Source organism: Kluyvera sp. EC_51 (assembly GCF_019584505.1).
Classification (GTDB): domain Bacteria; phylum Pseudomonadota; class Gammaproteobacteria; order Enterobacterales; family Enterobacteriaceae; genus Kluyvera; species Kluyvera sichuanensis.
On sequence record NZ_VDAG01000087.1, the window covers coordinates 1 to 55,471 of the forward strand.

Genomic DNA, 55,471 nt, shown 5'->3' on the forward strand with positions numbered 1-55,471 from the left:
ATAGGCGGCGGTGTCGGTGGCGGTATTGGCGGCGGTCACGGTGGTGGCATGGGCGGCGGCATCGGCGGCGGTCACGGTGGTGGCATAGGCGGCGGTAACGGCGGTGGCCACGGTGGTGGCATGGGCGGCGACAACGGCGGCGGTCACGGTGGTGGCATGGGCGGCGGTAACGGCGGCGGTCACGGTGGTGGCATGGGCGGCGGTAACGGCGGCGGTCACGGTGGTGGCATGGGCGGCGGTAACGGCGGCGGCCACGGTGGTGGCATGGGCGGCGGTAACGGCGGCGGCCACGGTGGTGGCATGGGCGGCGGTAACGGCGGCGGTCACGGTGGTGGCATGGGCGGCGGTGAAGGTGGCGGACACGGTGGTGGCCACGGTCACGGGCATGGAGGCGGTCACGGCGGTGGCAACGGAGGCGGTAATGGCGGTGGCAATGGAGGCGGTAATGGCGGTGGCAACGGAGGCGGTAACGGCGGTGGCAACGGAGGCGGCAACGGCGGTGGCAACGGCGGTGGCAATGGCGGCGGCAATGGAGGCGGTCAGACAAGCGGAAGTCCTGGCGCAACGACAGGTTCATCGGATAGCTTTGTGAGCCTGAGTTCGACAGTAACGCCTTGTAACCAACCGGGTCCATACGGTTGTAATTACCGTTAACGAAATATTTATGGGGCCGCAACGTTATCCGTTGCGGCCTTTTTTATGTTTCTTTTCCACTCTAAGAGTGTTGGATAGCTGATAGTATTATTTCTAAACATACAAAATATCTATATAAAAGATGCTTGAAATCAACGAGTAAGGACACTAATGTTAGTGTAATGTTTACAAAATGTGTATTCGGCGCGGATTTCAGATCAGGAAGTATTGATTCACGGACGATCTTGAATGAGGGGCGTTGTCATGCAAACATTCGGTCACTATTTCAGCCTATCTCTTCCGCTGCTGACTCTGTTGTGCAGCGTTCAATCACATGCTGCGTCTGACGGCATCATCCATTTCACTGGACAAATTGTCGAGTCACCTTGTGATTATCAGGCCAATGCTCGGCAGGTCAGCGTAAGCTGTTTTGAAGAGGGAACGCCGCGCGTAGAGACAATAAATGTCAAAGATTTATTTCAAGGACGTAAAGTGACCAATGCGAAAACAACCGCCAGCTTACGTTGGGTGAACCCTGAAAAAAATCTGGCAATATTGACAGTAGAGTATCAATAGCCTGAAACGAAGTTGCGGTCAGCGTTGTCTATGGTAGACAATATTTTCGTCTTAGTCAGAGGATAGTTAGCATGACCGTACGAATTCAGGTGCAGCAAGGAGATATTACCCACCTCGAGGTGGATGTTATCGTCAATGCCGCCAATCCCTCATTAATGGGCGGTGGTGGCGTAGATGGGGCAATCCATCGTGCGGCGGGTCCAACGTTGCAGGAAGCCTGTGCGGTTGTCCGTCAGCAGCAGGGAACCTGTCCACCAGGGCATGCGGTGATCACCCACGCGGGAAATCTGAAGGCAAAAGCAGTGATTCATACCGTAGGGCCGGTCTGGCAGGGTGGGGGAGAACACGAAGCCTCATTGTTACAAGAGGCTTACCGCAATAGCCTTCAGCTGGCGCTGGATAACGGTTATCGCACTATCGCTTTCCCGGCTATCTCAACGGGAGCCTACGGATATCCAGCAGACGCGGCGGCTGACATTGCCGTCAGTACGGTGGCGGCATTTCTGACCCGTCGCAGCCTGCCGGAAATTGTCTATTTTGTCTGTTTTGATGCAGCAACAACACATTTGTATCAGCACTTACTCAGCCAGACCCGGATCCCAGGCCTGGCTAATGACGCCAACACTTAATGACTGGCCACCTGTGCTTTCGTTGCCTTTTGCTGCGACTTCCCGGAAAAGAGGAAACGCAGCAAGGGGATACGCAGGTGGATCTCGTAGAGAATTAACGCGCAACCCACCACGAATATCAGGCCGGTCAGGAAGCCCAACGTATTTGAGCTAATGGTCGGCATGATCCAGGCACCAAAGAACAGCGTCAGTGGGTGGTGCACCAGGTAGATAAATAAAGAAGCATTGACGAAATAGGTCACGCGGGCGGACTGGAAGTTCAGCATACGATGCCCGAACGAGAACACCACGTTGACCATCCATACCCCCAGCACCATCGTAATCACGTATTCCGTTTCATACATCCATGCATCACCTGAGCCAAAGTGCTGGTTCAGGCGGTAGGCAATAAACCCGAATAGCGCCGCGACGATGCACCATGGGGATGGGGTAGTAAACAGCGTTTTCAGCTTCGGATGAATAAAGGCCAGTGCGCCAAGAATAAAGAAAGGCACATAAAACAGCGTCTGCATGACCACAAAGTTGAATAGCCCGTCGCTGAGTACCGGCGGGTAAAGCAGGAAGATAGTCCGGCGAATGGCGGCATAAACGATCCCCAATGCTAAAAACATCAGAGTCAGCTTCGCCATCGACATATGATCAAACAGGTCTTCACGCCGGCGAATCTGGCGTCGGCGCATCAGGCGGAACGCCAGAATGCCGAGGGATGTCAGCACCACCAGAACTAATAGGAACCACAGATGCGACACCAGTTCCCACGCCAACGTATTATATTTGTCGTAGAAAGAGAGCGTATGCCAGCTTTCCGTCTTACCCTTAACGTACTGCAGCATTAGAAATTGCGGTAACGTCAGAAGAGGGATGGCGGTAAGCATCGGAATACCGACGCGCTCCACGCGCACTTTCCACCATTTTTTGATCGGATAACGCAAATACAGCATATAGGAAAAGTAGCCGGAGATAACAAAGAACACCTGCATGCGGAAAGCATGAACAAAATCATTGAATAACGTCAACCACCAGGAGGGGGTAGCGCTGTTCATATGCCAGGTGTGGCTGGAGTAGAGTAGGGAGATGTGAAAGGGTATCCCCAGGAGCATCAGCCAGGCTCGAATGGAGTCGAGGAAATATTCACGCTGTGCGGGTTTGTTATTCATAGGGTTAGGTACGATTCTCAGACTAATCGCCTTACCGGATAAGACGATAAAGTTTACATTCGTTGGCAACCCTACACTAACTCTGGTTACCTGTCTCCAGGATAAGCACTCAAAGTGCAAGCAGCGGTTAACAGTTGTTTACTCCATAAGCCACTGCGCTGAAGAATACGGGGATTATGTTGTCGGATTGCTTGAATTTCCAGTAAAATGGATCGGATCGATTTAAGCACACAAAGGGGGAAGTGCTTAGTTATATGAAACATAAACCACAGATGATGAAACTGCGCTGGTTAGGCGCAGCCGTAATGTTGTCCCTGTGTACTTCATCTGCATGGGCATTCACTATTGATGACGTTGCAAAGCAGGCAAAATCGCTGGCTGATAAGAGCTATGAAGCACCAAAAAGCAACCTGCCTTCCGTCTTCCGCGATATGAAATATGCGGACTACCAGCAAATCCAGTTTAACCACGATAAGGCGTACTGGAATAAGATAAAGACCCCATTCAAACTCGAGTTCTACCATCAGGGTATGTACTTCGACACGCCGGTGACCATTAACGAAGTTACGGCGACTTCCGTGCGTAAAATTAAGTACAGCCCGGATTACTTCACGTTCGGTGACGTTCAGCATGACAAAGACACCGTGAAGGATCTGGGTTTCGCTGGTTTTAAAGTGCTGTACCCAATTAACAGCAAAGATAAAAACGACGAAATCGTCAGCATGCTGGGTGCCAGCTACTTCCGTGTTCTGGGGCAGGGTCAGGTTTATGGTCTGTCCGCCCGTGGTCTGGCTATCGATACCGCATTGCCGTCCGGTGAAGAGTTCCCTCGCTTCCGTGAATACTGGATTGAGCGTCCAAAAGCCACTGACAAACGTTTGACTATCTATGCGCTGCTGGATTCTCCACGTGCGACCGGAGCCTATCGCTTCATTATTATGCCTGGCCGCGACACCGTCGTTGACGTGCAGACCAAAATTTACCTGCGCGATAAGGTCGGCAAGCTCGGCGTGGCGCCGTTGACCAGTATGTTCCTCTTCGGGCCTAACCAGCCTTCTGCGGCGACCAACTATCGTCCGGAGCTGCATGACTCCAACGGTCTGTCTATCCACGCCGGTAATGAAGAGTGGATCTGGCGTCCGCTTAACAATCCTAAGCACCTTGCCGTCAGCAGCTTCGCGACCGAAAACCCGCAGGGCTTTGGTCTGCTGCAGCGTGGCCGACAGTTCTCTCACTTTGAGGATCTGGACGACCGCTACGATCTGCGCCCAAGCGCGTGGATCACGCCGAAAGGTGACTGGGGTAAAGGGACCGTTGAGCTGGTTGAAATCCCGACCAACGACGAAACCAACGATAACATCGTCGCTTACTGGACGCCGGACAAGCTGCCGGAAGCTGGTAAAGAGATGAACTACAAGTACACCATCACCTTTACCCGTGACGAAGAGAAACTGCACCCGACCGATAACGCGTACGTGATGCAGACTCGCCGCTCTACCGGTGATGTGAAGCAGTCCAACCTGATTCGTCAGCCGGACGGCACGCTGGCCTTCGTGGTTGATTTTACCGGCGCAGATATGCGCAAGATGCCGCAGGATACGCCAGTTACGGCGCAAACCAGCATTGGCGACAACGGTGAAATCGTCGAAAACAGCGTACGTTACAACCCGGTAACGAAAGGCTGGCGTCTGATGCTGCGCGTGAAGGTGAAAGATCCGAAGAAAACCACTGAAATGCGCGCTGCGCTGGTCAACGCTGACCAGACGCTGAGTGAAACCTGGAGCTATCAGCTGCCTGCAAATGAATAACACAACGAAGTATATCGACGCATTGTCGCTTACGGATGCAGAAAAAGCGGCGCTCCCGAACAGTTCCCTTCGTGCCGTGCACGAAGCGCTGGACGATGAGCACCAGGCATTTGCCCGTGATGATGACACGCCGCTGGCCTCGGTCAAGGCGCGTCTTGAAGAGAGCTGGCCAGATTCTCTGGGCGGCGATCAGCTCATCAAAGACGATGAAGGGCGCACCCAGCTGCAGGCCATGCCGAAGGCGACGCGCTCCTCAATGTTCCCGGATCCGTGGCGTACCAACCCGGTAGGTCGCTTCTGGGATCGTCTGCGTGGCCGTGACGTCACGCCGCGCTATCTGTCTCGTCTGACGAAAGAAGAGCAGGAGCGCGAACAGAAATGGCGTATGGTGGGCTCGCTTCGCCGCTATACCCTGCTGATTCTGACGATTGCGCAGACCGTCGTGGCGACCTGGTACATGAAGACCATTCTGCCGTATCAGGGCTGGGCGCTGATCAACCCGGCGGATATGGTCGGGCAGAACCTGTGGGTCTCCTTTATGCAGCTGCTGCCGTACCTGCTGCAAACCGGGATCCTGATTCTGTTTGCCGTGCTCTTCTGTTGGGTCTCCGCCGGTTTCTGGACGGCCTTAATGGGATTCCTGCAACTGCTGATTGGCCGCGACAAATACAGCATTTCGGCCTCGACGGTCGGCGATGAGCCGCTGAACCCGGAGCACCGGACGGCGCTGATTATGCCTATCTGTAACGAAGACGTGTCTCGCGTATTCGCCGGTCTGCGTGCCACCTGGGAATCGGTGAAAGCCACCGGCCAACAGAAGCACTTTGACGTCTACATCTTGAGCGACAGCTACAACCCGGATATCTGCGTAGCAGAGCAAAAAGCCTGGATGGAACTGATTGCCGAGGTGCAGGGCGAAGGGCAGATCTTCTACCGTCGTCGTCGTCGTCGTATGAAGCGTAAAAGCGGTAACATCGATGACTTCTGCCGTCGTTGGGGTAATCAGTACAGCTACATGGTCGTACTGGATGCCGACTCCGTGATGTCCGGCGACTGCCTGACCAACCTGGTGCGACTGATGGAAGCGAACCCGAATGCGGGTATCATCCAGTCTTCCCCACGCGCTTCCGGGATGGACACGCTGTACGCACGCTGCCAGCAGTTTGCCACACGCGTTTACGGGCCGCTGTTTACCGCGGGGCTGCACTTCTGGCAGTTGGGTGAATCCCACTACTGGGGTCACAACGCCATTATCCGCGTGAAGCCGTTTATTGAGCACTGTGCGCTGGCACCGCTGCCGGGCGAAGGTAACTTTGCCGGTTCGATCCTGTCGCACGACTTCGTGGAAGCGGCGCTGATGCGTCGTGCAGGGTGGGGCGTCTGGATTGCCTACGACCTGCCGGGCTCTTATGAAGAGCTGCCGCCGAACCTGCTGGATGAACTTAAGCGTGACCGTCGCTGGTGTCAGGGTAACCTAATGAACTTCCGCCTGTTCCTGGTGAAAGGGATGCACCCTGTTCACCGTGCGGTGTTCCTGACCGGCGTCATGTCCTACCTCTCCGCGCCGCTGTGGTTTATGTTCCTGGCTCTGTCGACCGCACTGCAGGTGGTACACGCATTGACCGAGCCGCAGTACTTCCTGCAGCCGCGTCAGCTGTTCCCGGTCTGGCCACAGTGGCGACCTGAGCTCGCGATTGCGTTGTTCGCCTCGACGATGGTGCTGTTGTTCCTGCCGAAGCTGCTGAGCATCATTCTGGTGTGGTGCAAAGGGTCGAAAGAGTACGGCGGTTTTGTTCGCGTAACGCTCTCCCTGCTGCTGGAAGTACTGTTCTCCGTACTGCTGGCACCGGTTCGCATGCTGTTCCACACCGTTTTCGTGGTCAGTGCGTTCCTGGGCTGGGAAGTGGTATGGAACTCGCCGCAGCGTGACGATGACTCCACGCCGTGGAGCGAAGCCTTTATGCGCCATGGTTCTCAGCTGCTGTTGGGTCTGGTGTGGGCGGTCGGTATGGCATGGCTGGATCTGCGCTTCCTGTTCTGGCTGGCGCCGATCGTCTTCTCGCTGATCCTGTCACCGTTCGTTTCGGTGGTCTCCAGCCGCTCAACTAACGGCCTGCGCACCAAGCGCTGGAAGCTGTTCCTGATCCCGGAAGAGTACAACACGCCGAAGGTGCTGGCCGATACCGAAACGTATCTGGAGCAGAACCGCGCTCGCGTGCTGGACGATGGCTTTATGCATGCGGTATTTAACCCATCGTTGAATGCTCTGGCAACGGCAATGGCTACCGCGCGTCACCGTGCGAGCCACGTGCTGGAGATTGCCCGCGATCGTCACGTCGAGCAGGCGCTGAACGAAACCCCGGACAAGCTGAACCGCGATCGCCGTCTGGTGCTGTTGAGCGACCCGGTCACGCTGTCTCGTCTGCATTACCGTGTGTGGGCCGCACCGGAGAAATATTCTTCGTGGGTGGCTGAATACGATAAGCTGCAGCTGAATCCGCTGGCGCTGAAAGCCAAATAGTGGAGTGCTTCCCCGGCGGCGCTTCGCTTGGCCGGGCTACGGAACCTGTAGCCCGGACGAGGTGCGAAGCACCGACTCCGGGGAAATTCCAGCACCAATATTTGCCGTAAGGAAATACCGGCCATCAAGCCGGTATTTTTTTGTCTGTTTAATGAGGTAAACGACGTGATAAGAATGATACTGGTCGCCGCCATGGCGATAATGCTTACCGGATGCGGCAGCATTATCAGCCGGACGATCCCGGGCCAGGGCCACGGGAATCAGTACTATTCGGGTGTGAAGTGGGATCTACGCGACTCTGCCTGGCGCTACGTCACCATTCTCGACCTGCCGTTCTCGCTGGTCTTCGACACGCTGCTGCTGCCGATTGACGCAAGCCATGGTCCTTACGAATAATTAACGCTCGTCCCACTCATCGGCGGCAGTCTGGCCCTCTTCGGTATCCTGCGAGGGCTCAAGCTGATACTCGCCTTCATCCCATTCGTGCAGCGTATTTTCTTCCAGCCATTCCTGACGTAACTCAATCTCGTCAAAATCACCGTCAAACACGCTTTGTGCGGCCTCACCGCTGAGCATCGGCACGCACTCGCCTTCTTCATCTTCTTCGGCGAAGAACTCGGCCTGCCACATGATGTCACCATCCTGTAGTATGTACTTTTGCATATTGAACTGCTCTACGTCCGCTTCATCTTCCTCAAGTCCGGGGTTATCGGCGAGGAACGTTTCACGTGCCGCATCAATAGCTTCTTCGAGCGTGGCGTATAAAGTCATCTCAACTCCCTGCAATGTGGTGAGGTATTCAGGGAAATAATAGCTTAACTTTTGAGTTGCACACGTCCGGCGATTTGATTTAACGCAAACCGCCGGATGATGTGTTTAAGAACGGGAAGGGACGGGGCTGCGACGCAGGCTAAAACCGGTATAAATGGCGTTGAACAGCACGACGGCGGCGGTTACGCAGAAGACCGCGCGGAAGCCGTAGTTTGCCGACACGGAGGCGCCAATCAGCGGCCCGGTGACGTTACCAATATCGCGGAACGACTGGTTATAGCTGAAAATTCGCCCGGCAATCTGGTTGCTGGAGTTATAGACCAGCAGCGTTTGCACCGCAGGTAGCAGCGCGCCGTCAGCCGCACCCAGCAGGAAGCGCAGGATACCGAGCTGCAGCGGGTTCTGCACAAACGACATCGGGATCAGCAGCAGCACGGAGACCACCAGCGCCACGATAAGAATTTTTTCCGGGCCAATACGGTCGCCGAGCTTACCTAAACGCGGCGCGCAAATTAGCGCCGCCACGCCGGGCACCGAGGCTATCATGCCGCTGACAAAGGCAATATTGCTGATATTCCCTGCAAGGTCACGTACGTAAAGTGTCAGAATCGGGGCGATAGAGCCGGTGGCGACCTGGATAATCAGCGTGGTGACGAACAGGCTCAGCACCAGTTCGCGGTTTTTCAGCGAGCCAAACACCTCTTTGACGTGCAGCATCTCTTTTTTCGATACCGGCGTGAACTGCTCGCGGATGAAGAACAGCGTCATCACGAAGCAGACAAACAGCACCGCGGCGGTCATAAAGAACACCGGACGCAGGCCGTAGTTATCGGCAAGAAAACCGCCGGCCAGCGGCCCCAGCAGCGCGCCGCTCACGGCACCAGTCGACAGCGTGCCCAGCGCCCAGCCGCTCTTGTGACGCGGAATTTGGGTGGCAATCAGCGCGTTGGCGTTAGGAATAAATCCCCCCAGCAGCCCCAGCAGTGCGCGCAGAATCAGAAACTGCCAGATATTCTGCGCCAGCCCCATTAACAGCATGACGATAGCCATACCCAGCGCCGAGCGCAGCAGCATGATCTTACGCCCTTTGCGGTCGGCCAGGCCGCCCCATAGCGGTGAGGCGATGGCAGAAAACAGGAAAGTGATACTGAAGACCAGGCCGGACCACATATTCAGCGAGCTGTGGCCGGTAACGCCGAGCGCTTCAACGTAAAGCGGCAGGAAAGGCATGACCAGGCTGAATGCTGCGCCGGTTAAAAAACAGCCGAGCCAAACGACAGCGAGGTTACGCTTCCAGTTAATGGGGGCATCTGAGGGTTGCATAGGGTTCCGCAGGCGAAATGTCGCCAAAAGAGAGTGTATTTATAAGCCTGCTAATTATGCTCCTGTGTTCATATCACTGCAATGTGGTCCGCTTTTAAAGCTAAAACAAAAACGCGCAGCCGGAGCTGCGCGTATAACGTTAGTACAGGGAAGGTGCTCCTTCCGGGCGCGTTTTAAAGCGCCGATGCAGCCACATGTATTGCTCTGGGGCCATCATGATGCATTTTTCGACGATGGTGTTCATCCATGCGGCGGTGACTTCGGCATTCTCCAGCGGCGGATCGCATTCCGGTTCGAGAATAATCAGTTCGTAGCCTTTGCCGTTCGGTTTACGGCGCGGCACAAAGGGAACCACGCACGCTTTTGACATTTTTGCCAGCATCCAGGTGCCGGAAGTCGTGGCGGCATCCTTCACGGCGAACAGCGGCGCGAAGACGCTGGCGCGCGGGCCGTAGTCGTGGTCCGGCGCATACCAGATAATTTCGCCGTTTTTCAGCGCGCGGACCATGCCTTTCAGGTCTTTACGGTCAATCATATCTTTGTTTGACCGCATGCGGCCCCAGGTTTGCAGCCAATCGATGACCGGATTATCGTTGGGCCGATAGACGCCAATCCCAGGGTTATGAATACCGAACATGCGGGCGCCCATTTCCAGCGTCAGGAAGTGAATACCGATCAGTAAAACGCCGCGGCCGGAATCCTGCACGGCGCGGATATGCTCAAGGCCGCTGGCATCCATCCAGCGGTTGATGCGCTTAGTCGGCCAGAACCAGGCGATCCCGGTCTCCATCACGCCCATCCCTACCGACTCAAAATTCTTAACCACAATCTGATGACGTTCAGCTTCGCTCTTTTCCGGGAAGCAGAGCTCAAGATTGCGGTATGCAATTTGCGCTCGGCGCTTCATCAACAGCAGGGCCAGACGGCCGATAGCGTTCCCGAGGCGATAAATAACCGGATACGGCAGTTGAACAACTAACCAGAGCACGCCAACACCCAGCCAGGACGGCCAGTAGCGGGGGTGCAGCAACGCTGTGGTGAATTTAGGTAACTGGGTCATGTCTTTCCTGTTATTACGAGCAACTGGCTCTATTGTCGCACTATTTTTCCGTCAGCCAAAACGACCGCGTCACGACTGTTGTCTATTCATACAACTATTTTGCAGAGCATTAGTAATGGTGAAAAGAATGTAGCGCAAAATGTGGGGATGTAAATTAACGATGATTGCTATATCATGCGCCCCGATTATTCCCATCCATTCTATTTTGCAGGATAAGAACACCATGCCAGTGTTACATAACCGCATTTCGAATGAGACGCTGAAAGCGAAGATGCTGGCAGAAACTGAGCCACGCACCACCATCTCATTCTATAAGTACTTCACTATTGTTGACCCAAAAGCGACGCGTGATGCGCTGTACGTCGCGCTCTCGGCGCTCAATGTCTTTGGTCGCGTTTACCTGGCCCGCGAGGGGATCAACGCGCAGATTAGCGTACCAGAGAGCCAGGTTGAAGCACTGCGTGACTGCCTGAACCGCTTTGACCCGGCGCTGAAAGATCTGCGTCTGAACATTGCGCTTGATGATGACGGGAAATCGTTCTGGGTGCTGCGCATGAAGGTTCGTGAGCGTATCGTGGCCGATGGGATCGACGATCCGACGTTTGATGCCAGCAACGTGGGTGAGTACCTGAAAGCGGCGGAAGTGAACGCCATGCTCGATGACCCCGACGCGCTGTTTATCGATATGCGTAACCACTACGAGTACGAAGTAGGGCATTTTGAACAGGCGATGGAGATCCCGGCCGACACTTTCCGCGAGCAGTTGCCGAAAGCGGTTGAGATGATGCAGGAGCATAAAGACAAGAAAATTGTCATGTACTGCACTGGCGGCATTCGCTGTGAAAAAGCCAGTGCCTGGATGAAGCACAACGGCTTTAATCAGGTCTGGCATATCGAAGGCGGCATCATTGAGTACGCTCGTCGCGCTCGTGAACAGGGTTTACCGGTACGCTTTGTGGGTAAGAACTTCGTCTTTGACGAACGCATGGGCGAACGAATTTCCGACGATATCATTGCCCACTGCCATCAGTGTGGTACACCGTGCGACAGCCACACCAACTGTCTGAACGATGGCTGCCACCTGCTGTTTATTCAGTGCCCGACCTGTGCAGAAAAATACGAAGGCTGCTGTAGCGAAAGCTGCCAGGAAGAGCACAAACTTCCTGAAGAAGAGCAACGTCTGCGTCGCGCCGGGCGCGAAAACGGCAATAAAATCTTTAATAAATCGCGCGGTCGCCTGAATACCCGTTTAGGCATCCCGGATCCGCAGACCCAGAACGATTAATTGAAGTAGAGCCAGGCGATGTCGAGCAGCGCTAACAGCAGCCAGAGCATCAGATACAGCATCAGATGTTCGCGGACGTTGTTGAGCAGAAAGTAGAACAGGCGACGCATAGTATTCTCGATATAACGGCCCCGATGATTCGGGGCCGTTTTTTTAGGCTTTCGTTAGCCGTTAAAGCGGGACAGCGCAAACGGCGATAAATCGTACTCCGGCGTTTTCTGCTGCGCGAACTGCGCGGCAATTTCCCCCAGAACGGTGGCGAACTTAAAGCCGTGGCCGCTCAGGCCACCGATAAACAGCACATCGGGCTGGCCGGGCAGGGTGTCGATAATAAAATCTTCATCCGGCGTGTTGTCATAGGTACAGGCCGCGCCGTACAGGCAGCCGCCAATGCCCGGCAGGATCTGCCGCAGGAAGCTGAACGCTTCGGAACCGTCGGTGGCGACGCTGCCAAACGCTTTACGCTCTTCCGGGATGTTGATGACCTGGCCGCCGTTGTGTTTACCGATTTTCAGCTCGTTCTCCACCGCCGGGAAACCGTAGAACTGGTCGCCGTTCGGCAGCTCGCCGGTAAACGCCGGGAAGTTGTTTTTGCGGCTGTAGCGGCCGTCTGCCTGGAACCAGGCAAATACTTTGCGCACTGGCTGGATAGGCAGGTCAGGGTAAAGCTGTTTGACCCAGGTTCCCGCCGTCAGCAACAGCTTTTTGCCGCGCCAGCTTCCCTCGGAGGTCTCAATGGTTACGCCGTTCGTATCGCTATGAATAGCGGTAACCGGGCAGTTGAAAAGCTGCGCGCAGCCGGCTTCTTTTGCCATGGCAATCAGCGTTTTCACCGCCAGTTCGCTTTTCAGTACCCCTGAGCCAGGCTCAAAGATGGCACGGTAGTCTGCGGGGACGCGAATTTCGGGCCAGCGGGACATGACCGCCGCGGCATCAAGATGTTCAACTGCCAGAGAGAACTGTTCAGCACTCTGGGCGACGGTGTTCAGAAAGGTGGAGTCAGCGGGGCCAAGGTTAACGACGCCGCTTTGTTCAAACAGTGCTTCGCCGCTGGTTGCGGCTAGCTCGTCCCATAGCGCCTGGGCGCGAAGAACCAGCGGGACGTATTTCTCACCTTCACCATAGGCATGGCGCATCAGACGGGTATCGCCGTGATGACTTCCTTGCGGGTGCGGTGGCATATGGGCATCGGTCATCAATACATTTAAACCCGCTTTACGGGCGTAATAACCTGCCGCAGCGCCGACGGAGCCGCTACCAATAATAATAAGATCGTATTCCATAGTGATTCCCGACACGATGATAAAGCGCGAAGCCAGAGACTGGTAGAGTAATTAACCGATAGTGGTTATACAAGGGTGAAAATAATTAAGGCACCCGTAGGTGCCTGTTGGTCGTTAATACGACGAAAGTATCAGCGTTAATGCCTGCGATACTCATTGACCTGATAATCGCCAGACTCAATCTTGGCAATCCCGGCTTCCAGTATGGAAATAAACTGACGTGCGACATCGGTGGTTAGCCATAGGGTCTGGCCAACTTCAGCTTCTTTATTGCTCGATTGATTGGGGTCTTGGTAGTGCAGGCGCAGCATCATGGCATCGTAGCTATCAACGGTGCTGATGTCCCATCCAACGAGGGGATGGGTCTGGATGACTTCATTATTCTTTTCCATCATAACCCCTTCTTCATGTGTTAAAAGGCAACAACTCTCGAGGTTCAATGCAATTTTTTGTGAAGCTTTATCAGTATACAACAATTCAATAAATACTCGAGAATTGAAATCAAAAGCAACATAAATTCCTGAATAGACCGGTCGTTCGCGCAATAAACAACCATATTGTTCATTGTTTTTGCGGTTAATCTAAAAGATGGGGATAAATGAGAAAATAACAAGCAGAAAAGAACGAAAAAAAGCCGGGGCGACCCGGCAAAAACACAATGAGGGAGCAAATCTTAATCGGTGATGAACCAGTCGTCCGCGCTCTCCCAGGTTTCCTGGAGGATCTCGCTGATGCGGTCTTTATCTTCTTTAATGCCGCCGATGACGGAGAGGTTGTTGTTGGCCGCGTAGCGCACGCTGACGGTGCCTCCGCTGTCCGGGAATTGGTCGTTAATACGGCGGGAAAGTTCGCCTGCCAGCGCGTCTAGCGCACCTGCAGGCAGTGCAGTGGTTTTTGCAACGGTAACTTCAATACGCATAATTGCCCCCTGTGTAATATACTGTATATTTATACAGTCACCTTGCGGCTTTTACAACAGGGGGAGCGAAATTATTTTTTCACCGTCCAGCGCAGCGTTTCACCGGCCAGGAACGGCACCAGCGTATCGTCGCTGAGCGCGATGGTTTCGGCAACCTGACTTTCTTCGCGCACCAGTTCGACAAAATCCTCGTTTACCGGTAGGCCGTAGAAGCGCGGGCCGTTCAAAGAGCAGAAGGCTTCAAAGTGCTGCAGCGCGTTCATCTCTTCAAACACGGTAGCGTAGCTTCCCAGCGCCGTTGGGGCGTTGAAACAGCCGGCACAGCCGCAGCTAGCCTCTTTGCGATGGCGGGCGTGCGGCGCAGAATCGGTGCCGAGGAAGGCGCGAGTAAAGCCGCTGGCAACCAGTTCACGCAGCGCCTGCTGGTGGATATTGCGCTTAAGAATTGGCAGACAGTAAAGGTGAGGGCGTACGCCGCCTACCAGCATATGGTTACGGTTGAACATCAGGTGCTGAGGGGTAATGGTGGCGGCAATCAGTTCGTTGCCGTCGCGCACGTACTCGGCCGCATCTTTGGTAGTGATGTGCTCGAAGACGACCTTCAGGCCCGGCAGGCGCTGGCGCAGTGGTTCCATTACGGTGTCGATAAAGCGTGCTTCGCGGTCAAAAATATCAATTTCCGCGTGGGTGACTTCACCGTGCACCAGCAGCGGCATTCCCAGTTTTTCCATGCGTTCAAGCACCGGCATAATCGCATCGGTGCTGGTGACGCCGTGGCTGGAGTTGGTAGTGGCATTCGCCGGGTACAGTTTCGCTGCGGTGAATACGCCTTCGTTAAAACCGCGCTCCAGCTCGTTCGGGTCGAGGGTGTCGGTTAAGTAGCAGGTCATCAGCGGCGTGAAGTTATGCCCGGCTGGCACAGCGTCAAGAATGCGCTGGCGGTAGGCGATAGCCGCATCTACGGTGGTAATTGGCGGAACCAGGTTCGGCATGATAATTGCGCGGCCATACAGCTCACTGGTATACGGGACAACCGTTTTTAGCATCTCGCCATCGCGAAGATGGATATGCCAGTCGTCTGGGCGGCGAATTTTCAGAACTTGCGGTAATGCGGTCATTTGAGGCTCCGGCTGGTGGGAAATCAGTCATTTTTTGCCGGGCACTAAGGATAAGCGGAAACGTTTTCCTTTGCATCCTTTTCTGTGAAATTTGTTTGCGAAAGAAGAAAACCCTCTCCTTGAGGGGAGAGGGTTTAAAAGGGGGCGTGCCGGGAAATTAGTCCGTGAACGGGATAATGATTTCGCCCGGTTTCACCTCAATACCCTTGGCAAATTTCTTCGCCAATGCTTCACCCTGGCTGGCATCTTCTTTCAGCACGTAGGCCGGTTGCTTATTAAAGTACGTGCGCAGCGACTGGTTGAGGTAAGGGATCAGCGTCTGTACCACCGTCTGCATCTTCTCCGGCGTGACTTTCGCATCCTGGATCTCCATCTCCTGAAGGTAGATGGCGCCTTGTTCTTTGTTGAACACCGGCAGCGCTTTCAGCGTCAGGGCGATATTCGCTTTCTGGCTGCCAAAGAGGGAGTTCATATCCAGTTTGGCATCGCCGCTCAGCGTCACTTTGTTCGGCTCTTCACGACCAATTGCGCTGGAGAGGTTGCTCAGGACGATATGGGCATCGGCTACGCCGGGTACGCCAATATCTTTCGAGAAATTATTCCGCTTCTGTAACGCCTGGTTAATCTCCTGCTCGCTAACGGAATATTGCGTGAGTTGATTACAGCCAACCACCAGGCCGCTAACGATCAGTGCGGCAATAACAAACAATTTTTTCATGAGGTTCCTCAAGGTAAAGCGTTCGGTGCATCCTGACATAAAGCAGCATACCCTGTTAGTAGAACTCTGACAGCGGAAAATGCTGAAAGTGCCGTGGCGAAGGCGCTGTGGGCCACGCCATGGGCGGCTTTTACGACGGAACGTTTACCTGTAGCTCCATTCAACGGCCTGTATACGGTGCAATATCAGGCCCGTTTTTGTTTGGCGTCAGTGTCCTCAGCATTGCCCTGCGTGGTTTTCTCACTGAGAAAATCGGCATCATTTTCAGCATGATTGTCATCGTTCATCGCTTTTTTGAACCCTTTCAGCGCCGCACCAAAATCAGAGCCCAAAGAGGCAAGTTTTTTGGTACCGAATAACAGCACAACCAGAACGACAATGACTAACGGTTTGGTGACGCTAATTTCGCCCATCATGACACCTTAATAGAAAAAATAGAGAGAATAACCGTCGGCGTAATGAACCGGTCGCCTGAGTATTTGGGATGCGAATTTTCGCAAACCCAAGATTAATTTATTTGTCTCTTAATGGCATTGATTTCGCACCGTTCGTCTTTATGCATGAGGGCGCGTAATGTCACGACTCGTGATAAAGAGAGAGGCGCGGTAACATCTTCATTTTGCCGGACTATCTCACTTTTTCATGTATTGCCAGCGATAGGGCTTTTTTATCACAATGCATCATGACAGATTGTTGTTTTCATTGACCGCCGTGGGCAGGTAGAGTGAGACGACCAGGGTATACGTTGGGTACAGGAGTAGTGAGATGTTTGGCTATCGCAGTAATGTGCCGAAAGTTCGGTTGACCACCGACCGGTTGGTGGTGCGTCTGATTCACGACCGGGACGCCTGGCGTCTGGCCGACTATTACGCCGAGAATCGGCAATTTTTAAAGCCCTGGGAACCGATTCGTGACGACAGTCATTGCTATCCTTCCGGCTGGCAGGCGCGTTTGTCGATGATTAATGAGTTTCATAAGCAGGGAACGGCGTTCTATTTCGCGCTGCTTGACCCGGAAGAGAAAGAGATTATCGGCGTGGCGAACTTTTCCAACGTGGTGCGTGGCTCGTTTCATGCCTGCTACCTCGGCTACTCCATCGGCCAGAAATGGCAGGGGCAGGGGATGATGTATGAAGCGCTGACCAGCGCGATTCGCTATATGCAACGCACTCAACATATTCACCGCATTATGGCCAACTACATGCCGCATAATAAGCGCAGCGGCGACCTGCTGGCGCGACTGGGCTTTGAAAAAGAAGGCTACGCGAAAGACTATCTACTGATTGACGGCGAATGGCGCGATCACGTGCTGACGGCGTTGACCACCCCACAATGGACTGCAGGTCGATAAGGAGACCCGAATGAAATATCAACTGAGCCCGCTGGAAGCCCGCGTCATTGGCTGTTTGCTGGAAAAGCAGGTCACGACGCCGGAGCAATATCCGCTCTCGATAAACGGCGTGGTCACGGCCTGTAATCAAAAAACTAACCGCGAGCCGGTGATGACGCTCAGCGAAGCGGAAGTGCAGGATCAGCTGGATACGCTGGTGAAACGTCACTATCTGCGTACGGTGAGCGGTTTTGGTAATCGCGTCACTAAGTACGAACAGCGCTTCTGCAACTCCGAATTTGGCGATCTGAAGCTGTCGACGGCAGAGGTGGCGCTGGTGACCACGCTCTTGCTGCGCGGTGCCCAGACGCCGGGCGAACTGCGCGGTCGTGCGCAGCGTATGCATGAATTTACTGATATGGCGGAAGTAGAGAATACGCTGGAACGTCTGGCGAATCGCGAAGATGGCCCGTTTGTGGTGCGTCTGCCGCGAGAACCGGGTAAGCGGGAAAGCCGCTATATGCATCTGTTCAGCGGTGAGGTTGATCTTCAGGCGGCAGCCGCCCAGAGTGATGCGCCAGCGGCGGACGATAGCCTGCTGGCCCGCGTCGAGATGCTCGAAGGGGAAGTTGCCGAACTTAAACAGCGTCTGGATTCACTGCTGGCGCACCTCGGGGAGTAAGTCTTATGGCGAAGATTCGCATTGGTGTGGTGGGGCTTGGCGGTATTGCGCAGAAAGCCTGGCTGCCGGTATTAAGCGCCGCCACGGACTGGACGCTGCAGGCTGCGTGGTCACCGGGTAAAGAGAAAGCGCTGAAGGTGTGCGAAACCTATCGCCTGCCTTATGCCGACTCATTGACTGCATTAGCCGCCCAGTGCGATGCGGTCTTCGTGCACAGTTCTACTGCATCGCACTACGCGGTGGTGAGTGAGTTGCTGAACGCTGGCGTCCACGTCTGCGTGGATAAACCGCTGGCCGATAAGCTTGACGATGCGGAGCGGCTGGTGGCGCTGGCAGCACGGAAAAACCTGACGTTAATGGTCGGCTTCAACCGCCGCTTTGCGCCGCTTTACCGCGAGCTCAAAAAGCGTGCCGGAGAGATGTCGTCGTTACGGATGGATAAACACCGTGCCGACAGCGTTGGCCCGCATGACCTGCGCTTTACGCTGCTCGATGATTATCTGCACGTGGTCGATACCGCGCTGTGGCTGGCGGACGGTAAGGCGACGCTGCGCGATGGAGTACTGCAAACCACTGACGAAGGGCATATGTTTTATGCCGAGCACCATTTCAGCCAGCCGGGGCTGCAAATCACCACCAGCATGCACCGCCGGGCGGGCAGCCAACGCGAGTGGGTGCAGGCGGTGGCCGACGGCGGGCTGTTTGAGGTGTCGGATATGCGCGAGTGGCGTGAAGAGCGCGGGTCCGGCATTGTAACCCGGCCGATTCCGGGCTGGCAGACCACGCTTGAGCAGCGCGGGTTTACCGGCTGTGCGCATCATTTTATTCAGTGCGTTCAGAATCAGACGGTTCCTGAAACGGCAGGGGAACAGGCGATAGCGGCGCAGCGAATGGTGGAAGGATTGTGGCGTGAGGCGATCCGCGAGTAGGTTTATTCCGGGTTAGCGCTATAGGCCACTAACCAGCTGTAACATCTGGCAGTAGCAATTCATCCCGAACCCGGTAGACTAACGCCACTTTTTTAGCGCTCATCCATCGGGCGCTTTGATCCGGGTTGTGGAATCACAAGTTAATGAATCTATTAAAATCGCTGGCTGCCGTCAGCTCGATGACTATGTTTTCGCGCGTACTGGGATTTGCGCGTGACGCGATCGTAGCGAGGGTGTTTGGCGCCGGAATGGCGACCGATGCCTTTTTTGTGGCCTTTAAGCTGCCAAACCTGCTGCGCCGTATCTTTGCCGAAGGCGCGTTCTCGCAGGCGTTCGTACCGATTCTGGCCGAATACAAAAGCAAGCAGGGCGAAGACGCGACTCGGGTATTTGTCTCTTATGTCTCGGGCCTGCTGACGCTCGCGCTCGCGCTGGTGACCGTGGTGGGGATGCTGGCGGCACCGTGGGTGATCACTATCACCGCACCGGGCTTTGCTGACACGGCGGATAAATTTGCGCTGACTACCCAACTGCTGCGCATTACCTTCCCTTATATTCTGCTGATTTCGCTGGCCTCGCTGGTCGGGGCCATTCTCAACACCTGGAACCGCTTCTCGGTGCCGGCGTTTGCGCCGACGTTCCTCAACGTCAGTATGATTGGCTTTGCATTGTTCGCCGCGCCGCACTTCCACCCGCCGGTTCTGGCGCTGGCGTGGGCGGTGACCGTTGGCGGGGTGCTACAGCTGGCCTATCAGCTGCCGCACCTGAAAAAAATCGGCATGCTGGTGCTGCCGCGCATCAACTTTAAAGATGCCGGTGCGGTGCGGGTGGTGAAACAGATGGGGCCGGCTATCCTGGGCGTCTCTGTAAGCCAGATTTCGCTTATCATCAATACCATTTTCGCCTCCTTCCTTGCCTCAGGCTCCGTCTCGTGGATGTACTATGCCGACCGTCTGATGGAGTTTCCGTCCGGCGTGCTGGGCGTGGCGCTGGGGACTATCCTGCTGCCGTCGTTGTCGAAAAGCTTTGCCAGCGGCAACCATGATGAGTACTGCCGTCTGATGGACTGGGGTCTGCGCCTGTGCTTCCTGCTGGCGCTGCCGAGCGCCGTAGCGTTGGGCATTCTGGCGAAGCCGCTGACCGTGGCGCTGTTCCAGTACGGTAAATTCACCGCCTTTGATGCCGCCATGACTCAGCGTGCGCTGGTGGCCTACTCCGTGGGCTTGATGGGACTAATCATCGTTAAAGTTCTGGCACCAGGTTTTTATTCCCGTCAGGACATCAAAACGCCGGTTAAAATTGCTATCGTTACGCTGATTATGACTCAGGTAATGAACCTGGCATTTATCGGCCCGTTGAAGCATGCGGGGCTATCGCTGTCGATTGGTCTGGCGGCCTGTCTGAACGCGGCGCTGCTCTACTGGCAGCTACGCAAACAAAAAATCTTTACCCCACAGCCGGGCTGGGCAGGATTCTTAGTCCGTCTGGTCATTTCGGTGCTGGTGATGTCGGCAGCTCTGGTTGGCTTGATGCACGTCATGCCTGAATGGTCACAGGGCACGATGCCTTACCGTCTGTTGCGCCTGGTTGGCGTCGTGGTTGCCGGAATCGTCGCCTATTTCGCTACCCTGGCGATTCTGGGCTTTAAAATTAAAGAGTTTGCACGCCGTACGGCGTAATAGAAAGGCACTGCGCGGGGCACATTCTGTGGCCCCGCCGCAATTCAGACGGAATATTTCTTCGCGCTGCGCGCCACCGGGGCACCCGCTGCCTGACCATCCTTGCCGTAAAGTCCGGTTTCCTGGAAAGGCTTAAGTACATCAATCGCCTGCTGGTTACGAAGGATCTGTCCTTCCAGCAGCCAGCCGTTATGCTGATTAAGACGATGCAGTTGCTGCGTGGTCTCGGTAATCACCTGCCAGCGGTCGCTATACGCTTCGCGCGTTTCACGCTGGGCGTCCTGTTCGACGCGACGCTGCTTCTCCAGATAGTCTAACGTTGCCAGCAGAGAGCTTTTCTCTTCGGTGATGCTGGCAAGCTGCAGGCCGTTAACGCTGCCTGCGGAGAGCTGCAGTTGTTCAGCATCCATCACCGCTTTCAGCGAGTTCAGGATGCTGGTCATTTGGTCCAGTATGGCTGACAAACCGCTCATCTCTTATTTACTCTGCAGATAATCTTGTGTGTCCTGGATCAGCGCGTCGGCGATTTTGCCGGTGTCCATTTTTAACTCGCCGTTGCGAATAGCCGTTTTCAACTCTTCAACGCGCGCCATATTAATATCGCCGGCAGAGGAGCGGGTTAACGCCGTCTGGGCGTTACTTAACGTGACGCTGGCGCTGGTCGCCGTCGCCGTTTTTTCCGCACGCACTTTCGGGGCGCTGGTCTCAGGGGTTTCGCGTTGCTGGACGCTGGTCACCGCTTTCAGAGAAGATGTACGATCGATGCTCATGGTTCTTTCCTCATTGAGGCTCTTGTATGGCGCAGGCGCCGACTCTCTTAAATGTTAATTATCTATCGGCAAGCGACACATATTCTTTATAACGTTTATAGATTAATCAGAATATTCCCATCAGTATCGACCTGACCGCTCACAACCTGACCTGACGGCATGCGCACCCGTGCGTTCTGCGTGACGGCGGCGTTGTTCAATGCCTGACCTTCACCATTGATACTAAAACCTTCACCCTGGGCAATTACCATCACCTTCTGTCCGGCCTTGACGCGCCAAGACTGGCGCACCATCGACAGCTGCAGCGGCTGGCCGATGGCGACGTCGCGCAGGCTCACGGCATCCTGCGCCTGTGAAAGGTTGAGCATGGTCCGCGGCGGCAGCTGATCGAGTCTCCCGCGCTTTAACGTGACGTTCTGCGCCGCAATGGGTGTACCGCGCACGATAGGCGCGGCGGCAACCACATAGTCGCCAATGGCCTGCACGTTGACCTGTAAATACTGTTTAGCGTTCCCGCACTGTGCCACCACCGTCAGATTTCCCCACAGTCGCGAATTGCCCGGCGTACTGAGCGCAGGTGCGTCGCAGGCGAGCTGAAGGTTTTGCGTGTTGCGCAGCTTCACGCTGACCTCATTGCTAAAACCGGTCAGACGCTGGGTGAAAAAATCGGTGAGCTGTGCCTGGAGATCGGCTGCCAGAGCCAATGGGCTAAAGACCAGTGCCGCAGCGGTGAGAGGGGCAATGAGCTGACGCATGGAACGCTCCAGTGAGTAAAGAATGCATGCATTTTACCCATCTTGTCGCGACATCAACGCAATAAATAGCGACGCATATTGCGTTTATTCCGGCGATGACGCGCGCGTAAGGAGATTTAAGCTGTCGGCTGAAACTTTGTCATTAGCGGAGGAGACATGCTCGACAAACTCGACGCCGCCTTACGTTTTCAGCAAGAAGCGCTCAACCTGCGCGCCGAACGTCAGGAAATTCTGGCGGCCAATATCGCGAATGCGGATACCCCCGGGTTTCAGGCGCGCGATATTGATTTTGCCAGTGAACTCAAAAAAGTGATGGCGCGCGGGCGGCCGGAAAGCAGCGGCGTATCGCTGACGCTGACCTCCGAACGTCATATTCCCGCCCAGACGCTCTCTACGCCAGAGACCGATCTGCTGTACCGCATTCCCGACCAGCCTGCGATGGATGGCAACACCGTCGATATGGACCGGGAGCGCACGCAGTTCGCCGATAACAGCCTACAGTACCAGACCGGCCTTACGGTTCTGGGCGGACAAATCAAGGGCATGATGAGTGTCCTGCAGGGGAACTAATCCATGGCATTACTCAATATCTTCGACGTCGCCGGGTCGGCGCTGACCGCGCAGTCCAAACGTCTCAACGTCGCGGCCAGTAACCTCGCCAACGCCGACAGCGTCGCCGGGCCGGATGGTCAGCCTTATCGCGCCAAGCAGGTGGTGTTTCAGGTGGATGCGCCGATGGGCGCGGCGACCGGCGGCGTAAAAGTGGCCGACGTGGTGGAAAGTCAGGAGCCTGACAAGCTGGTCTATCAGCCGGGTAACCCGCTGGCGGATGCCAAAGGGTACGTTCGCATGCCTAACGTGGACGTGGTTGGCGAGATGGTAAACACCATGTCGGCATCGCGCAGCTATCAGGCCAACGTCGAAGTACTGAACACCGTCAAAAGCATGATGCTGAAAACGTTGACGCTTGGACAATAAGGGAGATAACCGATGTCTGTCGTATCCAATATTAATGATACCTCCAGCAGCAGCTCCGCCTCTTCGGCGCTGAGCAGCACCGGGACCAACAGTTCATCTGACCTGCAGAGCAGCTTTCTGACGCTGCTGGTGGCTCAGCTGAAAAACCAGGACCCGACCAACCCGCTGCAAAACAACGAATTAACCTCACAGCTGGCGCAGATCAGCACCCTGAGTGGTATTGAGAAACTCAATACCACGCTCGGTTCCATCTCCGGACAGATTGACAGCAGCCAGTCGTTGCAGGCCAGTTCGCTGGTCGGCCACGGCGTGATGATCCCCGGCAGCACCATTCTGGCGGGGAAAAGTGCGGGCAGCGAAAACGAGAGCGTGGACACCACGCCATTCGGCATTGAGCTGACGCAGGCGGCCGATAAGGTCACCGCGACCATCACCGATGGTAACGGCAAAGTGATCCGGACATTGAATATGGGCGCACAGACCGCGGGCGTTCATACCTTTACCTGGGACGGCAAGCTGGACGATGGCACGGCGGCACCGGACGGTGCTTACAACATCAGCTTTGCAGCCAGTCAGGGCACCACGCAGTTGGTGGTTCAACCGCTGCAGTTTGCGCTGGTACAGGGCGTTACCTTGGGCAAAGACGGCAACAAACTGGATTTGGGAACCTACGGCACCACCACGATGGACCAGGTTCGCCAGATTATCTAAGCCTTTAACAATTTCAGGAGAGACGTTATGGCCTTTTCACAAGCGGTCAGCGGTTTAAACGCGGCTGCCACCAACCTCGATGTTATCGGCAACAACATCGCCAACTCCGCCACCTACGGGTTTAAATCCGGGTCGGCCTCGTTTGCCGATATGTTCGCGGGTTCCAAAGTCGGGCTGGGCGTTAAAGTGGCGGGGATCACCCAGGACTTTACCGACGGCACCACCACCAGTACCGGCCGCGCGCTTGACGTGGCGATCAGCCAGAACGGCTTCTTCCGTCTGGTCGATACCAACGGCGCGGTGTACTACAGCCGTAACGGTCAGTTCTCACTCGACGAGAACCGCAACCTGGTGAACTCGCAGGGGCTGAACCTGACGGGCTACCCGGCAAGCGGCACGCCGCCGACCATCCAGCAGGGGGCAAACCCGGTGGCGCTGTCGATTCCGAACACGCTGATGTCGGCAAAAGCGTCGACCACCGGCACCATGCAGATGAACCTGAACTCGACGGATGCGGCGATTCCTTCAACCGTAACGTTCGACCCAAGCAATCCGGACACCTATAACAAAAAGGGTACTGTCACCGTTTATGACAGCCTGGGTAACTCGCACGATCTGAACGTGTACTACGTGAAGACCAGCGATCCGGGTAAGTGGGATGTCTGGACGCAGGATACCAGCGTTAGTACCGCCGAACCGGTGAAGGCGGCGCAGATGGCGTTCAGCGATAACGGTACATTGGATGGCGTGACGAGCTACACCCTGAATAAAGGTAATACGCCTCCAACCTGGGATCTAAATAACGCCGAGAACGGAACTCCAGAAATCCAGATTCAGATAGAGTCTCTGAATGGTTCTGCCGCAGGAATCTTCAACCTCAGCTTCCTCAACTCCATGCAGCAAAACACTGGCTCCAGCGACGTTGTTGCCACCACGCAGAACGGCTATGCGCCGGGCAGCCTGGTGAGCTATCAGGTCAACGATGATGGCTCGGTGGTGGGTAACTACTCCAACCGTCAAAGCCAACTGCTGGGCCAGATTGTGCTCGCTAACTTCTCCAACACCGGTGGGCTGCAATCTGAAGGCGATAACGTCTGGTCCGCGACCCAGTCTTCTGGCGTCGCGCTGCTGGGTACGGCGGGTACCGGTAACTTTGGCTCGCTGACCAACGGCGCGCTGGAAGCTTCCAACGTCGACCTGAGTAAAGAGCTGGTGAATATGATCGTGGCGCAGCGTAACTATCAATCGAACGCCCAGACCATCAAAACCCAGGATCAGATCCTCAACACGCTGGTTAACCTGCGTTAATCGTCTAATAGGGTGACCTCATGGATCACGCGATATATACGGCAATGGGTGCGGCCAGCCAGACCATGCAGCAGCAGGCGGTCACGGCGAGCAACCTTGCCAATACATCAACGCCGGGCTTTCGTGCCCAGCTCACCGCCATGCGTGCGGTGCCGGTCGTGGGGCCGTCCGTTGAGACGCGTACTCTGGTGGCTGCCACCACGCCGGGCGCGGATATGACGCCAGGCCAGCTGGACTACACCGCGCGTCCGCTGGACGTGGCGATTCAGCAGGACGGCTGGCTGGCAGTGCAGTCGGCGGACGGGAGCGAAGGCTATACCCGTAACGGTAATATCCAGGTCAGCTCCACCGGGCAGCTCACGATTCAGGGCAACCCGGTGATCGGTGAGACCGGGCCGCTGAGCGTGCCGGAAGGTTCGCAGGTGACTATCGCTTCGGACGGCACCATTTCCGCACTGACGCCGGGGGACCCGCCAAACACGGTTTCCCCGGTCGGTAAGCTGAAGGTCGTCAAAGCCACGGCAACGGAAGTGGCGCGCGGCGATGATGGACTGTTCCACCTCACGCCGTCGGCGGTGGCGACGCGTGGGCCAACCTTACAGGCTGACCCAACGCTGCGCCTGCAGTCCGGCGTGCTGGAAGGCAGCAACGTAAAACCCGTGGCGGCAATGGCGGACATGATAGCCAGCTCGCGCCGCTTTGAAATGCAGATGAAGGTTATCAGCAGCGTGGATGAAAACACGCAGAAAGCTAACCAGTTGCTGTCAATGAGCTAAGGAAAACTATGATCAGTTCATTATGGATCGCGAAAACCGGTCTCGACGCGCAGCAAACCAATATGGACGTTATCGCCAACAACCTGGCGAACGTCAGTACCAATGGTTTTAAGCGCCAGCGCGCGGTATTTGAAGACTTGCTCTATCAAACCGTTCGCCAGCCGGGTGCACAGTCATCCGAACAAACGACGCTGCCGTCAGGCCTGCAGATCGGTACCGGGGTTCGTCCCGTGGCGACCGAACGTCTGCACAGCCAGGGCAATTTGTCGCAAACCAACAACAGTAAAGACGTGGCGATCAAAGGCGACGGGTTCTTCCAGATCCTGCTGCCGGACGGCTCCTCGGCCTATACCCGTGACGGCTCGTTCCAGGTTGACCAGAACGGTCAGCTGGTGACCGCCAGCGGCTATCAGGTACAACCGGCGATCACCATTCCGGCGAACGCCATCAGCATCACCATCGGTCGTGACGGTATCGTCAGCGTGACCCAGCAGGGGCAGACGAACCCGGTGCAGGTGGGGCAGCTGAACCTGTCGACCTTTATGAACGACACCGGGCTCGAGAGTATTGGTGAAAACCTGTACATCGAAACCCAGGCCTCCGGGGCGCCAAACGACACCACGCCGGGTCTGAACGGTGCGGGTCTGCTGTATCAGGGCTATGTCGAAACCTCTAACGTCAACGTGGCGGAAGAGTTGGTCAACATGATTCAGGTGCAGCGCGCGTACGAAATCAACAGTAAAGCGGTATCGACGACCGACCAGATGCTGCAAAAACTGACGCAGCTGTAAGGCGTAGCCGGGTATTTCCCCGGAGTCGCTTCGCTCGTCCGGACTACACACTGTCGTAGTCAGGATGAGCGAAACGACTCCGGGATCTCCCGGGATAACATTGAGATTCAGAAGAAGAAAGCAATGCAAAAATCAGCAGCGTTTCGTTATCCGCTTTTAACCGTTGTCGCACTCAGCGTGGCAGGGTGCGCCCTCGTGCCGTCCAAGCCGCTGGTGGAAGGGGCGACGACCGCTCAGCCCATTCCCGGCCCGGTTCCGGTGGTGAATGGTTCTATTTTCCAGACCGCGCAGCCGATTAACTACGGCTATCAACCGCTGTTTGAAGACCGCCGTCCGCGCAATATCGGCGATACGCTGACTATCGTGCTGCAGGAAAACGTCAGCGCGAGCAAAAGCTCGTCGGCGAACGCCAGCCGCGATGGCAAAACGAATTTCGGCTTCGACACCGTACCGCGCTACCTGCAGGGCCTGTTTGGCAATGCGCGCGCCGATGTGGACGCCTCCGGTGGCAACACCTTTAACGGCAAGGGCGGCGCGAACGCCAGCAACACCTTTAGCGGCACGCTGACGGTGACCGTCGATCAGGTGCTGGTCAACGGCAACCTGCACGTGGTGGGCGAAAAACAGATCGCCATCAACCAAGGCACCGAATTTATCCGCTTCTCCGGGGTGGTTAACCCGCGCACCATCAGCGGCAGCAACACCGTACCGTCCACCCAGGTGGCGGATGCGCGTATCGAATATGTCGGCAACGGCTATATCAACGAAGCGCAGAATATGGGCTGGCTGCAGCGTTTCTTCCTTAACTTATCGCCGATGTAACGAGGTGAACCATGTTTAAAACTCTGCTAACCCTGACGCTGGTGCTGATGACCAGCCTCGCGCATGCCGAACGCATCCGCGACCTTACCAGCGTGCAGGGGGTGAGGGAAAACTCGCTGATTGGCTATGGCCTGGTGGTGGGGCTTGATGGCACGGGTGACCAGACGACGCAAACGCCGTTTACCACCCAAAGCTTGAACAACATGCTCTCTCAGTTGGGTATCACCGTGCCAGCGGGCACCAATATGCAGCTGAAAAACGTGGCGGCGGTGATGGTCACCGCGCAGCTTCCGGCATTTGGTCGTCAGGGGCAGAACATCGACGTGGTGGTCTCCTCAATGGGTAACGCCAAAAGCCTACGCGGCGGTACGCTGTTGATGACCCCGCTGAAAGGTGTGGACAGCCAGGTATATGCGCTAGCGCAGGGTAACATTCTGGTGGGCGGTGCCGGTGCGGCCGCCGGTGGCAGCAGTGTACAGGTGAACCAGCTGAACGGCGGGCGTATTACCGGCGGGGCGACCATCGAGCGTGAACTGCCAACGCAGTTTGGCGCAGGTAATACCATCAACCTGCAGTTAAACGATGATGACTTCACCATGGCTCAGCAGATTGCCGATACCATTAACCGTCGCAGCAGCCTCGGCAATGCTACCGCGCTTGATGCGCGTACCGTGCAGGTGCGTGCGCCGGTGGGCGGCAGCGGTCAGGTGCGTCTGTTGGCGGATATCCAGAACCTGGAAGTGGGTACCACGCCGCAGGATGCGAAGATCATTATCAACTCCCGTACCGGATCCGTGGTGATGAACCGCGAAGTGACGCTGGATAGCTGTGCGGTGGCGCAAGGTAACCTGTCCGTTACCGTTAACCGCTCCGCGCAGGTGAACCAGCCGGATACGCCGTTTGCTGGCGGCCGAACCGTGGTCACGCCGCAAACGCAAATTGACCTTCGCCAGAGCGGTGGTTCGCTGCAGAGCATTCGCGCCAGCGCCAACCTCAACAACGTGGTGCGTGCGCTGAACGCGCTGGGGGCAACGCCAATCGACCTGATGTCGATTATCCAGGCGATGCAGAGCGCAGGCTGTCTGCGCGCCAAGGTGGAGATTGTCTAATGCTGACCGACAGCAAATTACTGGCGAGCGCCGCCTGGGACGCGCAGTCGTTGAATGAACTGAAAACCAAGGCCGGGCAGGACCCGCAGGCCAACCTGCGGCCGGTGGCGCGTCAGGTGGAAGGGATGTTCGTACAGATGATGCTGAAAAGCATGCGTGAAACGCTGCCGAAAGACGGTCTTTTCAGCAGCGACCAGACGCGGCTCTACACCAGTATGTATGACCAGCAAATCGCCCAGCAGATGACCGCAGGAAAAGGTCTGGGGCTGGCGGAAGAGATGGTCAAACAGCTGTCGACGCAGCAGCAGGAGCCGGCCGACAACGTCGGTCAGGTACCGATGAAGTTCGATATGCAGACGGTCACCAGCTACCAGAACGCCGCGCTGACGCAGATGGTGCGTAAGGCGCTGCCGAAGGCGCCGGACAGCAGCGATACGCCGCTCTCCGGCGACAGCAAAGACTTCCTCGCCCAGCTCTCGCTTCCTGCGCGGCTGGCGAGTGAACAGAGCGGCATTCCTCACCACCTGATTCTGGCGCAGGCCGCGCTGGAGTCCGGCTGGGGGCAGCGGCAGATCCGCCGGGAAAACGGCGAGCCGAGCTTTAACCTGTTCGGGGTGAAGGCGTCCGGTGACTGGAAGGGCAAGGTGACGGAAATCACCACCACTGAATTTGAAAATGGCGAAGCGAAGAAGGTGAAGGCCAAATTCCGTGTCTACAGCTCGTATCTGGAAGCGCTGTCGGACTATGTGAGCCTGCTAACCCGCAACCCGCGCTATGCGGCGGTGACCTCCGCATCAACGGCGGAGCAGGGCGCACAGGCGTTACAGAACGCTGGCTATGCAACCGACCCGCAGTATGCGCGCAAATTAACCAGCATGATTCAGCAGCTAAAAGCGATGAGCGACAAGGTCAGCAATACCTACCGTAACGATATCGAAAATCTGTTCTGATGAGCCTCAAGTTTGCCGTCCGCCATCCGATAAGTAATACCATGGTCTTAAGAAGGAGCGTTCATGTCCAGTTTAATTAACAGCGCGATGAGCGGGCTGAGCGCCGCACAGTCGGCGCTGAATACCACCAGTAACAACATCTCCAGCTATAACGTAGCGGGATACACCCGTCAGACGACGGTGCTGGCTTCTGCCAACAGCACGCTGGGCGCGGGCGGTTGGGTGGGCAATGGCGTCAATGTCTCCAGCATTCAGCGTGAGTACAACGCGTTTATCACCAATCAGCTGCGTTCTGCGCAAAATCAGAGCAGCGGTCTGGCGACGCGCTACGAGCAGGTATCGAAGATCGATACGATGTTTGCCAGTTCGACTAACAATATTTCGACGACCCTGCAGGATTTTTTCAGTAGCCTGCAGACGCTGGTCAGCAACGCCGAAGATCCAGCGGCACGTCAGACCGTACTTGGTAAAGCCGATGGCGTCGTGAACCAGTTCAAGGTTGCCGATCAGTATCTGCGCGACCAGGACAAGCAGGTTAATCTTGGCATCACCTCAACCGTTGAGCAGATCAACAACTACACCTCGCAGATTGCCAGCCTGAACGACAAAATTGCGCGTCTGACCGGCGTGGGGGCGGGAGCATCACCAAACGACCTGCTGGATCAGCGCGATCAGTTGGTGAGCGATCTGAACAAGCTGGTTGGCGTAGAGGTGAGCGTCCAGGATGGCAGCACCTACAACATCACTATGGCTAATGGCTACACGCTGGTGGCAGGCACGAAGTCGAACCAACTTGCTGCAGTACCGAGCAGCGCCGATCCAACGCGCACCACCGTGGCCTATGTGGATAATGTGGCGGGTAGCATCGAAATCCCGGAAAAGCTGCTGACCACCGGCTCACTGGGTGGCATGCTGACCTTCCGTTCTCAGGATCTGGACCAGACGCGTAATAGCCTCAACCAGATGGCGCTGGCCTTTGCAGATGCTTTTAACAAGGTGCATGAAGGTGGCGTCGACGCAGATGGCAAAAAAGGTGAAGCGTTCTTCAGCTTTGGCATACCAGCGGTGCTGCCAAACGCTAAAAATACCGGCGGTGCAGAGCTGGTGGCACAGGTAAGCAAGGCCTCGGCGGTACAGGCGACGGATTATCGCATCGTCAATACCAGTGGCGGCTGGCAGGTAACGCGACTGTCTGATAACACCACGGTGACGTTGGATACGACCAGCACGCCGACCTCACTTCAATTTGATGGCTTAACGGTAAATGTCGAAACGGCTGACCCAACTAATGGCGCAGCAGTGGGCGATAGCTTCATCTTAAAACCGGTTTCCGACACCATCGTCAATATGAAAGTGGAGATCAGCAGTGAGTCGCAAATTGCGATGGGTATTGCGGATGCTTCTGGTAATAGCGGCGGCGAAAGTGATAACCGCAATGGGCAAAAACTGCTGGATCTACAGACCAGTAAAATCGTTGGTGGCTCAAAGAGCTTCAACGATGCGTACGCGGCGCTGGTGAGTAGCATCGGCACCAAAACCGCCACGTTGAAGAGCAGCAGCACCACGCAAGCAAGCGTCGTTACCGAACTCACGCAGCAGCAGCAGTCTATCTCCGGGGTAAACCTCGATGAAGAGTATGGCAACCTGCAGCTGTACCAACAGTATTATCTGGCCAATGCGCAGGTGCTGCAAACCGCAAGCACCATCTTCGACGCATTAATTAATATTCGCTAAGAAGAGGGAACATCATGCGCGTCAGTACTTTAATGATGTATCAGCAGAATATGCGGGGCATTACCGACTCCCAGTCTGCATGGTTGGGATACGGTGAACAGATGTCGACCGGAAAGCGGGTTAACCGCGCATCGGACGACCCGGTTGCGGCTTCTCAGGCCGTCGTGCTGTCACAGGCTCAGGCGCAAAACAGCCAGTATGCGACCGCGCGTACCTTTGCTACCCAGCGCGTCTCGATTGAAGAGAAAACGCTGTCTCAGGTCACCACGGCTATCCAGTCGGCGCAGGAGAAGATCGTATATGCCGGAAACGGCACGCTGAGCGACGATGACCGTGCATCACTGGCAACGGATCTCGAAGGTATTCGCGATCAAATCCTCAACCTCGCCAACAGCACTGACGGTAATGGTCGCTATATTTTTGCTGGCTATAAGACGGATGCAGCACCATTTGATGCGGATGGTACCTACAACGGTGGGTCTGAGAACGTGCAACAACAGGTCGATTCCGCGCGTACGATGGTTATTGGCCACACCGGTAATCTGGTTTTTGATAAAGACCCTGCGAGTGCGAGCACTGATGCCGATAGCAACATTTTTGTGGCGCTCAACAAGGTGATTGACGCGCTGAAAACGCCGGTAGGTGATGATGAATCCTTGAAAGCGGTGTCATCTGAAGCAATTGACAGAGCGAACCGTAGCATGAAAGGGGCGCTGAACAACGTGTTGACCGTTCGCGCCGAACTGGGTACCCAGCTTAACGAACTTGATAAGCTCGATTCGCTGGGCGATGACCGTGCGCTGGCGCAAACCCAGCAGATGAGCAACCTGGTTGACGTAGACTGGAACGAAACGATTTCGAATTACACCATGCAGCAAACCGCACTACAGGCAGCGTACAAAGCGTTTACGGATATGCAGGGAATGTCGCTGTTCCAACTGAATAAATAAAACATGTAGGTTTTGACATATCTGGAAACTGGATATGTTTTTGTCGCCCGCGTCACTACCCCGTCGCGGGCTTTTTTTCATCGCTTACTGCGCATTGAGTGCGGCGTTACGCAGACGCCAGGTTTCGCTGATGCGAATGGCGAGCGCCACCAGACCAGCAATCGTCGCCAGTACGACCACGCCTTCCCAACCGGCCATCGCATAAACCTGCGTACCCAGCACTGAACCCACGGACATCCCGATAAACACCCCGGTGAACAGCAGCGCGTTCAGGCGACCACGAGCCTGCGGTTCAAGGCTATAGACCAGGTTCTGATGCGCCACCAGGCTTGACTGCAGGCCTAGATCAAAGCCCACGGCGGAGACAGCAATCAGCGCCAGTTGCGCCATCGGCGGCAGCACCGGGAGCAGCAGCATCAGGGCAAATGAGATGCTGACCAGCAGTGCACCCAACTGAGTGACCTTTTCGGCACCGACTTTATCCGCCAGACCACCTGCCAGCGGTGCCGCTAATGCCCCGGCGGCACCGGCGATACCGAACCCACCGGCAACGGCGCTGCCCATGTGGTAGTGCTCGGCCAGCATCACGGCAAGGGTAGACCAGAAGGCGCTAAAGGCGATAGAGAGAAAGCCCTGCGCCATGGCGGCACGACGCAGCGTCGGGTAGCGACGCCACAGGTGCGCCATTGAAGCCATCAGTGCCGGATAGCGCAGCTCTGAGTGGGCGGTAAAATTCGGCAGCACGCGCCACAGCAGGGCTCCAATCAGCGCAATGCTGACGGCAGCGGCCTGGTACATCACGCGCCAGCCGAACAGTTCCCCCACCACGCCGCTCACGGTACGCGACAGCAGAATACCCAGCAGCAGACCGGTCATGACCGTACCCACCATTTTTCCCTGCTTGCCAGCCGGAGCAAGGATCGCCGCCGCCGGGACAATATCCTGCGCCATGGTGGCCGCCATCCCGATAAGCAAACTCACCGCCAGCAGCGAGTGAAACTGCTGGGTCAGGCTGTAAACCAGCAGCAGTACCGCCAGCGACAGGCTTTTCAGCAAAATGAGCGTCCGGCGGTCGTAGCGGTCACCGAGCGGCAGCAGAAACAGAATCCCCAACGCGTAGCCGGCCTGGGTCAGGGTAGGTATCAGCCCCATGCCTTCTACGCTCAGGTTTAAGGTCGAGCCCATCAGCGGCAGCAGAGGCTGGGCGTAATAAATGGCGGCGACGCTGAACCCAGCGCCCAGCGCGAGGATAAAAATAAGCAGGCCATTTGCCTGTGTTGATGCGGTGTGATTGTTCATGATGTTGTTGTCCTCAACGGTGTATGAGGTGCATTTTCCGCGTCTTTGGGGTAGAGCGGTAGCCGGCAAGGTGGTAAAACAGTTATACGTTTGACGTATAGGCAAGTCGATAATGAAAAGAAATGAGCGTATAGATCGCGTCGAGCTGATGCGGACCTTTATTCGCATTGTGGAGTCCGGTTCGCTCTCCGCTGCTGCCCGGCAGCTCCAGACCACCCAGGCCACCGTCAGCCGCCGCCTGCAATCGCTGGAGGAGATGCTGGGCGCGAGGCTGCTGCAACGCTCGACGCATGCCATGAAGTTGACGGACGACGGTGAGCGCTGCTATCAGCATGCCCGGCAGGTGGTGGAGTCCTGGCTGGCGCTGGAAGATGCCTTACAGTTTTCTGATGACCAGCCGGTCGGTACGCTGCGGGTACGTGCACCGCATGCCTTCGGTCAGCAACAGCTGCTGACGCCGCTGGTGGGCTTTCTGGCACGCTATCCGCAGTTGTCGGTGGAGTGGATGCTGCATGATAAAGCGGTGGACTTTATCAGCGATAATATCGACTGTGCGATCCGCGTGGGGGCCGACGTTGACCCGGCAACGGTATCGGTGCTGCTGGCGGAAGTGCCGCGCTGTATCGTGGCCTCGCCCGAACTGCTTGCGCGCTATCCGGCGGTGGAAAGCCCTGAGTCGCTCTCCGCGCTGCCGTGGATTGCCATCAGCACCTTCTATCAGCATGAGGTCACGCTACGCCATACCGAGAATGACGAGACGGTGAATGTCGCGGTGGCGGCGCGGCTCAGCACTGACAGCCTGTACGTGGCAAAAAATGCGGCGCTGGCACACGTGGGCGTGGCGATTGTCTCAAGCTGGACGGTGGAAGCGGAATTGGCGAGCGGGGAGCTGATTGAGCTATTGCCGCAGTGGCAGGCCGCGCCGCTGCCGGTGCATCTGGTGTATCCGTGGGCGCGGTACTACCCGACGCGGCTGCGTAAGTTTCTCGATCTGATGCGGGAAGTGATGCCGCAAATTGCTGGCATGCAGCAGCCAAAAAAAGGGTAAAAAAAATCGGCCACCGGGGCCGATTTTTTATTTCACACGCGGGCGGTTATTCAACCGGCTGCGGGCGGGTTGGACCTGAGGTCGCAGTATGCGTTGCGCTGTGACCACCGGCGGAACCTTTACCGTCGAAGTCAAAGGCAGGGCGAACCCAGTCGCTGTGACGCGGCGCTTCAGGCACATAGGTTGGCGCAGGTGCGCGAGTCATTGGTGCCGTGGCATGGTGAGCGGCGGCAGGGGCTGGCTCGGCGACAACAGGCGCTTCGACAACCGGTGCCGGTGCAACCACTGGCGCTTCAACGACCGGAGCTGCTGCGACAACTGGCGCAACCACTTCAGGCGTTACCGCTACCGGAGCTTCAACCACTGGCTCTGCGACTGCCGGTTCGGCTTCCACGTTGGCTTCTTCAACCGGCGCTGGGGTTTCGGCAACCGGCTGTGCCGGCGCTTCTTCAACAACGACTGGCTCTTCAGCTACCGCTTCTGTAACGACCGGAGCAGGCGCATCTTCCTGCGCTGGCGCTGCTGCTTCAGCAACCACCACAACAGGTTCAACGACGGCTTCTGATTCAACCACTTCCGCAGGCTGTACCGGCGCTTCAACCGCTACCGGTGCAACTGGCTCAGCGGCAGCGATAGGCGCTACGGCTTGCTCAACGGTTTCTGCCACGATTGGTTGTGCAATCTCTTCCTGCTCAACCGGTGCATCAACGATGGCCTGATCCTGAACCTGTGCAACCGGGTAACGGATCCACACTTTACCGGATGCCAGTTCTGGCGACGCACAGGCGACGGTCAGCGGCATTGGTGATTGGGTCGGGTAACGCTCATCACGGTAGCGACGGCGACGCTGGCCGCTGACGCGCAGGTGACGTGGAGAACGACGGGAGCGACGCGGCATACCGTTGTTATCACGACCTTCTGCGCTATCGTCCTGCTCGGCTTGCGCCGGAACATCAACGACGGCTGGCAGATCAACTTTCGCCAGAGCGGTACGTGGTGCTTCTTCTTGCTGTGGTTCATCAGCAATCAGTTCACGTGCTGCGGTCTGCTCAGGGGTTTCGATACGCACTTTCTGCGACAGCTGACGCGGCTTGCGACGCGGCATGTTCTGAACGCGCTCTTCCGCTGCGGCTTCCTCAGCAATAACCGGCTGTTCTTCGCGGCTCTGCGGCTTAGCTTCCTGCGGTTGCTGACGTTTTTCGTCGTTGCGGCGGCGGTTACGTTCGCGGCGGGACTGCTGCTGCTCGTCACGGGATTTCGCTTTCTCGCTGTCGTCTACGGCAGCGGCCTGGCGGTTTTCACGTGCCTCACCGGTCTGCTGTGGCTTTTCACGACGGTTGCGACGGTTGTCCTCGCGGCCTTCACGGCTCTCGCGCGGTTCACGGCCTTCAGCGTTTTCACCACGGTCGTTACGTTCGTTACGCTCGTTGCGATCGCCACGGCGGTCGTTACGATCACCACGATCATTACGGTCGCGACGGTTGTTCTGACGCGGTTTGCGACGTTCCTGTTGACGTTCCGGCTTGGCTTCCTGCTTCTCTGGCTGGGCTTCAACCGGCGTTTCCGGGGTACCGGCAAACAGGTTTTTCAGCGCGCCGAAGAAACGGGAAATCAGGCCTGGTGCAGCAGGTGCGGCAGCAGCGGTCGTTTTAGCCTGCGGCGCAGCGGCAACAGCACTGGTTTTGACAGCCGTTGGCTCTGGCACTTCAGGCATCACGAAGGTCGCCAGCGCTGGCTGTTCAGGCAGCTTACGCTCAACAAACTCTTCTTCTACCGGCAACGCCATGGCTTCTTCATGCAGCTTCGGCAGCAGGTAGCTCAGGGTAGTGGTCTCTTCACCTTTACGCACGCGCAGTACGGAGTAGTGCGGGGTTTCCATCTGATCGTTTGGCACGATGATGCAGCGAACATCGCCCTGACGGGATTCGATGGCGCTGATAGCGGCGCGCTTTTCGTTCAGCAGGTAAGAGGCAATTGGCACTGGGACAATCGCATGAACTTCTTTGGTGTTCTCTTTCAGCGCTTCTTCTTCAATCAGACGCAGAATGGAGAGCGACAGCGATTCGTTGTCACGCACGGTACCTGTACCGGAGCAGCGCGGGCAGACGTGGTGGCTGGATTCACCCAGTGACGGGCTCAGACGCTGACGGGACATCTCCAGCAGGCCGAAGCGAGAAATGTGGCTGATCTGGATACGCGCACGGTCCTGACGCACCGCTTCACGTAGACGGTTTTCTACCGCGCGCTGGTGGCGTACCGGGGTCATGTCGATAAAGTCGATAACGATCAGGCCGCCGAGGTCACGCAGGCGGAGCTGACGGGCGATTTCATCGGCCGCTTCCAGGTTGGTGTTGAATGCGGTTTCTTCGATGTCGCCGCCGCGGGTAGCACGTGCGGAGTTGATATCGATAGCGGTCAGCGCTTCGGTGCTATCGATAACGATAGAACCGCCTGACGGCAGACGGACTTCACGCTGGAAAGCGGATTCAATCTGCGATTCGATCTGGTAGTGGCTGAACAGCGGGATTTCACCGGTGTACAGTTTGATTTTGCTGCTGAAATCCGGACGACCCAGCGCAGAAATGTGCTGACGCGCCATCTCCATCACTTTCGGGTTATCGATCAGGATTTCGCCGATGTCCTGGCGCAGATAGTCGCGGAAGGCGCGAACAATCACGTTGCTTTCCTGGTGAATCAGGAACGGAGCAGGGCGGCTGTCAGCGGCTTTCTGGATAGCTTCCCAGTGCTTCAGGCGGAAGCTTAAATCCCACTGCAGCGCTTCGGCGGATTTACCCACGCCAGCGGTACGTACGATCAAGCCCATGCCGTCCGGCAGCTCGAGGCTTGCCAGCGCTTCTTTCAGTTCGGTGCGATCGTCACCTTCAATGCGACGGGAGATACCGCCAGCACGTGGGTTGTTCGGCATCAGCACCAGGTAGCTGCCCGCAAGGCTGATAAAGGTGGTCAGTGCAGCGCCTTTGTTGCCGCGCTCTTCTTTATCAATCTGAACGATAACTTCCTGACCTTCGCGCAGGACGTCTTTGATGTTCGGACGACCATGAGCGTTGTAATTAGCAGGGAAGTATTCGCGAGCAATTTCTTTGAGGGGGAGGAAACCATGACGTTCGGCGCCGTAATCAACAAATGCGGCTTCGAGACTTGGTTCAATACGGGTAATTTTGCCTTTGTAGATGTTCGCTTTTTTCTGTTCGTGTCCTGGGCTTTCAATATCCAGATCGTACAGACGCTGCCCATCAACGAGGGCGACACGCAACTCTTCCTGCTGAGTTGCGTTGATTAACATTCTTTTCATCGTAACTTACTCATTATTCTTACATTGACGACTAAGCTGCGAGCAGAGTGTTGCCTTTCCGGGGTAAACCGATGGCCTCGTGACTATTCACGTCGCCAACCTCACGGTTGTCGCTCGCTTAAGAGGCGCAGAGTGTCGGTAGCCTGTGTTTCAAGCGGAAACACAGCGCAATTATTTGGGGAACAGCCTGGGATAACTCTCCAGAGAAGATTCCATTTATACTCGTTATCTTTCAGAAGGTAGAGGTCTGCACGGATGTTTCCCGTTGCGTTTTCTGTCTGCCATCTAAAAATCATACAGTATATGTACCGGTAAGGACTGCAACTCGCAGCCCGCTAACTGTCTGAACGATCAATACGTCTTACGCCATTGCTGCGTGGATGATCGGACGGACAAAACTGGTCATTCCGTAAATATCCTTGTTATTCCAGGTTCAACACGGAAAACAGATTCATTATTCCTTGCTAACCTGGTTATAGCAAGATGACTTTCACCTTTTATCACCCGGTTACTCACAGTTTTTTCACCAGTCCGATGAGATTGTTCTAATAACAAACAACTCATAGGGTGAAGCAACGTCAGAAATGGGTAATGATAAATATAAGCATAGAAAAATGAGTGGCGCTATTGAGCCGGGATATTTAGAATCGCGCACCATGAAAACTGAGACTCCGACCGTAAAAATGATTGCCATTAGCGCTGATGAAGCCGGGCAACGAATTGACAACTTTTTGCGCACCCAGCTGAAGGGCGTGCCGAAGAGCATGATTTACCGCATCCTGCGTAAGGGTGAAGTGCGGGTAAACAAAAAACGCATCAAACCAGAATATAAGCTGGAAGCCGGTGATGAAGTGCGTATCCCACCGGTGCGCGTCGCCGAGCGTGAAGAAGAGGCGGTGTCACCGCATCTGCAAAAAGTCGCGGCGCTGAGCGACGTGATCCTCTATGAAGACGATCATATTCTTGTGCTGAACAAGCCTTCTGGTACCGCCGTGCACGGCGGCAGCGGCCTGAGCTTTGGCGTGATTGAAGGGCTGCGCGCTTTACGCCCGGAAGCCCGCTTCCTTGAGCTGGTACACCGCCTGGATCGCGACACCTCCGGCGTCCTGCTGGTGGCGAAGAAGCGCTCTGCGCTGCGTTCGCTGCACGAACAGCTGCGCGAGAAGGGGATGCAAAAAGATTACCTGGCGCTGGTACGCGGGCAGTGGCAGTCCCACGTTAAAGTGGTGCAGGCACCGCTGCTGAAAAATATTCTGCAAAGCGGCGAGCGCATTGTGCGCGTGAGCCAGGAAGGGAAGCCGTCGGAAACCCGCTTTAAGGTGGAAGAACGCTATACCCACGCCACGCTGGTGCGCTGTAGCCCGGTGACCGGGCGTACGCACCAGATCCGCGTGCACACGCTGCATGCCGGTCACCCGATTGCCTTCGATGACCGTTATGGTGACCGCGAGTTTGATAAACAGCTCGCAGGCACTGGCCTGAACCGTCTGTTCCTGCATGCTGCTGCACTGAAGTTTACTCACCCGGGTACCGGTGAAGTGCTGCGTATTGAAGCGCCGCTGGATGACCAGCTCAAGCGCTGCCTGCAAGTGCTGCGTAATCAAAGCAAGCAGCAGTAACAGGCTGTTATAAAGTGAAAAGCGGGCTCTGAGAGCCCGCTTTTTTTATGCCATGTCGCTGACGCGAACGGCGACGCTTTTTTCTTTAATCGGCAGGTTCACCAGCGCGGCTAGCAGCGCCAGCGCAATATCCGCGTACCACACCCACGTCAGACTTCCTTCGTACTGCATCGCCACGCCGCCCAGCCAGGCACCGAAAAAGGCCCCAATCTGATGGGTAAACAGCGTGAAGCCAAACAGCGTTGCCAGGTAGCGGGTGCCGAAGAGCTTGCCGATGATGCCTGCCGTCGGCGGCACGGTGGCAAGCCAGGTAAAACCGATTGCGCAGGCGAAGATATAGAAGGCCGCCTCTGATTTCGAGGAAACCAGGAACAACGCAATCATCACCGCACGGGAGGCATACAGCACCGCCAGAATGTACTTCATCGGATAACGCTTGCCGAGAAAGCCCGCCATGATGCTGCCCGCAATGTTGCATAAGCCAATCAGCGACAGGCTGATAGCCGGAACGGTGGCATCGTGTCCGCAGAGTGCGGCTTCAGATGGCAGGTGGGTAGTCAGAAATGCGACGTGAAAACCGCAGGTGAGAAAGCCTGCGTGCAGCAACAGATAGCTTGGATTACGAAAGGCGAGGGCAATCTGCTGTTTAAGTCCTGGGTCGGCCGCTGATGAGGCAGGTGCATATGCCAACGGGCGTTTATCGCCGCGACACAGCATCCAGGACGGAAAGATGGTCGCAAGGGCGGCAATCGCCAGAAACACCAGCCCAGAGGCCATGCCGCGCAGGCCGATAATCAACTGCACCAGCGGGGCAAAGATAAACTGCCCAACGGAGCCACCGGCGTTGATCAGCCCGCTTGCCATGGAACCCTTATCGGTAGGCAGACGGCTGGCGACTACGCCAATCAGTACCGAGAAGCTGCCCGCCGCGGCACCTGCGGGGCTGAGCAGACCTTGCGCCAGGGTTAAGGGCAGAAACGACGCGGCCCACAGCGTGCCAAGCTGACCCAATGCAATCATTAGCGCACCAAGTACCAGTACGCTGAACGCGCCGCGTTTATCTGCCCAGGCGCCAAACAGCGGCTGGAACGCTCCCCACATCAATTGACCAATCGCCAGCGCCATGCTGATTTCGGCGATGCTCATCGACGTTTCCATCACGATAGGGTGCACAAATAGCCCCACGGTCTGACGGATACCCATGGTGATCATCAGGATCAGGCTGGCAAGCGTAATAGGAAGCCAAAGCGAAGCAGAGGGCGGCGAAGATGGGGCGCTCACGGAGCACTCCTTGGGTCAGGGAAAAGGGTGGCGAGAGAGTACTGAGTCCGGCAAGAAAAAGCTATGCCCTCAGACCTGATATCACACCGGGCTGAGGGCGAGGGGTTAAGGTTTCAACCATTTATCCAGCCACGGGAACACTTCCTCCTGCTGTTGCTGGTAAAAGACGTGACCTAACGCTGGCCAGGTTTTGGTTACTAGCATGTTGTCGGCTTTTTGCGAAGACCAGACGCGGTGCACTTTGGCAAAGGCATCGTTGACTGCGCTGGCCGGGAAAAGCGTGTCCTGTCCGCCGCTAAATATCAGCATCGGTTTCGGTGCGGCCAGGCTTGCAATATCCGGAATATCCATTTTGGCCGCCATACCCGGATGCAGCATGTAAAAGGCCGACTGGCCGCGCAGCACGTTGTTACCCGGGGTCATCAGGCCGTTATAGGTACCGAACCAGGAGATAACCGCCGTGGCGGCGACCTTATCGGACAGCGCTGCCAGCTGCCAGGCGCGGTAGCCGCCCATTGAGAAGCCGAGCACGCCGATACGCTGGCTATCGACCCCTTTAAGCGAGGTGAGGAAGTCTACGGTGCGCATATCTTCATACGCCACTTCGCCTGCCAGAGAACGTCCCAGATTAAAGTAGTTGCTGGCCAGAGCCTGCTGCTGTTCATACACCATCGGCCCGCGATCGCCCCATCCGGGGCTATCGATGGCGATAACCACGTAGCCACGCTTTGCCAGTTCATCGCCAATAAAACGCCCGCTGAAGAATTTATCGGCCCAGGCCTGGGCGCTGGCAAGCTGCTCGGCGTTACCCCATGGGCGGATGAGTTTCTCTTTGCCGATATCGAATTTCGAACCGTGGTCGTGGAGCAGGACGATTGCCGGATGTGGGCCCGGGGATTTTGGCGTCAGCATCAGCGCAGCGATGCGGTTGTCGTCGGTGATGTTAAGGGCCAGCTTTTCTGCGGTGTAGCTGCCTCGGTCTTCGCGGGCGATGTTTTGTGCGTCGAAGGGTTTGGTCGCGTCAGGAGTGAGAAGCGAGTGACGAAATAACTGACGGGCATGCTGCTGCCACGTTTTAAAATCGGAATAGTGCCCGGAAAGCCATGAATCAGGGTACTGCATCTGGCTTTTCATCTGTTGCCAGCTGGCGGGAAGGTTGCCTTCGACAATGCCCTGATGCTGCCAGTCATCAGCGGCATTGGCCTGCGTTGCGCTCAGCATTGCCAGCATAAATAACAGTTTAGGGGTACCACGCATTCTCTCTCCTTAAATTAAAACAATGTTTCAATGTGGAGTCTGAATTGTAATGGTGATGAAAAAATAAACTGTGATCGTGGGGGGATTTCCCGGCGTTGCTGCGCTCGGCCGGGCTACCTATCCCAAGTGTAGCGGCGCCGGGAATGCACTAATCTGCCAGCGGGTTAAAGCGCTCCCGACGGAGCATTTTGCACAGGGCAATCAGCGGTAAACCAATCAGCGTGTTCGGATCGCGCCCTTCAAGGCGGTCAAATAATGCAATCCCCAATCCCTCACTTTTAAAGCTGCCGGCGCAGTTGAGCGGATTTTCTTTACGGATATAGGCGTTGATTTCTTGCTCACTTAAATGGCGAAAATGAACGTCGAACGGCTCGCATTCCGTTTGTAGCTGACCATTGGCGGAGTTATACAGCGCCAGCCCGGTATAAAACGTCACCACATTGCCACTGGCCTTTTTTAATTGCAGGCGAGCATTCTCTTCGGTGTGCGGTTTACCGGTGATTTCTCCATCGAGCAAACAGACCTGGTCGGAGCCAATAATCAGATGGTTAGGGAAACGCACGGCCAGCGCCTGGGCTTTGGCCTGCGCCAGTCGCAGGACCAGGCTGCGTGGGGTTTCGCCCGGTAGCGGCAGTTCATCAACCTCGGGGGCGGCGCACTCGAAGGGCAGGCCGAGTTTCTCGAGCAGCTGTTTGCGATAGGGGGATGTCGAAGCAAGAATCAATTCAGGCATAATTTTTTAAATAGACGGTAGCGAATTAGATTCCGACATTTTAAACTATAGGCCGCAATGTGTGCGAATTATTGGCAAAAGGCAACCTGAGGCTGCCTTTTTCTTTGACTCTATGACGTTACAAAGTTAATATGCGCGCCCTATGCAAAAGGTAAAATTACCCCTGACTCTCGATCCGGTTCGTACGGCTCAAAAACGCCTTGATTACCAGGGTATCTATACCCCCGATCAGGCGGAGCGCGTCGCCGCGTCCGTAGTCAGTGTGGACAGTGATGTAGAATGCGAAATGTCCTTCGATATCGATAACCAACGCCTCGCGGTTCTGACCGGTGATGCGAAGGTAACGGTATCGTTAGAATGTCAGCGTTGCGGGAAACCGTTTACTCATCATGTCTACACAAAGTATTGTTTCAGCCCGGTCAAAAATGATGATCAGGTTGAGGCACTCCCGGAAGCGTATGAGCCGATTGAGGTTAACGAATTCGGTGAAATCGATCTGCTGGCGTTGGTTGAAGATGAAATCATCCTCGCCTTGCCGGTAGTTCCGGTGCATGATTCTGAACACTGTGAAGTGTCCGAGGCGGACATGGTCTTTGGTGAATTGCCTGAAGAGGCACAGAAGCCAAACCCATTTGCCGTATTAGCCAGCTTAAAGCAAAAGTAATTGAGGAGTAAGGTCCATGGCCGTACAACAGAATAAACCAACCCGTTCCAAACGTGGCATGCGTCGTTCCCATGACGCTCTGACCGCAGTCACCAGCCTGTCTGTAGACAAAACTTCTGGTGAACAACACCTGCGTCACCACATCACTGCCGACGGTTTCTACCGTGGCCGTAAGGTAATCGCTAAGTAATCACGCGAAAGCGTGATGAAGCTTAGTGAGGAATTTCCCCGTTAACGCGGGGAAACCCAAACCAAGCGGCGACGATACCTTGACACGTCTAACCCTGGCGTTAGATGTCATGGGGGGCGATTTTGGCCCTTCCGTGACAGTGCCTGCAGCATTGCAGGCACTGAGTTCTAATCCGCAACTCTCACTTCTTTTAGTCGGTAATCCCGACGACATTACGCCATTACTTGCCAAAGCTGACTTTGAACAACGTTCACGTTTGCAGATTATCCCTGCCCAGTCGGTTATTGCCAGTGATGAACGGCCTTCGCATGCTATCCGCCATAGCCGCGGTAGCTCAATGCGTGTGGCGCTTGAGATGGTGAAAGAAGGGCGGGCCGAAGCCTGCGTTAGCGCCGGAAACACCGGTGCACTGATGGGGCTGGCAAAATTATTGATCAAGCCCATTCAGGGGATTGAGCGCCCGGCGCTGGTGACGGTTCTGCCGCATCAGCAAAAGGGCAAAACGGTGGTGCTGGATCTCGGCGCTAACGTGGATTGCGACAGTAACATGCTGGTGCAGTTTGCCGTCATGGGTTCGGTCATGGCCGAAGACGTGCTGGGAATTGAAAACCCGCGCGTTGCGCTACTGAACATCGGTGAAGAAGAGATTAAGGGTCATGATAGTATTCGTGATGCCTCATTAGTGTTAAAAACAATCTCTTCCCTCAACTATATCGGCTATCTTGAAGCCAATGAACTGTTGACGGGAAAAACCGATGTGCTGGTTTGCGATGGCTTCACAGGTAACGTCACCTTAAAGACGATGGAAGGGGTTGTCAGAGTCTTCCTCTCGCTGCTGAAATCACAGAGTGAAGGGAAAAAACGGTCGTGGTGGCTGTTTTTATTAAAGCGTTGGTTACAAAAAAGCCTGACAAGGCGATTCAGTCACCTCAACCCCGACCAGTATAATGGCGCCTGTCTGTTAGGATTGCGCGGCACGGTGATTAAGAGTCATGGTGCAGCCAATCAGCGAGCCTTTGCGATCGCTATAGAACAGGCAGTGCAGGCGGTGCAGCGACAAGTTCCTCAGCGAATTGCCGCTCGCCTGGAATCCGTATACCCCGCAGGATTCGACACTCTGGAAGCTGGCAACCGATAGCGCCAGCGCCCCGATGGTTGAATAGGGCGGCTATATTAGCGAAAAGTGACTGAGCGTACATGTATACGAAGATTATTGGTACCGGCAGCTATCTGCCTGAGCAAGTGCGGACTAACGCCGATCTGGAAAAAATGGTTGATACGTCTGACGAGTGGATTGTCACCCGTACAGGTATCCGTGAGCGCCGTATTGCTGGCCCTGATGAAAACGTGTCTACGCTGGGTTACGAAGCGGCAAAACGCGCGCTGGAAATGGCGGGCATTGAAGCCAGCGAACTGGGGCTGATTGTGGTGGCTACCACTTCTGCTACCCACGCTTTCCCAAGTGCAGCCTGTCAGATTCAGGAAATGCTGGGCGTGAAAGGCGCACCGGCATTTGACGTCGCGGCAGCGTGCGCAGGTTTCACCTACGCGCTGAGTGTGGCCGATCTGTACGTCAAAACGGGCGCAGTGAAATATGCGCTGGTGGTCGGTGCCGATACGCTGGCACGTACCTGCGATCCAACCGATCGCGGCACGATCATTATCTTCGGTGACGGCGCGGGCGCCGTGGTGCTTGGCGCATCTGAAGAGCCGGGCATCATCTCTACCCATCTGCATGCAGACGGGAGCTACGGTAAGCTGCTGACGCTGCCAAACGCCGATCGCGTTAACCCGGAAAACTCCATCCATCTGACGATGGCGGGTAACGAAGTCTTTAAAGTCGCGGTGACTGAACTGGCGCACATCGTTGATGAAACGCTGGCAGCGAATAACCTCGACCGTTCTGAACTGGACTGGCTGGTGCCGCACCAGGCGAACTTACGTATTATCAGCGCGACGGCGAAGAAGCTCGGCATGTCGATGGACAATGTCGTGGTCACTCTCGACCGTCACGGCAACACCTCCGCCGCTTCCGTTCCGTGTGCCTTTGACGAAGCAGTACGCGACGGTCGCATTAAACGCGGTCAACTGGTGCTGCTCGAGGCCTTCGGTGGCGGGTTCACCTGGGGCTCTGCGCTGGTTCGTTTCTAAGTATAAGGATTATAAACATGACGCAATTCGCTTTCGTGTTCCCGGGTCAGGGTTCACAGGCGGTAGGCATGCTGTCTGAACTGGCAGCAACCTATCCGGTTATTGAAGAAACTTTTCATGAAGCTTCCGCAGCGCTGGGCTACGATTTATGGGCGCTGACCCAACAGGGGCCTGCTGAAGAGCTGAACAAAACCTGGCAGACTCAGCCTGCGCTGCTGACCGCTTCCGTTGCCCTGTATCGTCTGTGGCAGCAGCAGGGCGGTAAAGCACCGACTCTGATGGCCGGTCACAGCCTGGGCGAATACTCTGCGCTGGTTTGCGCGGGCGTTATCGCTTTCGCTGACGCGGTGCGTCTGGTTGAACTGCGCGGCAAATTCATGCAGGAAGCGGTACCGGAAGGCACTGGCGGCATGTCTGCTATCATCGGTCTTGACGATGCGTCTATCGCTAAAGCGTGCGAAGCGTCTGCGGAAGGTCAGGTGGTTTCTCCGGTTAACTTCAACTCGCCGGGCCAGGTGGTTATCGCGGGTCACAAAGAAGCGGTTGAACGTGCAGGTGCCGCCTGCAAAGCAGCGGGCGCTAAGCGTGCGCTGCCGCTGCCGGTTAGCGTGCCATCCCACTGTGCGCTGATGAAGCCTGCTGCCGAGAAACTGGCCGTTGAGCTGCAGAAAATTACCTTTAACGCGCCGACTGTTCCGGTTGTGAACAACGTCGACGTGAAGTGCGAAACCGATGCCGACGCGATTCGCGACGCGCTGGTTCGCCAGCTGTACAGCCCGGTTCAGTGGACCAAAACCGTTGAGTTTATGGCATCCCAGGGCGTAGAGCATCTGTATGAAGTTGGTCCGGGTAAAGTCCTCACCGGTCTGACCAAACGTATTGTAGATACCCTGACTGCATCGGCCATTAACGAGCCGGCTGCCCTGTCAGCGGCACTTGCGCAATAAAGAGGAAAGCATGAGCTTTGAAGGAAAAATTGCACTGGTAACGGGTGCAAGCCGCGGTATTGGCCGCGCAATCGCTGAAACTCTCGTCGCTCGCGGCGCGAAAGTTATCGGTACTGCGACCAGCGAAAGCGGCGCGCAGGCGATTAGCGATTATTTGGGTGCGAACGGTAAAGGTCTGCTGTTGAATGTGACCGATCCGGCATCTATTGAATCTGTTCTCGGAAATATCCGCGCGGAATTTGGCGAAGTCGACATTCTGGTCAATAATGCCGGGATTACTCGTGATAACCTGTTAATGCGCATGAAAGATGACGAGTGGAACGATATCATCGAAACCAACCTGTCATCTGTTTTCCGTCTGTCAAAAGCGGTAATGCGCGCTATGATGAAAAAGCGTCATGGGCGTATCATCACTATCGGTTCTGTGGTTGGTACCATGGGAAATGCAGGTCAGGCTAACTACGCTGCGGCGAAAGCGGGTCTGATCGGCTTCAGTAAATCACTGGCGCGTGAAGTTGCGTCACGCGGTATTACTGTGAACGTTGTTGCTCCGGGCTTTATTGAAACGGACATGACGCGTGCGCTGACCGATGAGCAGCGTGCGGGTACACTGGCGGCAGTTCCTGCGGGGCGCCTCGGCACTCCAAATGAAATCGCTAGTGCGGTTGCATTTTTGGCCTCCGACGAAGCAAGTTACATCACTGGTGAAACGTTGCACGTAAACGGCGGGATGTACATGGTCTGATTGCGTTTTGCACAAAGTGCTCAGACAACGGGCAATCTACGTATGTCTGAGCATGATTAGTGCAAAATCATTTGCGTTATGAGGGCAAACACCCTCAAAATAGCGTAAAATCGTGGTACGACCTGCCGGGATTTAGTTGCAAATTTTTCAACATTTTATACACTACGAAAACCATCGCGAAAGCGAGTTTTGATAGGAAATTTAAGAGTATGAGCACTATCGAAGAACGCGTTAAGAAAATCATCGGCGAACAGCTGGGCGTTAAGCAGGAAGAAGTGACCAACAATGCTTCCTTCGTTGAAGACCTGGGCGCAGATTCTCTTGACACCGTTGAGCTGGTAATGGCTCTGGAAGAAGAGTTTGATACTGAGATTCCGGACGAAGAAGCTGAGAAAATCACCACCGTTCAGGCTGCCATTGATTACATCAACGGTCACCAGGCGTAAGTGAACATCTCCAGGCGGTCATTCGACCGCCTGAGTTTTATCTTTTTGTCCCACAAGTATCTATTTTATCCCTCCCTGGAGGACAAACGTGTCTAAGCGTCGTGTAGTTGTGACCGGACTGGGCATGTTGTCTCCTGTCGGCAATACCGTAGAGTCTACCTGGAAAGCTCTCCTTGCCGGTCAGAGTGGCATCAGCCTGATCGACCATTTCGATACTAGCGCCTATGCAACCAAATTTGCTGGCTTAGTAAAGGATTTTAACTGTGATGACATTATCTCGCGCAAAGAACAGCGCAAGATGGATGCCTTCATTCAATATGGAATTGTCGCTGGCGTTCAGGCCATGCAGGATTCTGGCCTTGAAATTACGGAAGAGAACGCTCACCGTATTGGCGCCGCTATTGGCTCCGGTATTGGCGGTCTCGGTCTTATCGAAGAAAACCACACCTCTCTGGTGAATGGTGGTCCTCGTAAGATCAGCCCGTTCTTCGTTCCGTCGACGATTGTTAACATGGTGGCAGGTCACCTGACCATCATGTTCGGTTTGCGTGGGCCAAGCATCTCCATCGCGACCGCCTGTACTTCCGGTGTGCACAACATCGGTCAGGCCGCGCGTATCATCGCTTATGGCGATGCGGATGCGATGGTTGCCGGTGGAGCTGAAAAAGCCAGTACCCCTCTGGGCGTTGGTGGTTTCGGTGCGGCGCGTGCGCTGTCTACGCGTAACGATAACCCGCAGGCGGCGAGCCGTCCGTGGGATAAAGAGCGTGATGGCTTTGTGCTGGGTGACGGCGCAGGTATGGTCGTACTGGAAGAGTACGAGCACGCGAAAAAACGTGGCGCGAAAATCTATGCTGAAGTCGTTGGCTTCGGTATGAGCAGCGATGCGTACCACATGACTTCACCGCCGGAAAACGGCGCAGGTGCAGCGCTGGCGATGGTTAACGCTATTCGCGACGCGGGCATTGATGCGGGCCAGATTGGTTACGTGAACGCCCACGGGACCTCTACGCCAGCGGGCGATAAAGCAGAAGCGCAGGCCGTTAAGTCTGTCTTCGGCGACGCTGCGAGCCGCGTAATGGTCAGCTCCACCAAGTCTATGACCGGCCATCTGCTCGGTGCTGCAGGCGCAGTAGAATCTATCTACTCCATCCTGGCACTGCGCGATCAGGCCGTTCCGCCAACCATCAACCTGGATAATCCGGATGAAGGTTGTGACCTGGACTTCGTACCTCACGAAGCGCGTCAGGTCAGCGGTATGGAGTACACCCTGTGTAACTCCTTCGGCTTTGGTGGTACCAACGGTTCACTGATCTTCAAAAAGGTCTGAGCCTGATTGTCTGATGGCGACGCGCTATCAGACAACGCATCGATGAAGGCCCGCATGTCGGGCCTTTTTTTATTCAGCTTTCTCTGCTTGTTCAGCGCGTTTCATCCTGCGACACTACCCGACCATCAATAAGGAGCCGCTATGTTCTTGATTAATGGCCTCGAGCAGAACACGCTCGCGGTGAACGATCGCGCTACTCAGTTTGGTGACGGTTGCTTTACCACCGCCAGAGTGGTCAACGGCCGGGTGCAGCTTCTGCCTGCGCACATCGCTCGCCTGCAATCCGCCTGTCAGCGGCTGGCTATTCCCTTCGAATTATGGTCAACGCTCAGCGATGAGATGATGATGCTGGCGCAGCGCCTGCAAAATGGGGTGCTCAAAATCATTCTTAGCCGTGGCGCAGGTGGCCGTGGCTATAGCGGCAGCGCCTGCCAGACGCCGACGCGGATACTCTCGACATCGGCTGCACCAGCCCATTACGCGCGCTGGAAAGCGGAGGGGATCACTCTTGCGCTCAGCCCGGTAACGCTTGGACGTAACCCGTATCTCGCGGGTCTTAAGCATCTCAATCGCCTCGAGCAGGTGCTGATTCGTTCTCATCTTGAGCAGACGACGGCCGATGAGGCCCTTGTCCTTGACAGCGACGGGTGGCTTACGGAATGCTGTGCCGCCAATCTGTTCTGGCGCTGCGGGCAGGATGTGTTTACGCCGCGCCTTGACCAGGCCGGAGTGGATGGGATTATGCGCCAGTTTATTATTGCGCAGCTGGCACGCTCGGCGTTTCGCGTTGTCGAAGTGAATGCGCCGCTGACGGCGATTGCGGAGGCGGATGAAGTGCTTATTTGTAACGCGCTGATGCCGCTTGTCCCCGTTCAGCACTATGCGGAGCAGCAGTGGTCTGCCCGCGAACTTTACCAATTTCTAGCCCCACTTTGTGAGTCGCCTGATTAGCATGAAGAAAATGTTACGCGTAGTTTTGTTACTGTTGGTTATTCTGGGCATTGCCGCCGGTATTGGCGTGTGGAAAGTCCGACAGCTCGCCAACAGTACGCTCCTGATTAAAGACGAGACGGTCTTTACGCTAAAAACCGGCACCGGGCGACTGGCGCTGGGCGACCAGCTTTACGCCGAGAAAGTGATCAACCGTCCACGGGTCTTCCAGTGGCTGCTGCGTCTTGAACCAGAGCTTTCCCACTTTAAGGCAGGTACCTATCGTTTCACGCCGCAGATGACCGTGCGTGAAATGCTGCAGTTGCTGGGTAGCGGCAAAGAGGCGCAGTTCCCGCTGCGTTTTGTTGAAGGGATGCGCCTCAGCGACTATCTCAAGCAGCTACGTGAAGCGCCGTACATCAAACACACGCTGAGCGATGATAAATACGCCACGGTAGCCGAAGCGCTTAAGTTCGATAACCCGGAATGGGTGGAAGGCTGGTTCTGGCCTGACACCTGGATGTACACCGCCAATACCAGCGATGTGGCTATCCTCAAGCGCGCGCACCAGAAAATGGTCGCACAGGTCGATAAAGTCTGGGAAGGGCGGGCGGATAACCTGTCGTACAATGACAAAAATCAGCTGGTGACGATGGCCTCTATTATTGAGAAAGAGACCGCGGTACCCGAAGAGCGCGACCGCGTAGCGTCGGTGTTTATCAACCGCCTGCGCATCGGCATGCGTCTGCAAACTGATCCGACCGTTATCTACGGTATGGGTGAGCGCTACGATGGAAAGCTTTCCCGTAAGGATCTTGAGACCCCGACCGCGTATAATACCTACACGATTTCTGGCCTGCCGCCGGGCGCGATTGCTAGCCCGGGCGAAGCCTCGCTGAATGCCGCCGCGCATCCGGCAAAAACGCCGTACCTCTATTTTGTGGCTGACGGCAAAGGCGGGCATACGTTTAATACCAATCTTGCGAGCCATAACCGCTCGGTACAGGATTACCTGAAAGTGCTAAAGGATAAAAATGCGCAGTAATTACATCGTCATTGAAGGACTGGAAGGGGCGGGCAAAACCACCGCTCGCGACGTGGTTGTCGAAACGCTTCGCAACCTCGGCGTAAACGACCTGCTGTTCACCCGTGAACCGGGCGGCACCGTGCTGGCAGAAAAACTGCGCAGCCTGGTGCTGGACATCAAATCAGTCGGCGACGAAGTGATTACCGATAAAGCGGAAGTGCTGATGTTCTACGCCGCGCGCGTGCAACTGGTTGAAACGGTGATCAAACCAGCACTGGCGAGCGGGAAGTGGGTTATTGGCGACCGCCACGATCTCTCCACTCAGGCCTATCAGGGCGGTGGTCGCGGTATCGATAGAGAGATGCTGTCGACGCTGCGCAATACGGTGCTTGGCGATTTTCGTCCGAACCTGACTATTTATCTCGACGTGACGCCGGAAGTGGGCCTGAAGCGTGCCCGTGCGCGTGGTGACCTCGACCGTATTGAGCAGGAGTCGCTGAACTTCTTCAACCGCACCCGCGCCCGTTATCTGGAGCTGGCGGCGGAAGATAGCAGTATTATTACTGTCGATGCCACCCAGCCGCTGGACAACGTGATGAACGATATCCGTGCGGCGGTCACCGCCTGGGTTGCGGAGCAGCAGGCATGAAATGGTACCCGTGGTTACGCCCACCGTTTGAGCAGCTTGTCGCAAGCTACCAGGCCGGACGGGGTCACCACGCGCTGTTGATTCAGGCGCGCGGCGGAATGGGGGCTGATTCACTGGCCTACGCCATCACCCGTTTTCTGATGTGCCAGACCCCCGACGGCCATAAAAGCTGTGGCAAGTGTCATAGCTGCCAGCTGATGCAGGCGGGGACGCACCCGGATTACTACGTGCTGCAGCCGGAAAAAGGCAAAAGCACGTTGGGCATCGACGCGGTGCGCGACACCAGCGAAAAACTGTATGAACATTCACGTCTTGGCGGGGCGAAAGTGGTGTGGATTGCCGATGCGGCACTGCTGACCGAAGCCGCCGCCAACGCGTTGTTAAAAACGCTGGAAGAGCCGCCGAAGAACACCTGGTTCTTCCTCGCTTGTGAAGAGCCGGCTCGCCTGTTGGCGACGCTGCGCAGTCGCTGCCGCGCTTTTCATCTGGCGCCGCCGAGCGAAGCCTATGCGCTGGCGTGGCTGGAGCGAGAAATCAGCCAGCCGCGAGAGACGCTGCTCACCGCGCTGCGCCTGTGCGACCATGCGCCAGCGGCCGCGCTGGAACTGCTGTCTCCAGAAAGTTGGGGCGCGCGCGAAAAGCTCTGCCAGGCGCTGAGCGCCACCTTAACCAGCGGCGATTGGTTGGCGCTTTTGCCGACGCTGAACCATGATTCAGTCGTGGCACGTCTGCACTGGTTCTCGTCGCTGCTGCTGGATGCCCTGAAGCATCAACAGCGCATTACGCGGCTGACCAACGCCGATAGCCTCGGTTTAGTGCATCAACTGGCGAACACGCTATCCGCTTCACGCCTACAGGTGATAGCCGCCGATGCCTGCACCTGCCGTGAGCAGTTGCTGAGCGTAACGGGGCTGAACCGCGAATTGATCCTCACCGAGCGCCTGCTGCGCTGGGAACAGTATTTGCAACCTGGTGTGGTACTGCCAGTATCCCACCTCTAAGAGAGACACCATGTTTTTAGTCGACTCGCATTGCCATCTTGATGGCCTTAATTATGAATCCCTGCACAAAGACGTTGATGATGTGATGGCGAAAGCCGCCGCGCGCGACGTCCGTTTTGCCCTCGCAGTCGCCACTACCATTCCTGGCTATCGCAGCATGCGTGAGCTGGTGGGCAATCGCCCGGAAGTGGTCTTTTCCTGCGGCGTTCACCCGCTGAATAAGGACGAGCCGTACGATGTTGAAGAACTGCGTCGTCTGGCGGCGGAAGAGGGTGTGGTCGCAATGGGGGAAACCGGGCTGGACTATTTCTACACCCCGGAAACCAAAGCGCAGCAGCAGCTCTCTTTTCGCCAGCACATTCAGATTGGCCGCGAGCTGAACAAGCCGGTCATCGTTCATACCCGCGACGCGCGTGCCGATACCCTGGCCATCCTGCAGGAAGAAAAGGTGACGGATTGCGGCGGTGTACTACACTGTTTCACTGAAGATAGAGAGACGGCGGGTAAGCTACTGGATATGGGCTTCTATATCTCGTTTTCCGGCATTGTCACTTTCCGTAATGCGGAGCAGCTTCGCGATGCCGCACGCTATGTACCGCTGGACAGGCTGCTGGTTGAGACCGATTCCCCGTACTTGGCTCCGGTACCGCATCGTGGTAAAGAGAACCAACCAGCGATGGTTCGAGACGTGGCAGAGTACATGGCGGTGCTGAAGGGCGTAAGCCTTGAACAGCTTGCGCTGCAGACGACCGATAACTTCGCCCGCCTTTTCCACATCGCCCCATCCCGCCTGCAATCTGCCTGATTTCATAGCTTATTTTATTGCTCGTAATTAATAGACAAAGCGAGTACAGTTCACCGCCATAAAAGTGGCGGTGAATGTTATTTCTGAAACATACAGACACGTTTTATGTAAAGAAGATTAAGATTTTGCGCTATAGCTCTTTGAAACGTGATAGCCGTCAAACAAAACCGGAGTGAATTATTTTACTCTGTGTAATAAATAAAAAGGGCACTTAGATGTCCTGTCCCTGGTGAGTCTCTCCCCTCTCACCAATGCGTGAAAACGTAGATATACACAACGTGTATAACAAAAGTACAAATACTCAGGAGCACTCCTAATTATGTTTAAGAATGCATTTGCTAACCTGCAGAAGGTCGGTAAATCGCTGATGCTGCCGGTTTCCGTGCTGCCTATCGCAGGTATCCTGCTGGGCGTCGGTTCCGCAAACTTCAGCTGGCTGCCAGCCGTCGTCTCTCATGTTATGGCAGAAGCAGGCGGTTCTGTTTTTGCTAACATGCCGCTTATCTTCGCTATCGGTGTAGCATTAGGCTTCACCAATAACGATGGCGTATCCGCACTCGCCTCAGTCGTCGCTTATGGCATCATGGTGAAAACCATGGCTGTGGTTGCGCCGCTGGTACTGCATTTACCGGCTGAAGAAATCACTGCTAAACACCTGGCTGATACCGGTGTTCTTGGCGGTATTATCTCCGGTGCAATTGCTGCGTACATGTTCAACCGCTTCTACCGCATCAAGCTGCCAGAATACCTGGGCTTCTTCGCGGGCAAGCGCTTTGTACCGATCATCTCAGGTCTGGCCGCTATCTTTACCGGTGTGATCCTGTCCTTCATCTGGCCACCAATTGGTACTGCTATCCAGACCTTCTCTCAGTGGGCTGCTTACCAGAACCCGGTTGTGGCGTTTGGTATCTACGGCTTCATCGAGCGCTGCCTGGTGCCGTTTGGTCTGCACCACATCTGGAACGTTCCATTCCAGATGCAGATTGGTGAATACACCAACGCCGCAGGCCAGGTATTCCACGGTGATATCCCTCGCTACATGGCAGGCGACCCGACTGCGGGCAAACTGTCCGGCGGCTTCCTGTTCAAAATGTACGGCCTGCCAGCTGCTGCGATTGCCATCTGGCACTCTGCTAAACCAGAGAACCGTGCAAAAGTGGGCGGTATCATGATCTCCGCAGCGTTGACCTCGTTCCTGACCGGTATTACCGAGCCGATCGAGTTCTCCTTCATGTTCGTTGCGCCGATTCTGTACATCATCCATGCGATTCTGGCTGGTCTGGCGTTCCCGATCTGTATCCTGCTGGGTATGCGTGACGGTACCTCCTTCTCTCACGGCCTGATCGACTTTATCGTACTGTCCGGTAACAGCAGCAAACTGTGGCTGTTCCCGATCGTGGGTATCTGCTATGCGATCGTTTACTACGTTGTCTTCCGCGTGCTGATTAAAGCACTGGACCTGAAAACCCCGGGTCGTGAAGATAACACTGAAGACACCAAAGCAACCGCAACCAGTGAAATGGCTCCGGCGCTGATTGCAGCCTTCGGCGGTAAAGAAAACATCACGAACCTTGATGCATGTATCACCCGTCTGCGCGTGAGCGTAGCCGACGTAGCGAAAGTTGATCAGGCTGGCCTGAAAAAACTGGGCGCTGCGGGCGTGGTGGTTGCAGGTTCCGGCGTTCAGGCGATTTTCGGTACTAAATCCGATAACCTGAAAACCGAGATGGACGACTATATTCGTAATCACTAATTGATTACGAGGTCGTAAAATTGGGGAGACTAAGGCAGCCGAATGGCTGCCTTTTTTACGTCTGTGAGATGGGCGTCAATCCCGGCGGCGCTTCTGTACGACCGGATACATAGGTAACACTTCAGACCGGGAACATAGGTAACACTTTCCTAGTCTATCCGGATAATACTACGGCTTTTCCGGTCATAGTAAGCAAGCGTTATACCGTT

General features: G+C 55.8%; 57 protein-coding genes. 38 read left to right on the forward strand and 19 right to left on the reverse strand.

Translation table 11 applies throughout. From position 1 onward, the window contains the following. Positions 1-103 precede the first annotated feature (103 nt). From FHC49_RS24525 to ymdB, 3 genes are all read left to right on the forward strand, one after another. Positions 104-592 (forward strand): hypothetical protein, encoded by a 489-nt coding sequence (locus tag FHC49_RS24525; RefSeq protein WP_305067773.1) that lies wholly within the window; start codon positions 104-106, stop codon positions 590-592. A gap of 305 nt (positions 593-897) precedes the next feature. Continuing rightward, positions 898-1,209: a hypothetical protein gene (locus tag FHC49_RS15905; protein ID WP_185666444.1), complete on the forward strand. Its 312-nt coding sequence runs from the start codon at positions 898-900 to the stop codon at positions 1,207-1,209. 71 nt (positions 1,210-1,280) lie between these two features. Then, entirely contained in the window at positions 1,281-1,838 is a 558-nt protein-coding gene (ymdB, locus tag FHC49_RS15910) for an O-acetyl-ADP-ribose deacetylase (protein ID WP_185666443.1), read from the forward strand. Here ymdB and mdoC read toward each other — a convergent pair. Beyond that, positions 1,835-2,995, reverse strand: coding sequence for a glucans biosynthesis protein MdoC (gene mdoC / locus FHC49_RS15915; RefSeq protein ID WP_185666442.1), 1,161 nt, complete (start codon positions 2,993-2,995; stop codon positions 1,835-1,837). The genes ymdB and mdoC overlap by 4 nt on opposite strands. Before the next feature lie 254 nt (positions 2,996-3,249). Between mdoC and mdoG the strand changes: the two genes are divergently transcribed. The 3 genes from mdoG (at position 3,250) to FHC49_RS15930 (ending at position 7,720) form a co-directional block, all read left to right on the forward strand. Then, the gene (gene mdoG, locus FHC49_RS15920) at positions 3,250-4,803 is read left to right on the forward strand and encodes a glucans biosynthesis protein MdoG (RefSeq protein ID WP_220440278.1); all 1,554 of its coding nucleotides are present in this window, start codon (positions 3,250-3,252) and stop codon (positions 4,801-4,803) included. Continuing rightward, entirely contained in the window at positions 4,796-7,324 is a 2,529-nt protein-coding gene (gene mdoH, locus FHC49_RS15925) for a glucans biosynthesis glucosyltransferase MdoH (protein ID WP_220440279.1), read from the forward strand. Before mdoG ends, mdoH begins: the two co-directional genes overlap by 8 nt. A 174-nt stretch (positions 7,325-7,498) precedes the next feature. Beyond that, on the forward strand, positions 7,499-7,720 hold the full coding sequence (locus FHC49_RS15930) for a YceK/YidQ family lipoprotein (RefSeq protein WP_191091979.1): 222 nt from the start codon (positions 7,499-7,501) through the stop codon (positions 7,718-7,720). On the opposite strand, the gene FHC49_RS15935 is transcribed toward FHC49_RS15930, so the two are convergent. The 3 genes from FHC49_RS15935 to FHC49_RS15945 form a co-directional block, all read right to left on the reverse strand. Further along, positions 7,721-8,095: a MysB family protein gene (locus tag FHC49_RS15935; protein ID WP_185666439.1), complete on the reverse strand. Its 375-nt coding sequence runs from the start codon at positions 8,093-8,095 to the stop codon at positions 7,721-7,723. It lies immediately after the preceding gene. A gap of 105 nt (positions 8,096-8,200) precedes the next feature. Then, on the reverse strand, positions 8,201-9,418 hold the full coding sequence (mdtG, locus tag FHC49_RS15940; RefSeq protein ID WP_220440280.1) for a multidrug efflux MFS transporter MdtG: 1,218 nt from the start codon (positions 9,416-9,418) through the stop codon (positions 8,201-8,203). Positions 9,419-9,557: 139 nt separating this feature from the next. Then, entirely contained in the window at positions 9,558-10,478 is a 921-nt protein-coding gene (locus FHC49_RS15945; RefSeq protein ID WP_220440281.1) for a Kdo(2)-lipid IV(A) acyltransferase, read from the reverse strand. A gap of 223 nt (positions 10,479-10,701) precedes the next feature. Here FHC49_RS15945 and FHC49_RS15950 point away from each other — a divergent pair, with 223 nt between their 5' ends. Beyond that, positions 10,702-11,763 (forward strand): rhodanese-related sulfurtransferase, encoded by a 1,062-nt coding sequence (locus FHC49_RS15950; RefSeq protein ID WP_220440282.1) that lies wholly within the window; start codon positions 10,702-10,704, stop codon positions 11,761-11,763. Here the strand turns inward: FHC49_RS15950 and FHC49_RS15955 are convergent. The 7 genes from FHC49_RS15955 to tatA form a co-directional block, all read right to left on the reverse strand. Next, the gene (locus FHC49_RS15955; protein WP_185666435.1) at positions 11,760-11,873 is read right to left on the reverse strand and encodes a DUF2770 family protein; all 114 of its coding nucleotides are present in this window, start codon (positions 11,871-11,873) and stop codon (positions 11,760-11,762) included. The genes FHC49_RS15950 and FHC49_RS15955 overlap by 4 nt on opposite strands. Positions 11,874-11,927: 54 nt before the next feature. Beyond that, the gene (gene solA / locus FHC49_RS15960; protein WP_220440283.1) at positions 11,928-13,046 is read right to left on the reverse strand and encodes an N-methyl-L-tryptophan oxidase; all 1,119 of its coding nucleotides are present in this window, start codon (positions 13,044-13,046) and stop codon (positions 11,928-11,930) included. 137 nt (positions 13,047-13,183) lie between these two features. Beyond that, positions 13,184-13,438 carry a biofilm formation regulator BssS gene (gene bssS / locus FHC49_RS15965; RefSeq protein ID WP_035896892.1) on the reverse strand — a complete coding sequence of 85 codons (255 nt, stop codon included), beginning with the start codon at positions 13,436-13,438 and terminating at the stop codon, positions 13,184-13,186. A gap of 281 nt (positions 13,439-13,719) precedes the next feature. Beyond that, entirely contained in the window at positions 13,720-13,965 is a 246-nt protein-coding gene (dinI, locus tag FHC49_RS15970; protein WP_035896890.1) for a DNA damage-inducible protein I, read from the reverse strand. Positions 13,966-14,036: 71 nt separating this feature from the next. After that, on the reverse strand, positions 14,037-15,083 hold the full coding sequence (pyrC, locus tag FHC49_RS15975; protein WP_185666433.1) for a dihydroorotase: 1,047 nt from the start codon (positions 15,081-15,083) through the stop codon (positions 14,037-14,039). 157 nt (positions 15,084-15,240) lie between these two features. After that, positions 15,241-15,801 (reverse strand): lipoprotein, encoded by a 561-nt coding sequence (locus FHC49_RS15980; RefSeq protein ID WP_035896888.1) that lies wholly within the window; start codon positions 15,799-15,801, stop codon positions 15,241-15,243. 185 nt (positions 15,802-15,986) lie between these two features. Then, positions 15,987-16,214: a twin-arginine translocase TatA/TatE family subunit gene (gene tatA, locus FHC49_RS15985; protein ID WP_220440299.1), complete on the reverse strand. Its 228-nt coding sequence runs from the start codon at positions 16,212-16,214 to the stop codon at positions 15,987-15,989. A 352-nt stretch (positions 16,215-16,566) separates the two neighbouring features. Between tatA and rimJ the strand changes: the two genes are divergently transcribed. The 4 genes from rimJ (at position 16,567) to murJ (ending at position 20,420) form a co-directional block, all read left to right on the forward strand. Then, positions 16,567-17,151 carry a ribosomal protein S5-alanine N-acetyltransferase gene (gene rimJ, locus FHC49_RS15990; protein ID WP_035896479.1) on the forward strand — a complete coding sequence of 195 codons (585 nt, stop codon included), beginning with the start codon at positions 16,567-16,569 and terminating at the stop codon, positions 17,149-17,151. 10 nt (positions 17,152-17,161) lie between these two features. After that, the gene (locus tag FHC49_RS15995; protein ID WP_220440284.1) at positions 17,162-17,812 is read left to right on the forward strand and encodes a YceH family protein; all 651 of its coding nucleotides are present in this window, start codon (positions 17,162-17,164) and stop codon (positions 17,810-17,812) included. A gap of 14 nt (positions 17,813-17,826) precedes the next feature. Next, on the forward strand, positions 17,827-18,741 hold the full coding sequence (locus tag FHC49_RS16000) for a Gfo/Idh/MocA family protein (RefSeq protein WP_185666741.1): 915 nt from the start codon (positions 17,827-17,829) through the stop codon (positions 18,739-18,741). A 143-nt stretch (positions 18,742-18,884) separates the two neighbouring features. Next, positions 18,885-20,420: a murein biosynthesis integral membrane protein MurJ gene (gene murJ, locus FHC49_RS16005; protein ID WP_185666431.1), complete on the forward strand. Its 1,536-nt coding sequence runs from the start codon at positions 18,885-18,887 to the stop codon at positions 20,418-20,420. A 44-nt stretch (positions 20,421-20,464) separates the two neighbouring features. On the opposite strand, the gene flgN is transcribed toward murJ, so the two are convergent. The 3 genes from flgN to flgA all read right to left on the reverse strand — a co-directional run bounded on the left by flgN (position 20,465) and on the right by flgA (position 21,945). Beyond that, positions 20,465-20,893 (reverse strand): flagella biosynthesis chaperone FlgN, encoded by a 429-nt coding sequence (gene flgN, locus FHC49_RS16010; protein ID WP_220440285.1) that lies wholly within the window; start codon positions 20,891-20,893, stop codon positions 20,465-20,467. A 3-nt stretch (positions 20,894-20,896) separates the two neighbouring features. Beyond that, positions 20,897-21,190: a flagellar biosynthesis anti-sigma factor FlgM gene (flgM, locus tag FHC49_RS16015; protein WP_035896484.1), complete on the reverse strand. Its 294-nt coding sequence runs from the start codon at positions 21,188-21,190 to the stop codon at positions 20,897-20,899. 95 nt (positions 21,191-21,285) lie between these two features. Further along, positions 21,286-21,945, reverse strand: a complete 660-nt coding sequence (gene flgA / locus FHC49_RS16020) for a flagellar basal body P-ring formation chaperone FlgA (protein ID WP_185666429.1) — start codon at positions 21,943-21,945, stop codon at positions 21,286-21,288. 156 nt (positions 21,946-22,101) lie between these two features. Between flgA and flgB the strand changes: the two genes are divergently transcribed. From flgB to flgL, 11 genes are all read left to right on the forward strand, one after another. Continuing rightward, entirely contained in the window at positions 22,102-22,515 is a 414-nt protein-coding gene (flgB, locus tag FHC49_RS16025; protein WP_185666428.1) for a flagellar basal body rod protein FlgB, read from the forward strand. A 3-nt stretch (positions 22,516-22,518) separates the two neighbouring features. Continuing rightward, complete coding sequence (gene flgC / locus FHC49_RS16030) at positions 22,519-22,923, forward strand: flagellar basal body rod protein FlgC (protein WP_163448115.1); 405 nt, start codon at positions 22,519-22,521, stop codon at positions 22,921-22,923. Positions 22,924-22,935: 12 nt separating this feature from the next. After that, positions 22,936-23,634 (forward strand): flagellar hook assembly protein FlgD, encoded by a 699-nt coding sequence (gene flgD, locus FHC49_RS16035; protein WP_185666427.1) that lies wholly within the window; start codon positions 22,936-22,938, stop codon positions 23,632-23,634. 27 nt (positions 23,635-23,661) lie between these two features. Continuing rightward, positions 23,662-24,942: a flagellar hook protein FlgE gene (flgE, locus tag FHC49_RS16040; RefSeq protein WP_220440286.1), complete on the forward strand. Its 1,281-nt coding sequence runs from the start codon at positions 23,662-23,664 to the stop codon at positions 24,940-24,942. A 20-nt stretch (positions 24,943-24,962) separates the two neighbouring features. Continuing rightward, complete coding sequence (locus FHC49_RS16045) at positions 24,963-25,718, forward strand: flagellar basal body rod protein FlgF (RefSeq protein WP_185666425.1); 756 nt, start codon at positions 24,963-24,965, stop codon at positions 25,716-25,718. Positions 25,719-25,726: 8 nt separating this feature from the next. After that, entirely contained in the window at positions 25,727-26,509 is a 783-nt protein-coding gene (gene flgG / locus FHC49_RS16050; protein ID WP_185666424.1) for a flagellar basal-body rod protein FlgG, read from the forward strand. Positions 26,510-26,632: 123 nt separating this feature from the next. Continuing rightward, positions 26,633-27,331: a flagellar basal body L-ring protein FlgH gene (gene flgH, locus FHC49_RS16055; RefSeq protein ID WP_185666423.1), complete on the forward strand. Its 699-nt coding sequence runs from the start codon at positions 26,633-26,635 to the stop codon at positions 27,329-27,331. Positions 27,332-27,342: 11 nt separating this feature from the next. Then, positions 27,343-28,440 carry a flagellar basal body P-ring protein FlgI gene (locus tag FHC49_RS16060; protein WP_185666422.1) on the forward strand — a complete coding sequence of 366 codons (1,098 nt, stop codon included), beginning with the start codon at positions 27,343-27,345 and terminating at the stop codon, positions 28,438-28,440. Continuing rightward, positions 28,440-29,390 (forward strand): flagellar assembly peptidoglycan hydrolase FlgJ, encoded by a 951-nt coding sequence (gene flgJ / locus FHC49_RS16065; RefSeq protein ID WP_185666421.1) that lies wholly within the window; start codon positions 28,440-28,442, stop codon positions 29,388-29,390. Before FHC49_RS16060 ends, flgJ begins: the two co-directional genes overlap by 1 nt. 63 nt (positions 29,391-29,453) lie before the next feature. Beyond that, positions 29,454-31,124, forward strand: a complete 1,671-nt coding sequence (gene flgK, locus FHC49_RS16070) for a flagellar hook-associated protein FlgK (protein ID WP_220440287.1) — start codon at positions 29,454-29,456, stop codon at positions 31,122-31,124. A 14-nt stretch (positions 31,125-31,138) separates the two neighbouring features. Next, positions 31,139-32,074 (forward strand): flagellar hook-associated protein FlgL, encoded by a 936-nt coding sequence (flgL, locus tag FHC49_RS16075; RefSeq protein ID WP_185666419.1) that lies wholly within the window; start codon positions 31,139-31,141, stop codon positions 32,072-32,074. 84 nt (positions 32,075-32,158) lie between these two features. On the opposite strand, the gene FHC49_RS16080 is transcribed toward flgL, so the two are convergent. After that, complete coding sequence (locus FHC49_RS16080; RefSeq protein WP_370631771.1) at positions 32,159-33,541, reverse strand: MFS transporter; 1,383 nt, start codon at positions 33,539-33,541, stop codon at positions 32,159-32,161. Here FHC49_RS16080 and FHC49_RS16085 point away from each other — a divergent pair. Continuing rightward, positions 33,486-34,421, forward strand: coding sequence for a LysR family transcriptional regulator (locus FHC49_RS16085; protein WP_220440289.1), 936 nt, complete (start codon positions 33,486-33,488; stop codon positions 34,419-34,421). The two genes, FHC49_RS16080 and FHC49_RS16085, sit on opposite strands and share 56 nt — an antisense overlap. Positions 34,422-34,467: 46 nt before the next feature. Here FHC49_RS16085 and rne read toward each other — a convergent pair whose 3' ends face one another. Further along, on the reverse strand, positions 34,468-37,734 hold the full coding sequence (rne, locus tag FHC49_RS16090; RefSeq protein ID WP_220440290.1) for a ribonuclease E: 3,267 nt from the start codon (positions 37,732-37,734) through the stop codon (positions 34,468-34,470). A gap of 656 nt (positions 37,735-38,390) precedes the next feature. On the opposite strand from rne, the gene rluC reads away from it, so the two are divergent. Then, entirely contained in the window at positions 38,391-39,353 is a 963-nt protein-coding gene (gene rluC / locus FHC49_RS16095; protein WP_185666415.1) for a 23S rRNA pseudouridine(955/2504/2580) synthase RluC, read from the forward strand. A 45-nt stretch (positions 39,354-39,398) separates the two neighbouring features. Here rluC and FHC49_RS16100 read toward each other — a convergent pair whose 3' ends face one another. The 3 genes from FHC49_RS16100 to FHC49_RS16110 all read right to left on the reverse strand — a co-directional run bounded on the left by FHC49_RS16100 (position 39,399) and on the right by FHC49_RS16110 (position 42,624). After that, positions 39,399-40,634, reverse strand: a complete 1,236-nt coding sequence (locus tag FHC49_RS16100; RefSeq protein WP_220440291.1) for an MFS transporter — start codon at positions 40,632-40,634, stop codon at positions 39,399-39,401. A gap of 105 nt (positions 40,635-40,739) precedes the next feature. Further along, entirely contained in the window at positions 40,740-41,864 is a 1,125-nt protein-coding gene (locus FHC49_RS16105; RefSeq protein WP_255581391.1) for a dienelactone hydrolase family protein, read from the reverse strand. Positions 41,865-42,039: 175 nt separating this feature from the next. Further along, positions 42,040-42,624: a nucleoside triphosphate pyrophosphatase gene (locus tag FHC49_RS16110; protein ID WP_185666414.1), complete on the reverse strand. Its 585-nt coding sequence runs from the start codon at positions 42,622-42,624 to the stop codon at positions 42,040-42,042. Positions 42,625-42,766: 142 nt separating this feature from the next. On the opposite strand from FHC49_RS16110, the gene yceD reads away from it, so the two are divergent. From yceD to ptsG, 14 genes are all read left to right on the forward strand, one after another. Continuing rightward, complete coding sequence (gene yceD, locus FHC49_RS16115; RefSeq protein WP_185666413.1) at positions 42,767-43,288, forward strand: 23S rRNA accumulation protein YceD; 522 nt, start codon at positions 42,767-42,769, stop codon at positions 43,286-43,288. A 16-nt stretch (positions 43,289-43,304) separates the two neighbouring features. Next, positions 43,305-43,478 (forward strand): 50S ribosomal protein L32, encoded by a 174-nt coding sequence (rpmF, locus tag FHC49_RS16120; protein WP_003036242.1) that lies wholly within the window; start codon positions 43,305-43,307, stop codon positions 43,476-43,478. Between the two features lie 79 nt (positions 43,479-43,557). After that, the gene (gene plsX, locus FHC49_RS16125; RefSeq protein WP_185666412.1) at positions 43,558-44,616 is read left to right on the forward strand and encodes a phosphate acyltransferase PlsX; all 1,059 of its coding nucleotides are present in this window, start codon (positions 43,558-43,560) and stop codon (positions 44,614-44,616) included. A 59-nt stretch (positions 44,617-44,675) separates the two neighbouring features. Then, the gene (locus tag FHC49_RS16130; protein WP_185666411.1) at positions 44,676-45,629 is read left to right on the forward strand and encodes a beta-ketoacyl-ACP synthase III; all 954 of its coding nucleotides are present in this window, start codon (positions 44,676-44,678) and stop codon (positions 45,627-45,629) included. Positions 45,630-45,646: 17 nt separating this feature from the next. Further along, positions 45,647-46,576 carry an ACP S-malonyltransferase gene (gene fabD / locus FHC49_RS16135; RefSeq protein ID WP_220440293.1) on the forward strand — a complete coding sequence of 310 codons (930 nt, stop codon included), beginning with the start codon at positions 45,647-45,649 and terminating at the stop codon, positions 46,574-46,576. 10 nt (positions 46,577-46,586) lie between these two features. Further along, positions 46,587-47,321, forward strand: a complete 735-nt coding sequence (fabG, locus tag FHC49_RS16140; RefSeq protein WP_035894171.1) for a 3-oxoacyl-ACP reductase FabG — start codon at positions 46,587-46,589, stop codon at positions 47,319-47,321. A gap of 209 nt (positions 47,322-47,530) precedes the next feature. Next, entirely contained in the window at positions 47,531-47,767 is a 237-nt protein-coding gene (acpP, locus tag FHC49_RS16145; RefSeq protein ID WP_000103754.1) for an acyl carrier protein, read from the forward strand. 88 nt (positions 47,768-47,855) lie between these two features. Beyond that, on the forward strand, positions 47,856-49,097 hold the full coding sequence (fabF, locus tag FHC49_RS16150) for a beta-ketoacyl-ACP synthase II (RefSeq protein ID WP_185666409.1): 1,242 nt from the start codon (positions 47,856-47,858) through the stop codon (positions 49,095-49,097). Between the two features lie 141 nt (positions 49,098-49,238). Then, positions 49,239-50,048, forward strand: a complete 810-nt coding sequence (gene pabC, locus FHC49_RS16155; protein ID WP_220440294.1) for an aminodeoxychorismate lyase — start codon at positions 49,239-49,241, stop codon at positions 50,046-50,048. A gap of 1 nt (position 50,049) precedes the next feature. Further along, on the forward strand, positions 50,050-51,072 hold the full coding sequence (gene yceG / locus FHC49_RS16160; RefSeq protein WP_220440295.1) for a cell division protein YceG: 1,023 nt from the start codon (positions 50,050-50,052) through the stop codon (positions 51,070-51,072). After that, positions 51,062-51,703: a dTMP kinase gene (gene tmk, locus FHC49_RS16165; RefSeq protein WP_185666406.1), complete on the forward strand. Its 642-nt coding sequence runs from the start codon at positions 51,062-51,064 to the stop codon at positions 51,701-51,703. Before yceG ends, tmk begins: the two co-directional genes overlap by 11 nt. Further along, positions 51,700-52,704 carry a DNA polymerase III subunit delta' gene (gene holB / locus FHC49_RS16170; RefSeq protein ID WP_220440296.1) on the forward strand — a complete coding sequence of 335 codons (1,005 nt, stop codon included), beginning with the start codon at positions 51,700-51,702 and terminating at the stop codon, positions 52,702-52,704. The genes tmk and holB overlap by 4 nt, the downstream gene beginning before the upstream one ends. 10 nt (positions 52,705-52,714) lie before the next feature. Next, complete coding sequence (locus FHC49_RS16175) at positions 52,715-53,509, forward strand: metal-dependent hydrolase (protein WP_220440297.1); 795 nt, start codon at positions 52,715-52,717, stop codon at positions 53,507-53,509. A 319-nt stretch (positions 53,510-53,828) separates the two neighbouring features. Next, a complete protein-coding gene (gene ptsG / locus FHC49_RS16180; RefSeq protein WP_220440298.1) occupies positions 53,829-55,262 on the forward strand; it encodes a PTS glucose transporter subunit IIBC in 1,434 nt (477 codons plus the stop codon). The last annotated feature ends 209 nt before the right edge of the window (positions 55,263-55,471 follow it).

What these genes read in the sequence shown, in the direction of transcription:
- FHC49_RS15905 (WP_185666444.1), top strand. Translation starts at nt 898, where the DNA reads ATGCAAACATTCGGTCACTATTTCAGCCTATCTCTTCCGCTGCTGACT.
- ymdB (WP_185666443.1), top strand. Translation starts at nt 1,281, where the DNA reads ATGACCGTACGAATTCAGGTGCAGCAAGGAGATATTACCCACCTCGAG.
- mdoC (WP_185666442.1), bottom strand. Translation starts at nt 2,995, where the DNA reads ATGAATAACAAACCCGCACAGCGTGAATATTTCCTCGACTCCATTCGA.
- mdoG (WP_220440278.1), top strand. Translation starts at nt 3,250, where the DNA reads ATGAAACATAAACCACAGATGATGAAACTGCGCTGGTTAGGCGCAGCC.
- mdoH (WP_220440279.1), top strand. Translation starts at nt 4,796, where the DNA reads ATGAATAACACAACGAAGTATATCGACGCATTGTCGCTTACGGATGCA.
- FHC49_RS15930 (WP_191091979.1), top strand. Translation starts at nt 7,499, where the DNA reads ATGATACTGGTCGCCGCCATGGCGATAATGCTTACCGGATGCGGCAGC.
- FHC49_RS15935 (WP_185666439.1), bottom strand. Translation starts at nt 8,095, where the DNA reads ATGACTTTATACGCCACGCTCGAAGAAGCTATTGATGCGGCACGTGAA.
- mdtG (WP_220440280.1), bottom strand. Translation starts at nt 9,418, where the DNA reads ATGCAACCCTCAGATGCCCCCATTAACTGGAAGCGTAACCTCGCTGTC.
- FHC49_RS15945 (WP_220440281.1), bottom strand. Translation starts at nt 10,478, where the DNA reads ATGACCCAGTTACCTAAATTCACCACAGCGTTGCTGCACCCCCGCTAC.
- FHC49_RS15950 (WP_220440282.1), top strand. Translation starts at nt 10,702, where the DNA reads ATGCCAGTGTTACATAACCGCATTTCGAATGAGACGCTGAAAGCGAAG.
- FHC49_RS15955 (WP_185666435.1), bottom strand. Translation starts at nt 11,873, where the DNA reads ATGCGTCGCCTGTTCTACTTTCTGCTCAACAACGTCCGCGAACATCTG.
- solA (WP_220440283.1), bottom strand. Translation starts at nt 13,046, where the DNA reads ATGGAATACGATCTTATTATTATTGGTAGCGGCTCCGTCGGCGCTGCG.
- bssS (WP_035896892.1), bottom strand. Translation starts at nt 13,438, where the DNA reads ATGGAAAAGAATAATGAAGTCATCCAGACCCATCCCCTCGTTGGATGG.
- dinI (WP_035896890.1), bottom strand. Translation starts at nt 13,965, where the DNA reads ATGCGTATTGAAGTTACCGTTGCAAAAACCACTGCACTGCCTGCAGGT.
- pyrC (WP_185666433.1), bottom strand. Translation starts at nt 15,083, where the DNA reads ATGACCGCATTACCGCAAGTTCTGAAAATTCGCCGCCCAGACGACTGG.
- FHC49_RS15980 (WP_035896888.1), bottom strand. Translation starts at nt 15,801, where the DNA reads ATGAAAAAATTGTTTGTTATTGCCGCACTGATCGTTAGCGGCCTGGTG.
- tatA (WP_220440299.1), bottom strand. Translation starts at nt 16,214, where the DNA reads ATGGGCGAAATTAGCGTCACCAAACCGTTAGTCATTGTCGTTCTGGTT.
- rimJ (WP_035896479.1), top strand. Translation starts at nt 16,567, where the DNA reads ATGTTTGGCTATCGCAGTAATGTGCCGAAAGTTCGGTTGACCACCGAC.
- FHC49_RS15995 (WP_220440284.1), top strand. Translation starts at nt 17,162, where the DNA reads ATGAAATATCAACTGAGCCCGCTGGAAGCCCGCGTCATTGGCTGTTTG.
- murJ (WP_185666431.1), top strand. Translation starts at nt 18,885, where the DNA reads ATGAATCTATTAAAATCGCTGGCTGCCGTCAGCTCGATGACTATGTTT.
- flgN (WP_220440285.1), bottom strand. Translation starts at nt 20,893, where the DNA reads ATGAGCGGTTTGTCAGCCATACTGGACCAAATGACCAGCATCCTGAAC.
- flgM (WP_035896484.1), bottom strand. Translation starts at nt 21,190, where the DNA reads ATGAGCATCGATCGTACATCTTCTCTGAAAGCGGTGACCAGCGTCCAG.
- flgA (WP_185666429.1), bottom strand. Translation starts at nt 21,945, where the DNA reads ATGCGTCAGCTCATTGCCCCTCTCACCGCTGCGGCACTGGTCTTTAGC.
- flgB (WP_185666428.1), top strand. Translation starts at nt 22,102, where the DNA reads ATGCTCGACAAACTCGACGCCGCCTTACGTTTTCAGCAAGAAGCGCTC.
- flgC (WP_163448115.1), top strand. Translation starts at nt 22,519, where the DNA reads ATGGCATTACTCAATATCTTCGACGTCGCCGGGTCGGCGCTGACCGCG.
- flgD (WP_185666427.1), top strand. Translation starts at nt 22,936, where the DNA reads ATGTCTGTCGTATCCAATATTAATGATACCTCCAGCAGCAGCTCCGCC.
- flgE (WP_220440286.1), top strand. Translation starts at nt 23,662, where the DNA reads ATGGCCTTTTCACAAGCGGTCAGCGGTTTAAACGCGGCTGCCACCAAC.
- FHC49_RS16045 (WP_185666425.1), top strand. Translation starts at nt 24,963, where the DNA reads ATGGATCACGCGATATATACGGCAATGGGTGCGGCCAGCCAGACCATG.
- flgG (WP_185666424.1), top strand. Translation starts at nt 25,727, where the DNA reads ATGATCAGTTCATTATGGATCGCGAAAACCGGTCTCGACGCGCAGCAA.
- flgH (WP_185666423.1), top strand. Translation starts at nt 26,633, where the DNA reads ATGCAAAAATCAGCAGCGTTTCGTTATCCGCTTTTAACCGTTGTCGCA.
- FHC49_RS16060 (WP_185666422.1), top strand. Translation starts at nt 27,343, where the DNA reads ATGTTTAAAACTCTGCTAACCCTGACGCTGGTGCTGATGACCAGCCTC.
- flgJ (WP_185666421.1), top strand. Translation starts at nt 28,440, where the DNA reads ATGCTGACCGACAGCAAATTACTGGCGAGCGCCGCCTGGGACGCGCAG.
- flgK (WP_220440287.1), top strand. Translation starts at nt 29,454, where the DNA reads ATGTCCAGTTTAATTAACAGCGCGATGAGCGGGCTGAGCGCCGCACAG.
- flgL (WP_185666419.1), top strand. Translation starts at nt 31,139, where the DNA reads ATGCGCGTCAGTACTTTAATGATGTATCAGCAGAATATGCGGGGCATT.
- FHC49_RS16085 (WP_220440289.1), top strand. Translation starts at nt 33,486, where the DNA reads ATGAAAAGAAATGAGCGTATAGATCGCGTCGAGCTGATGCGGACCTTT.
- FHC49_RS16080 (WP_370631771.1), bottom strand. Translation starts at nt 33,541, where the DNA reads ATGCGAATAAAGGTCCGCATCAGCTCGACGCGATCTATACGCTCATTT.
- rne (WP_220440290.1), bottom strand. Translation starts at nt 37,734, where the DNA reads ATGAAAAGAATGTTAATCAACGCAACTCAGCAGGAAGAGTTGCGTGTC.
- rluC (WP_185666415.1), top strand. Translation starts at nt 38,391, where the DNA reads ATGAAAACTGAGACTCCGACCGTAAAAATGATTGCCATTAGCGCTGAT.
- FHC49_RS16105 (WP_255581391.1), bottom strand. Translation starts at nt 41,864, where the DNA reads ATGCTGGCAATGCTGAGCGCAACGCAGGCCAATGCCGCTGATGACTGG.
- FHC49_RS16110 (WP_185666414.1), bottom strand. Translation starts at nt 42,624, where the DNA reads ATGCCTGAATTGATTCTTGCTTCGACATCCCCCTATCGCAAACAGCTG.
- yceD (WP_185666413.1), top strand. Translation starts at nt 42,767, where the DNA reads ATGCAAAAGGTAAAATTACCCCTGACTCTCGATCCGGTTCGTACGGCT.
- rpmF (WP_003036242.1), top strand. Translation starts at nt 43,305, where the DNA reads ATGGCCGTACAACAGAATAAACCAACCCGTTCCAAACGTGGCATGCGT.
- FHC49_RS16130 (WP_185666411.1), top strand. Translation starts at nt 44,676, where the DNA reads ATGTATACGAAGATTATTGGTACCGGCAGCTATCTGCCTGAGCAAGTG.
- fabD (WP_220440293.1), top strand. Translation starts at nt 45,647, where the DNA reads ATGACGCAATTCGCTTTCGTGTTCCCGGGTCAGGGTTCACAGGCGGTA.
- fabG (WP_035894171.1), top strand. Translation starts at nt 46,587, where the DNA reads ATGAGCTTTGAAGGAAAAATTGCACTGGTAACGGGTGCAAGCCGCGGT.
- acpP (WP_000103754.1), top strand. Translation starts at nt 47,531, where the DNA reads ATGAGCACTATCGAAGAACGCGTTAAGAAAATCATCGGCGAACAGCTG.
- pabC (WP_220440294.1), top strand. Translation starts at nt 49,239, where the DNA reads ATGTTCTTGATTAATGGCCTCGAGCAGAACACGCTCGCGGTGAACGAT.
- yceG (WP_220440295.1), top strand. Translation starts at nt 50,050, where the DNA reads ATGAAGAAAATGTTACGCGTAGTTTTGTTACTGTTGGTTATTCTGGGC.
- tmk (WP_185666406.1), top strand. Translation starts at nt 51,062, where the DNA reads ATGCGCAGTAATTACATCGTCATTGAAGGACTGGAAGGGGCGGGCAAA.
- holB (WP_220440296.1), top strand. Translation starts at nt 51,700, where the DNA reads ATGAAATGGTACCCGTGGTTACGCCCACCGTTTGAGCAGCTTGTCGCA.
- FHC49_RS16175 (WP_220440297.1), top strand. Translation starts at nt 52,715, where the DNA reads ATGTTTTTAGTCGACTCGCATTGCCATCTTGATGGCCTTAATTATGAA.
- ptsG (WP_220440298.1), top strand. Translation starts at nt 53,829, where the DNA reads ATGTTTAAGAATGCATTTGCTAACCTGCAGAAGGTCGGTAAATCGCTG.